Source organism: Blastocatellia bacterium, assembly GCA_035275065.1.
GTDB lineage: Bacteria > Acidobacteriota > Blastocatellia > UBA7656 > UBA7656 > DATENM01.
The window spans coordinates 57672-115072 of sequence record DATENM010000105.1 but is presented as its reverse complement, the minus strand read 5'-3'; the positions used below and the strand labels follow the sequence as shown (position 1 = coordinate 115072).

Genomic DNA, 57401 nt, shown 5'->3' with positions numbered 1-57401 from the left:
GGCCGACTCGAAGGTCGCCTTCGAGCTTAGATTATCCCAGCCGTCCGAGATCAGCAGGATGGCGCGGCGTTTTTCCGAGCGCGCCGCGAGCGCCGCCACCGCTTCGTCCATGCAGTCGTAGAGGCGCGTACGGTCTTCGGCTTTCGTATCCCATATGGCGTCGGCGATGTCGCGCAAGTTGGTGAAGTCCTGAACCTGCCGCACCTTGTTGTTGAAGCCGTAGACCGCCACTTGATCGTCGTCGCGGATGTGATCGATGAACGCCGCCGCGGCGCCGCGCACCTGGCCGAACTTGTATTCCATGCTGCCGCTCATATCGATCAGGATGGCGGCGGCAAACGGCGACTCTTCGGCGGAAAACGAATTGATCGTCTGCGCCGCGTCGTCTTCAAAGAGCGCGAAATCTTTAGCCCTGAGGCCGTGCGCGTACTGGCCGGCGGCGTCGGTCACCGTGACGTTGACGACGACGAGGTCGGCGCGCAGCGTCACCACGTCATCCTGTTCGGCTTCGGGCGGCGCGGCGGCGGGCTTATCCGGTTGAGTCGCGCGGGTCTTCTTCTCTTGCGGCGGCGCGGCGGCGCTAAAGCCTGGCAGCGCCAGCAGCACGACGAGCATCAGCAATGCGGCGCAGCTTGCCGGTCGCCCGCGCCGGGCGTCTGATGATTTCGGCTGGTCGCAGCGCTTGCTCAACATCAGTCTGCTTTCAAGGTACGGCGGATATGCTGGGCGAGATGAATGATATCGTTGGCGTTGCCGATTACCGTGGCCGAGACGACAAAGCGCGTCTGCTCTTTGACGCATTTCTGCACCTTGTCGGCGGCAGCGCTCATCTGTTCGACCGCGTCGTTGAGCGGCTTGTGCTGAAGGTCTTCGGCGTGGTCATCCACTTCGCCGCCGCCGGCCTGCGTCAGAATGCGCTTGGCGAGCTTTTCAATCGTGCCGACTTTCTTCAGATCGTCGCCGGCCAGTTTGCCTGTGTCACGGAAGGCGCGCGCCACTTCGATTGAAAGCGACGACAGCTTATCGGCGTCGTCGAGCGCTTTCTTGTACTCGGCGTCGGCGCGCGCAATCTCCATGCGGACGCGCATGTCGTCGGGCAGGTGCGATTGTTCTTGATCGCGGGGGGTTGGCATACGGGCGGGCGGTGGTGTCGGGACCGCCGCCGGAGCTTGCGCTGCCGCTGAGGTCGCAGCCAGCAGCACAAAGGCGAGCAGCATAAAAGCAGTCTTTGCCATATGGACTCTCGGCGCGCTCTAGTGTCGGGCTATTTTAATTATTATCACAGCCGCGGCGGCGGCTTCAAACGCCGCGCGATAGGCAAGCGCGCGCCGCCTCCGAGCCCAGCGAGCCCCGTATGGCATCAGGCCAGCCGTGTCCGGCGCATCACACTAGCTTCTGAAGACGCGAGCGAGGTAGATTTCTGTAAGCAGCATCACAAAAAACGGCAGCACGAAAACCACCGCTGCGGCCAGCGCCTGCGCCGCGTCCTGGCTATTAATCAGCGGCAGCAGCGTGACGTGCAGCGCCATCGCCACAAGCGCCAGCATGCTCATCAGCATCCCTGCAAAACGGTTCGCCGACTGCCAGGCAACGTCGTTGGCCATCGAGCGCGGCGAGCCATAGCCGAGCAGCCAGTTGCGCCGCAGGCGCGGCGAAAACCAGTACATGGTTGCGCCACAGAGGATCAGCAACAGATCGCTGACAACTAAAAGGTCTTCATAGATCGTCATAAAGCAGTCCACCCAACGGATTTTTTACACGTTCTTTTTCTCGAAAAGAGGGGCGTGATTTCCCTAGCACCTCCATTTAATCCGACCGGCGCCGCATGCGTCAAGATAAGAGGAATTGCAATTTTCTTATTTTTGCGCGGCCCGCGGGCGCGTTGACTTCCGAGGCGAAGCTTTTTATAACCTCATAGACCGCTGATTGAAGGAGAGTGACGATGAAAATCGGAATGTCGTTGCCGCAACTGGGGCAGCAGGCGTCGGCTGAAAGCCTGATCGCCGTCGCCCGCCGCGCCGAAGAACTGGGTTATGATTCGCTGTGGGTGTTGGAGCGCTTGCTCTGGCCGCTCAACCCGCAGGAGCCTTACCCCGCCGCGCCCGACGGCAAGCTGCCCGAAGCTTACCAGACCGTTCTCGACCCCATCGAAACCCTGACTTTCGTCGCCGCCCACACCTCGACCATCGAGCTGGGCACGAGCGTGCTGGTGCTCGGCTATCACACGCCGATCCAACTGGCGCGGCGGCTGGCGACGCTCGATCTGCTGTCGAAGGGCCGCGCCCTGGTCGGCTTCGGCGTCGGCTGGTCGCGTGACGAATTTCAAGCCGCCGGCACGCCGTTCGAGCGGCGCGGGGCGCGCGCTGACGAATTCCTCGAAGCTCTGCTGGCGCTCTGGACAAAAGACCCGGTGGCGTTCGACGGCAACTACTATCACATTCCCGAATCCAAGGTCGGCCCGAAGCCTGTGCAGAAACCGCACCCGCCGATCTACATCGCCGGCTTCGGCCCGTACACCTTCGAGCGCGCCGTCAAATATGGCCAGGGGTGGAACCCTTCGGGCATGCCGTCATTCGAATGGCTCGAAGGCATGATCAAGCAATTTCACGAGACCGCCGAGCGCGCCGGACGCGAGCCGATGGAAGTCGTCTTTCGCGCTTTCACGATGGTCTTCGAGCAGTCCGTCCCTGAGCGCCACCCGATGATGGGCACGCTCGCGGAGATCAAAGAAGACATCCAGCGGCTGCGCGACATCGGCGTCACGCACTTGATTCATTCGCCAACGGCCATCGGCTTCGATCCATCGGCGACGACGGACGACGCCCTCGCCCTGATCGAGCGGTTGCTCGAAATCTCTCGTTAAGCGACGGCTGATATGCGCAGCGTCAGCGTGATTATCCCGACCTGGAATGGCCGCGGGCTGCTCGCGGAGTTCCTGCCCTCCGTCCTGGCCGCCATCAACGGGTACCGCGACCGGCACGGTGCCAAGGCTGAATTGCTGGTCGTGGATGACGCCAGCACAGATGACACGCGTGATTGGCTTGCGGCGAATTATGGCGGCCAATCTTCGCTGCGCGTTGTGGCACTGACAGAGAATCTCGGCTTCCTGCGCGCTGTCAACCGCGGCTTTTCCGAAGCGCGCCATGACGTCGTCTTCCTGCTCAACAACGACGTGCGCGTCGAGGCCGACGCCATCGCCCCGCTGGTCAGCCACTTCGATGACGGGCGCGTCTTTGCCGTGTGTAGCAAAGCTTACCGTCTGGGCACGGGCTTTCTGGACGGCGCCGGCAAGCTCGGCTTATTCGAGCGCGGTTTCTGGCGCGTCTTTCTCAACTACGACATTCTGCCGACGCGGCTGCCGCAAGTCGCGTCGCCCTTCTATTCTTTTTTTGCGAGCGGCGGCTATGTCGCTTATGATGCGGCCAAGCTCGCGGCGCTCGGCGGCTTCTGCGGATTGCTGGCGCCCAATTACTGGGAAGACGTTGAAATCTGTTATCGCGCCTGGAAGCGCGGCTGGACGGTCGCGTACGAGCCGGCAAGCGTCGTCCATCACGTCAGCAGCGCGACCCTCGGCGACGCGCGGCAGCGCCACGTCCGGTTGATTAGCGAGCGCAATCGCTTGCTGATGACCTGGATCAACCTGCACGATCCGGCGTGGTTTGCCGCGCATCTGGCGTGGCTCGGGCTGAAGCTGCTGGGCGCGGCTCTCAGTCTCGACAGCATCTACTGGCAAGCGTTCTGGCAAGCTCTCGGAGAGCGGCGCGCTGTCCGAGAGCTACGCCGGCAAGAAAGAGCGGCGGCGGCGCGCACAGACCGCGAGCTTGCGGCCATCTTCACGGCGCTGGCCGCAAGCGAATGGGTTGCGGTCATGCGCAACGTCAAAGATTACGATCAGTATTTGCAACTGCGGCGCGCATTGGAAAACGGCTCGACCTGAGCAATCATGGCCTTGGTGATCGATCAGCAGCTTGGCAAATTCATCCGTGGCCATCGCGTCGCGCGGCTGGCGACGGTGGACGGAGATGGCCGCCCGGCGGTCATTCCCATCTGCTACGTCTTCGATGATCATCATTTCTACTCGCCGCTTGACGAAAAGCCGAAGCAGGTCGCGCCGCGCCAGTTGAAGCGCGTCCGCAACATCGAAAGCAACCCGCACGTCGCCCTGGTCATTGACGATTATGCGGACGACTGGAGTAAGCTTGCATATGTGCTGGTCACCGGGCTTGCAGCGATCATGCAGCCGGGGAGTGACGAGCACGCCCGCGCCGTCCGCATGCTGCGCGACAAGTATCCGCAGTATCGCGCCATGGCGATTGACGAGCGCCCGATGATCAAGATCAGCCCGGCGCGCATGAAGCACTGGAAGTCAGAACAAGGAGCGAGAGAAGAGGAAAGACAATGACGAAACGAATCCGGTTCGGGGTACAGACAGCGCCGCAGCATGTCACCTACGAGGCGCTGCGCGAAGCGTGGCGATTGATTGACAGCGCCGGCTATGACACGGCCTGGCTCTTCGATCACTTCTTTCCGATCTTGAGCGACCCGTCGGGGCCATGCTACGAAGGCTGGACGATGCTTGCGGCGCTGGCCGGCGAGACTTCGCTCGCGCAGATCGGCATCCTGGTCACCGGCAACACCTATCGCCACCCGGCGGTGCTTGCCAAGATGGGCGCGACCGTAGATCACACGAGCGGCGGGCGGTTGATTATGGGCATCGGCGCCGGCTGGTTCGAGATGGAGCATGCGGCTTACGGCATCCCTTTCTACACGACCGCCGAGCGCATTCGCCGCGTTGACGAAGCCTGCGAGGTCATTAAGCGATTGTGGAGCGAACGGCAGGCGACGTTTGCCGGCAAGTATTATCAACTGGTCGAAGCGTACTGCGAGCCGAAGCCTTTGCAGCAGCCGCGCCCGCCGCTGATGATCGGCGGCTCGGGCGAACAGTTGATGCTGCGAGTCATCGCCAAGCACGCAGACATCTGGAACACCTTCGGCTCGCCGGAACTCTTTCGTCATAAGCTCGGCGTGCTGCAAGAGCATTGCGCGGCCACGGGGCGCAACCTTGATGAGATCGAAGTGTCATGGGCCGGCATGACCTTCATCACCGATTCCGAAGAAGAGAAGCAGACGATGATCGCGCGCGGCGCGGCGATGTTCGGCGCGCCGATTGAAGCCATCGCGCCGGGCCTGCTGATCGGCTCGCCGGCGGAGGTGCGTGACCGCATCCATCAATTCGTCGAAGTCGGCGTCACGCATTTCATCCTCATCCCGCACACGCCGGCGGATCACGCGACGATACGCCGCTTTGCCGAAGAAGTCATGCCGGCATTCCGCAGTTGAGTCGCGGGTTGCTCATGCAAGTGCTTTCTCAAACGTTGACCATGCCGTTTACCGAAGCGCTGGCCGCGGCGCGCGAAGGCGAGATCACGCGAGATCGGGCCAGCGTGTTGCTCCGCGCCGGTGACGGCGAAGCGTACGATTCGTTGCTTGCGGCGGCGGCGCAGATGCGCGATGAGATCAAAGGCCGCCGCGTCACCTACTCGAAGAAAGTCTTCATCCCGCTGACCAACCTCTGCCGCGATTACTGCGGCTACTGCACGTTTCGCAAAGACCCGCATCAACCGGGAGCGCACACCATGACACCCGATGAAGTGATCGCCGTGGCAGAAGCCGGCGCGCGGCTCGGATGCAAAGAGGCGCTCTTCAGTCTCGGCGACCGTCCCGAAGCCCTCTTCCCGGAGATGCGCGAGACATTGGCGCGGCTCGGCCATCGCACGACGCTCGGTTATCTGGCCGCGATGTGCGAGCGCGTGCTAACAGAAACCGGCCTCTTACCGCATGCCAACCCCGGCTTGATGGGGCGGAAGGATTTAGAGCGCCTGCGCGAGTTCAATGCCAGCATGGGGTTGATGCTCGAAACCACCAGCGCGCGCTTGACCGGCGCGGGCTTCGCGCACGACCGCGCGCCCGACAAGCGACCGGCGCTGCGATTGAAGACGATTGCCGAAGCCGGGCGGCTGCGCATCCCGTTCACCACAGGCATTCTCATCGGCATCGGCGAAACCCTCGACGAGCGCATCGATGCGCTCTTCGCGATTCGGGAATTACAAGACCGCTACGGCCACATACAGGAAGTCATCGTGCAGAACTTTCGCGCCAAGCCGGACATCCCCATGCGCTTGCATAAGGAGCCGAGCGCCGATGATCACGCCCGCACGCTCGCCGTGGCGCGCTTGATCTTGCGCGACATGAACGTGCAGGCGCCGCCCAACCTGTCGGACGAAAAGTATCCTTCGTTACTGAAGGCCGGCTTGAACGACTGGGGCGGCATTTCGCCGCTGACCATCGATTTCATCAATCCCGAAAAGCCGTGGCCGCACATCGCCGAGCTTGCATCACGCACCGCGCAGAGCGGCTACGAGCTGACCGAGCGCCTGAGCGTCTACCCCGAATACATTGATCGTGACGAATATCTGGATGCGCGCCTCGCGCCGCGCGTCCGCGCTCTGGCCGACGCCGAAGGCTATGCCCGGGCAAGCACGAGCCGCTGAAGCCCGCCTTCTGATTAAAAGTTGCTGACGCTGGACGGACTCAAGGCCGCTGGTTTACTTTAAGGGAACGATGACCCAGGACGATTATTCGGCGCGCTCCCAACCTCGCCTCGACCACAAACAGCCTGCCGCACCGGCCCGTGGTTACGACATCTGGAAAATCATTGCCGCCTCTGCCGTCGGCACCATGATCGAGTGGTATGACTTTTACATATTCGGCAGCCTGGCGACGATCATCTCGCCGCTCTTCTACCCCTCGGGCAATGAAACGCTGGCGCTGATCGCTTATCTCTCGACCTTCGCCGTCGGCTTCGTCGTGCGCCCGTTCGGGGCGCTGTTCTTCGGGCGCATTGGCGACCTCGTCGGGCGCAAGTACGCCTTCCTGATCACGCTCTTGATGATGGGAGGCGCGACGGCGCTCATCGGCTTTCTGCCGACCTACTCGCGGATAGGGATTGCCGCGCCCATCGCGCTGCTGCTGATTCGCATCCTCCAGGGCCTGGCGCTCGGCGGCGAGTATGGCGGGGCTGCGGTTTATGTTGCCGAGCACGTCCCTGATTCAAGGCGCGGCTTTTACACCAGCTTCATCCAGATCACCGCGACGTTCGGCCTGTTCATTTCGCTCGCGGTCATCCTGCTGGTGCAAAATCTAATGAGCCGTGAAGCGTTCGGCGCGTGGGGCTGGCGCATCCCATTTTTGCTCTCCATCTTCCTGGTCGCCATCTCGCTCTACATCCGCCTGCGCATGAAAGAGTCGCCGATCTTCCAGCACATCAAAGGCGCGGGGATGACTTCGGCGAAGCCGCTCAAGGAAGCGTTCACGCAGTGGGCAAACATGAAGCGCGTGCTGATCTCGCTGTTCGGGGCGACGGCGGGTCAGGGCGTCGTCTGGTACACCGGCCAGTTTTACGCGCTGTTTTATCTACAAACGATTCTGAGAGTCAACGCCACGTCCGCTAATTACGTTGTCGCGGCGGCGCTGTTGCTGGGGATGCCTTTCTTCGTTGTCTGCGGCGCGCTGTCCGACCGCATCGGGCGCAAGAAGATCATGATGCTGGGGTGCTTGCTTGCGGCGGTGTCTTACTACCCGATCTACAAAGCGATGCAGGCTGCCGCCGGCTCGAACGTCGTGACCGCCGCCTCGCAGAAGAACCCGGTCACCGGAGCCCTGACGCTCGTGCCGCAAACCCTGGCCGATGGCGCGCTGCAACCGGCCAGAGAAGTTCTCGTCTATACAGGCTTCTCTAATTTCATCGCCGACCCGGTAGCGTGGAAGCTGATCCTGCTGGTCTTCGTCCAGGTGCTATTCGTGACGATGGTCTATGGGCCAATCGCCGCCTACCTGGTCGAAGCCTTCCCGGCGCGGATCAGGTACACGGCGCTGTCGCTGCCTTATCACATCGGCAATGGCGTCTTCGGCGGGCTGCTGCCGCTCATCGGGTTATCGGTGATCGCAGGGAGCGGGAACATCTATGCGGGGCTATACTACCCGATAGTGGTTGCGGCCACGACCTTCGTCGTCGGGTCGCTGCTGCTGAAAGAAACGAATCATGTGCTGATCTGGGACGAGCTGGAGACGGACGGGCAGTTAATCAGCGATATAGACGGGCCGGCCTGAGCGGGTCGGCAAACCGCTTTCCGGGAGTAAGCAGGATCAGTGAAAGAGCCGCGAACAGATTTTCTTGCACTCGCCACAGAACTCGCGACGGTGGGCCGCTCGTTTTACGGGCGCGGCTGGGCGCTGGGAACGAGCGGCAACTTCAGCGCCGTCTCTAGCTGCGCGCCGCTGCGATTGGCCATCACGTCGAGCGGCGTTGACAAAGGCGAGCTTACCGCCGAGCACATCCTTGAAATCGATGCGGCGGCACAGGTCGTCGCCGGCACGGGTCGGCCTTCGGCTGAAACCTTGCTGCATCTGAGCGTCGTCCGTCTGCGCGGCGCCGGCGCGGTGTTGCACACGCATTCGGTCTGGAGCAATATCCTCTCTGGCGCGAGCCGCGACGGCATTGCCATTGAAGGCCACGAGATGTTGAAGGGGCTCGACGGCGTGACGACGCACGAACACCGCGAGTGGCTGCCGGTGATTGATAACTCGCAAGATATGGCGCGGCTGGCGCAGGCGGTCGAAGCCTCGTTGCAAGCGCACCCGCGGGCGCACGGTTTCTTGTTGCGGCGGCACGGCCTCTACACCTGGGGCCGCGACCTCGCGGAAGCGAAGCGCCACGTCGAGATTTTCGAATACCTGCTTGAAGTGACGGGCAGAAGCCATCGCCCGCATGGCGAATGACAAGAGGACGACTATGGCCATCGTGAACATCCCTGACGAAAACCGCACGCTGCGCGACAGCGATGAGATCATTGCTTATCTGGCGACGCTCGGCATCACCTATGAGCGATGGGACACCTCGCGCGCCGTGGCAGCAGACGCGCCGGCTGAAGCGATTCTGGAGGCGTATGCGGCGGAGATCGAAGCCTTGAAGGCGCGCGGCGGCTATGTGACCGCCGACGTCATTGACGTCAGCCCGCGGACGCCCGGGCTCGAAATCATGCTGGCGAAGTTCAAGAGCGAGCACTGGCACGATGAAGACGAAGTGCGCTTCATCATCGCCGGGCGCGGCCTGTTTCATATCAACCCCGGCGCGGGGCCTGTGGCGGTCATCGAAGTCGAAGCCGGCGATTTGATCTCGGTGCCGCGCGGCACGCATCACTGGTTCAATCTCTGCTCGGACCAGCGGATTCGCGCCATCCGCTTGTTTCAAGACCCGGCGGGCTGGGCACCGCATTACACCGAAAGCGGCAAAGACGCCGGCTATCAGCCGCTCTGCCTGGGGCCGGCTTACATCCCCGCGAACCTGTAGCGCAAGTAACCGGGCGACGCCTCGCCCTACGGATTGTTGTGAGCACGCCACTTCCCGATCATCCGCCGCGCGTCATCCTGCTCGACATCGAGGGCACGACGACGCCGATTGATTTCGTCTATGAGGTGCTATTCCCTTACGCCCGCCTTCGCCTGAATGCCTTTTTGAGCGCCCACTCTACAGACAGCGATGTGCAAATCGACATCGCGCAATTGATCGCCGAGCAGGCCCGCGACATCGCGCAAGGATTGTCGCCGCCGCCGATTCAAGCGGACAGCGATGAGGCGCGACTCGCGTCGGTTGCGGCTTACGCCGAGTGGCTGATGGATCAGGACAGAAAGGTGACGCCGCTCAAATCCTTGCAGGGGCGCATCTGGGAGGCGGGCTACCGTGCGGGCGAATTGCGCTCGCAACTCTTCGCCGACGTGCCGCGCGCTTTCGTCCGCTGGCACGACGCGGGGCGCGACATCTGCATCTATTCGTCGGGCAGCGTGCTGGCGCAAAAGTTACTTTTCTCACATACCGAAGCCGGCGACCTGACGCGCTTCATCCGCGATTACTTCGACACCCGCGTCGGCGCGAAGCGCGACGCAGAGAGCTACCGCCGCATCGCCGCCGCGCTCGATTGTCAGCCGGCAGAGATGTTATTCATCTCGGACGTGGTTGCCGAGCTCGACGCGGCGGGCGCGGCGGGCTTTGACACGCGGCTCTGCGTCCGACCGGGCAATCCGCCGCAACCGCCCTCGTCACACGCCGCCAGTTCCTCGCTCGACGAGGTGATGCCGTAGAGAATGGCTATCCAAAGTGGCGCGTGATAGATTTCAACTTGTTGGGCGCGCAGCCGGGGCGGGAGAGTTATGAAAGAACTGTCAGCGGGACTCAAAGAGCTTTGCGAAACCGGCGAGTTGATGCGGCTGGCTTACACGGACGCGCGCGGTTACCCGCGTGTCGTGCCGGTGTGGTACGTGCTGATGAACGGCGCGTATTATGTCGGCACCTACACGACCAGCGCCAAGAGCCGGGCGATTAAACGCGAGCCGCGCATCGGCTGGGTGATTGACGGCGGCGACAAGCCGAAGTATCGCGGCGTCTCTTTTTATGGCCAGGCGCTCGAAGTCAACGACCCGCAGGAGCGCGAAGCGGTCTATCGCGCCCTCGGCGATAAGTACTTTGGCACGACCGATGATCCCGCCTTCCTCGAAATCTATGGCCAGGTGGGTGACGAGCAGACGAGCTATCTGCGGCTGACGCCCGAAGACGGCACTTCGTGGGAGTATTGAATGTTACAGATTGAAAAAGCGCCCTCGAACGCGGCGCTGAACGCGATCCACTGGGACACGCCGGGCCGGCTCGACGCCTTGCTCGCGCAGATTGACCGCCCGGTTGCCGCGACGCTCGACCGCGCGCTCGGCGGGCGCGAGCTGGATTTTGATGACGGCATGCGGCTGGCGCAGACGAGCGGTCACGAATTAGAAGCCCTCGTGCTTGCCGCCGATCACATTCGCCGCAATCGCGTCGGCGACGTGATCACCTATGTCGTCAACCGCAACATCAACTTCACCAACATCTGTTTCGTCGGCTGCCGCTTCTGCGCCTTCAGCCGCGCGCCGCGCCAGTCGGACGCTTACTTTCATTCATTCGACGAGATTCAGCGCCGCGCCCGTGAAGCCTGGGAGATGGGCGCGCGCGAAGTCTGCGTGCAGGGCGGTTTGCCACGCGACCTGGAGCCGTTTTATTACCGCGACCTGCTGCGCGCCATCAAAGCGGCGACGCCAGGGATGCACGTCCATGCCTTCTCGCCGATGGAAGTCGTCTATGGCGTCGAGCTGACAGGGATGCCGCTCAAGGATTATCTGGCGATGCTCAAAGACGCCGGCCTCGGCACGCTGCCCGGCACGGCAGCAGAGATTTTAGACGACGACGTGCGCCACCAGATCGAGCGCATCAAGTTGAAGGTCAGCCAGTGGCTCGACGTCATCCGAACCGCGCACCGGCTCGGCATCCGCACGACTTCGACGATGATGTACGGCCACACGGAATCCGTAGAACACTGGGTGCGTCACCTGATGTTGCTGCGCGACGTGCAGAAAGAGACGGGCGGCTTCACAGAATTCGTGCCGCTCGGCTTCGTGCATGAGTTCACGCAATTGTACCGCTCCGGCGACGCGCGCCCCGGCCCGACCGTCGAGGAGCATCTGAAAGTCCACGCGCTCTCGCGGCTGATGCTGCAAGGCTGGATCGATAACATTCAAGTGTCATGGGTGAAGATGTCGCGCGAGATCACGCAAGCCTGCCTGCGCGCCGGCGCTAACGATTATGGCGGCACGCTGATGAACGAGAACATCTCGCGCGAAGCCGGCTCGACTTCAGGCGAGTACCTTTCTCCCGAAGAATTCCAGAGGCGCATTCGCGAGCTTGGCCGCACGCCCGCCGAACGCACGACGCTTTACGAGATCGTGCGGACATACGCCGATTGAGCCTGGAATAAATCTTTTCTCCGATTCGATATACTTGAAGCAGGCGCGCTCGCTGATGGCAGCAGCGCGCCCCTCAATGCGTATGAAAAGAATTGCTGTGATGCTTGTACTCTCGTTGCTCGCCGCCACGCTCGGCGGGCCGGCGCTTGCTTCGGCAGGCGCGACCGTTCAGGAAGGACAAAAGGCCATGCCCGAATACGAAGGCAAAGTGAACGCGCCCGATTTCCCCGAAGGCTTGCAGTGGTTGAACACCGACCGCCCCATCTCGATCCGCGAGCTGCGCGGCAAGATCGTGCTGCTCGACTTCTGGACTTACTGCTGCATCAACTGCATGCACATCATTCCGAATTTGAAGAAGCTGGAAAAGAAATACCCCGACGAGCTGGTCGTCATCGGCGTGCATTCGGCGAAGTTCACCACAGAAAAAGAGACCGACAACATTCGCCAGGCCATCCTGCGTTACGAGATCGAGCATCCGGTCATCAACGATAAAGACCACCGCGTCTGGAGCGAGTTTGCGGTGCGCGCATGGCCGACGCTGATGCTGATAGACCCCGCGGGCAAAGTCGTTGGCCGGCTCGAAGGCGAAGGCGGCTTCGAGGCGCTCGACCGCTACATCAGCGGCATGATCGCGACCTTCGACGCCAAGAAACAGATTGATCGCCGGCCATTGAAACTGGCGCTCGAACGCCACCGCACGCCCACCGGCTTGCTTGCCTTCCCCGGCAAAGTGCTGGCCGACGAAAAGACACAGCAGTTATTCGTCAGCGACTCGAATCACAACCGCGTCGTCGTCGTCTCGCTCGCCGACAACTCTGTGAAAGAGATCATCGGCGCGGGCGACATCGGCTTTAGTGACGGCGACTACAATTCGGCGACCTTCAACCACCCGCAGGGCATGGCTTTCGACGCGGCAGCCAACGTCCTTTACGTCGCCGACACCGAAAATCATGCGCTCCGCGCCGTTGATTTAAGCAAGCGCGCGGTGACGACCATTGCCGGCACCGGCGAGCAGTCGCGCGAGTATGTCACCTTTGGCGGCCAGGGACGACAGGTGGCGTTGAACTCGCCGTGGGATTTGACGCTGCACGATGGCTTGCTCTACATCGCCATGGCCGGGCCGCATCAGCTCTGGCGCATGAACCCGAAGACCGGCGGCATCACCCCTTACGCCGGCACAGGCCGCGAAGGCCGCATGGACGGGCCGCTCGACAAAGCGGCGCTGGCGCAGCCCTCAGGGATTACCTCCGACGGCAAGAAACTTTACTTTGCCGATAGCGAAGTCAGCTCGGTGCGCGCCGCCGACCTCGACCCGTCGGGCAACGTGACGACCATAGTGGGTGAAGACCTGTTCGAGTTCGGCGACCGCGATGGCCACGGCGATGAGGTGCGATTGCAGCATCCTTTAGGCGTGACTTATCACGACGGCTGGCTCTATGTCGCAGACACCTACAACAACAAGGTCAAGCGCGTCTCGCCCGACAAGCGCACCGCCGAGACCTTTGCAGGCACCGGCGAGAGCGGGCTTGAAGACGGCTCGCGCGCCAGGTTTGACGAGCCGGCTGGCCTGGCGGTCGCGGGCGGCAAGCTCTACGTCGCCGACACCAACAATCACGCCATCCGCGTCGTTGATTTGAAGACGCGCCGCACGGAGACTCTGCAATTGAAAGGGCTTGAAAAGTTGATGCCGACGGCGCGCTCGAAAACCTTTGCCGGCGACGCCGTTGAGCTGGCGGCGCAGACCATCGAGCCGGGCGAGGCGACCTTGACGATCAACCTCGACTTGCCCGCCGGCTACAAGCTGAACGCGCAGGCACCAACCGTAGTAAAGATTACTTCGCAGGGCCAGCCGCTGTTTGCCGAAGGCGAGAAGACGTTGCGCAATCCGCAGTTCCCCGTCAGCCTGTCCGTAAAGCTCGGCGCAGGCGACGCGACCGTGAAGGCCGACATCGTGATCTATTACTGCGAAGCGAAGAAGGAAAGCCTCTGCTTTTTCAAAGAGGCGATGGTCAGTCTGCCTGTGCGCGTCAAAGCGGGCGTGGGCAATCGCCAGCTCACGGCCAGCTACTCGCTGAAGGTGACGAACTGACGCGGCCGGGCAAGCTATTTGTCATCAGCCGGGCGCTGCCAGAAGGCGCCGTCGTCGTACTCGACGCGAAGAATGCGCACCGTGCTGAGGTTGAAGCTGGTGACAAAACTGACGGTGTAGTGGCGGACTTCGCGGGTCAGCATCTTCTTTTCTGTCGGCCTGATCTTCAAGTCGGCGCTGCGAAAGCGCAGGTGATCCCCATACCCGGCGACCGCTTCGGGCGATTGGTATTCCCACTCGATGGCGCTGATGGTCTTCGTCCCGTTATTGCCCACTTCAATGGTGAAGCTGGAACTGTGCTTTCCGTCGGAACCGATGGACGACGCCTTATAGACGAAGACGTCCGGCGCGTTACGCGCTTTGAGCGCTTCGTCGGTGTTGTTCTGCGCCCGCTGCGCGGTGGCCGTGAGCGCAAGCAAGGTCAGGGTGATGAGCGCGCCGAGGCTTTTCATTGCGTTGACTCCTTGCCCCATTCTGAGCTGGCGCCACATGCCATTTATAAATGATTTTCTGCCGCGCCGCCACAGCCTGTGACCAGCGAGTCTCAGGGCTGCGCGTCAGATTACCGAATAGCGGTTGACTCGTATTTCGCCGCAATGGCGAGAGCCCGCGGGCGTGTGCTACCATCAACCTTCGATGTCGAAGGCACCAGAAAATCACACTGCCGGGCGGCTCAAACATAAGCTGCTGCGGGCCACGGGTCGAGCCATCCAAGATTTCAACATGATCGAAGACGGCGACCGCGTCATGGTCTGCCTGAGCGGCGGCAAGGACAGCTATACGCTGCTTGAGCTGTTGCGCGACCTGCAACAGCGCGCCCCTGTGCGCTTCGAGCTGCTGGCCGTGCATCTCGATCAAGGGCAGCCCGGTTATGAAGCGCATGCGCGGGTGCTGCCGGATTACCTTGAGCGGCTCGGCGTGCCGCACCGAATCATTAACAAGGACACTTACTCGGTGGTCAAGCGACTGGTGCCCGAAGGCAAGACCTACTGCTCGGTCTGCTCGCGTCTGCGGCGCGGCATTCTTTATAACGCCGCGGTCGAAGAGGGGTGTAACAAGGTCGCCCTCGGCCACCATGCCGACGACATCACGACGACCTTTCTGCTCAACTTCTTCTTCGCCGGCTCGGGCAAAGCCATGCCGCCGGTGCTGCGCTCGGACGACGGGCGCAACGTCGTCATCCGCCCGCTGGCTTACTGCTGGGAACGCGACATCGCGGCCTTCGCTGAAGCCATGCAGTTCCCTATCATCCCTTGCACGCTGTGCGGCTCGCAGCCGAACTTGCAGCGCGCACAGATCAAGCGGCTCATCGGTGAGCTTGAAAAGACCATCCCGAACATTCGCAACTCGATGCTCGCGGCGCTCGGCAACGTCGTGCCATCGCACCTGCTGGATCATCGCCGCTTCGATTTCAAGCGCCTCGCGCCGGCCACCGGCGACGTCGAAGCCGAGCTGGATGCCGCTCTCGGACACGCGGACGAATTCGACATGAGCCTGACGACGGAAGAAGCGGCGTCGGCGCTTGTGTCGCTGACCCTGAACCGCGCCAACTGACACTGTGCGCGCCGAAGCCCCATCGCTGCCTGCCACGCCGACCCGCCACGAAACCGGCTCTCAGGGCCACTTTGATCGCCGCACGGTCTTCACGGTGTTTGCCGCCATTGTCGCCGTCACCTTTTTGCTGCGCATCTTTTACGCGGGCTATCTTTACCAGGACGATGGGCTATGGTTCGCCGCCGCCGAAGAATTGCTGCGCGGCAAGGCGCTCTATCGCGACATCTATTTCGACAAGCCGCCCGGCATCGTGTTGCTCTATGCGGCGCTGTTCAAACTGTTCGGCGCGCACATTCTAACCATTCGTCTATTCACCATCGTTTATTCCATTGCCGTGTCGGCGATGCTCTATGTCTTCGGCAGGCGCTTTTACAGCGAGCGCATCGGCTTGACAGCGGCGGCGCTGTTCGCGGTCGTCTCGACGATCTTCACGACGGGGCATGTGCAGGGACTGAACACCGATTTTTTGATGACCCTGCCGTATGTGGCGGGCGCCTACTGGCTGCTGCGCTCGCGCGACGATGTCTTCGGGCGCAACGTCACGCGGCGGCAGAGCGCCGTCTTTGCCGTGGCGGGCGGCGCGGCGGTCGCCGTCGCCACACAGACTAACCCGAAGGGCGCTTTCGGCCTCGCCTTCTTTGCCCTCTTTCTCTTGCTCGCGCATTACTGGCAACGCCGCGTCGCCGCGTCCCGGCGTCCCCGCGTCTGGCTGTTCTCGCTTGTCGGTTTCGCAATCGGCACGCTGATGTTTGTCATCTATCTGGCAAGCAATCATGCGCTGAGTGATTACTGGCAGGATGTCTGGGTCTGGGGGGCGCGCTATGCGCGGTACTATCCGATGTCGCAAGTGATCGCCACGGCGCTCGCTCAGACCGGCTATTACTTTCTGATCAACAACACGCTGCTGGCCGCTCTGCTGTTTGTCGCGGTGACGACCTATAAGCGGCTCAGAAGTGCGGTGCAGAGCGACGCGGAAACCGCTACAGGAGCCAGTTTCGTGGCCGATGCGGCGGTCAGAGCCGACGCCGCGCTGCTCCTATGGTTCGCGGTCTCGTTCGCGGGGATGTCTGTGGGCGGGCGTTTCTTTGGCCATTATTTTCTTCAAGTGCTGCCGGCGCTGTGCCTGATCGGCGGGCGCGGCTTGACCGGCATTTTTGCCGCGCTTGCCGATCAGGGGGGCCCCTCGCCGGAGAGCCAGGCGGACGCTCTGCGCAGGGCGCGCAGGCGGCGATGGCGGCTGGCCTGCCTGGCATTGCTGGGGTTGGGCTTCGCTGTGACCTTTGTGAGATTTCATACACGCACGGCAGTGTTTGCCGTTGGCTGGCTGCGCGGCGCGCCAGGCGCAGAGGCGCATGACTGGTTTCACGGGCGCTTGAAAGATGAAGAGCGCCGGGTCGCGGCGGCAGTAAAAGGTCTTCAGCCGGAAGCCGCGGATGCGCTCGGCCTCGAAGCCTTGCGCCGCGGCGGCCCGCGCGAGCGCCCACCGGCAGGCCCTTCGGATTATCTCTTCGTCTGGGGCTATCGGCCTGAGATTTACTTCTGGTCGGGACTGCTGCCGGCGTCAAAGTACCTGAGCACGCAGCCGCTGACCGGCGTGCCCGCCGACATCCATTATTTCAGCCATGATTACCGAAAGGTGCTTGGCGAGCGCGACACGGCGGCGGCGCGGCGCGAGCTGGCCGAGGAGCTGGCGGCGGTCTATCCCGAATACATCATTGACGAGCTTGGCTTCTTTAACGACGACCTGGCGATGGCGCGCTATGCGGAGCTCGCCGATGTGCTGAGCCTTTACAAAAACGTCGGCGCCGTCGAACGCTTCATCATCTATCGCCGCCGGGATTTGATCCGGGCGACAAAGCAAGAAAAGCGTGAGTCGGGCGCTGGGGTGGCAGAGCCGCGGTGAGGCCGCCGCGTCATTCGGTCATCAGATCGGCAAGCCGTACGCGGTTGCCGAGCAGGCCGGCATGGCCCGCGCCCTTGATGATCTTCACTTTGGCGTTCGGCATTCGCGCCGCCATCGCTTGGGCTTCACGCACCGAGGGAATCAGCAGGTCTTTATCGCCGGCGATGAAAAGCGTCGGCGCTTGAATCTCCGCAAGGCGGTCTTCGAGGTTTAATTCGGCGATCAGTTGCAAGCGGCGCAGATAGCTCGGGCGCTTGACCGTGCGGATGGCTTTGAAGAAGCGGCGGCGGTCTTCGACCTCCACACCTTCGGCCCGCAGGCCCAGGGTATTGGCGAACAGTCGCGCCTGCGACGTCACCCAGAAAGGCATCACCGAGCCGAACATCACCGCCAGCTTGATCTTAAGTCGCGCATGAAACCGCGCGAACGAGTTGACGATCACTAATCGTTCGACCATCGCCGAATGGCGCAGCGCGAAGGTGAAGGCGACGCCGCCGCCGAACGATTCGGCGACGATGGTGGCGCGTCGCTCGCCGAGGTCGCTGATGATTGCCGCCACGTCGTCGGCCAGGTCTTCATAAGTGAACGGCGCATCGTCGCGCGAGCGGAAGGTCGCTACACGGTATGAGCGCGCCAGCGCCGGGGCTTGCTTGAAGAAAAGCTCGCCCGTGCCGTCCAAACCGGCGATGTAAACCAGCAGCGGGCCGCTGCCTTCGACGCGATAAGGCGGGACGCGTTTTTTGACATCGTCGGCGGGCATCGCGGCGCGCTCCTTCATCTCCTGACATTCAACGCCGCCGGCCTTCTGCGGCGGCGCGGCAACCGCCGTCGCCGCACCTGCGGGTTTGACGATGCCAGCCGCTGCGATGGCCACAGCCATCAGCAAGGGGGTCGAGAAGCCGCTGACTGTCGAGAAATTCATGGCGGCGCCTTCGGGTGTAGCGCAATCAGATAGATTGCGCAGTGACTCGCGCAATCTATCTGATTGCGCTACAGGGCAAACGCAATCGAAAACCGTTCTAGCCGCGGTCAATCTCTTCAACGATGCGCTCGGCGGCAGCGCGCGGCTCCGGGCTGTCGCTGATGGCGCGGCCAATGACGATGAAGTCGGCGCCATCGCGGATGGCGTCGGCGGGCGTGGCGATGCGCTTCTGGTCGCCTTTGGCCGACCACGCGGGGCGTATCCCTGGGGTCAGGACGATGAAGCCTTTGGCGGCGATGCGCTCGCGGATCAGGCGAATCTCGTGCGGCGAGGCGACGATGCCATCCAGCCCAGAGTCGCGGGCCAGCGTCGCCAGCCGCACCACTTCTTCGCGCAAATCCGAAGTGATGCCTACGTCGGCGAGGTCGCCTTTGTCCATGCTCGTCAGCACGGTGACGCCGAGCACCGCCGGGCGCGTGATCCACAGCAATCCGCGGTCGCCGACCGCATGCGCCGCGGCGCGCATCATCTCGCCGCCGCCGAGCGTGTGGACATTGAGGATCGTCACCCCCAGCCGCGCCGCGGCTTCCACCGCCCCGGCGACCGTGTTGGGGATGTCATGGTACTTCAAGTCGAGAAAGACGCGCTCGCCGGCGCGGACGATCTCGCGCACCAGCTCAGGCCCTTCAGCGGTAAAGAGCTGACTGCCGATCTTAAACATGCCGACCAGGCCGCTCACTTGCTCGACCAGTTCAAGAGCGCCGCGGCGGTCGGGCACGTCGAGCGCGACGACGAGCCGGTCTTTGGCGGTCGTTGGAGTGGTAAGGGTATTTATCATTCGAGACTCGTATTATCGGAACGCCGCGCCGGGCCAATCCCCATAGGCGCGGCTGCTTCGACTATAGTGGAGCGGCGCGGCGCGTTCAAGCAGCGGCAGGCACAAGCAAACGCACGGCGCGCGTGGCGTCGTGCGAGTATGGATAGCGGGTTTTGCGTTAAGCGCGGGCGGCGCGTTAGGCGCCCTTGGCCTGGCGCGGGACGGCGCTCGACGGCGGCACTTCTTCGAGCTTGCGGCTGCCGCTCTCCTGGCCCATCTTGATGGCGCCGTTGAAGAGAGCGCCTTCTTCGATCAACAGCACAGGCGTAATCAAGTCGCCATGCACGCGGCCCGACTTGTGGATCTCGACTTTGGTCTTGGCGATCAGGTTGCCGTGCAGCGCGCCTTGAATGATGCAGGTGCCGACATCGACCTGAGCTTCGAGGCGGCCCGATTCGCCAATGACCAGTGTGCCACTGTCGGAAGCGATCTTGCCATCTACTTTACCGTCAACCCGAAGCTGATCTGAAAAGAAAATGTCGCCCGACACTTCGATACCGCGACCAATCAGCCCCATGTCTGAACCGCCACTTTCGGACTTCACGAGATTCCCCTTCAATATTCCCATAACTTTCCCCAACCTAAGATGTCCCATCCCCGATGGCGCCAAGAAAACAGACGCTCGAAGCGCTTCGTTGGCCTCCGAGTCATATTTGTCGCATTGATGAAGTGGGGCAGCCGTGGTTATACGCTGGCGGTGCGGGGAAAGTCAAGCAGAAGCGGAAAGGGGAAACGCGGACGCGGGGCCGCGGCGACGCGGTGAAGGGGAGACGCGGCGAAAGAGAGATGATCCGTTCTTCTCGCCGCGTCGCCTCGGTCCCCGCGTCGCCGCGTCGCCCTTCTTCAGGTTAGGTTAGCTGACCTGTACAGCGATCTGCTTCGGCTTGGCCTCTTCGCGCTTCGGCAGCGTCAGCCGCAAGACGCCGTCCTTGAACTGCGCGTTGATGGCTTCCGCGTTGACGTTGGGCGGCAAGGTGAACGAGCGGTAGAACTGGCCATAGCTGCGCTCGATGCGATGATAGCCGTCGCGCTTGTCTTCGTTTTCGATCTTGCGCTCGCCGCTGATGGTCAGCGTCTGATCGTTCAGGTTGACCTTGACGTCGTCGCGCGTCACTTCGGGCAACTCCAGCTTGATGAGGTACTCGTTGTCACCCTCGAAAATATCGACCGCCGGCGTCCAGGCGCTCAGCGCCACATCATCACCGGTCGTTCTGCCGGTATTGAAAAGCTGGTTGATGCTGCGCTGCAACTCCATCATCTCGCGCAGCGGGTCGAACGTCGAGAAATTCCGCGCGGCCCTCGCCTGGGCCATCTGAGTTCCAGTCTTCGCCATAATTCTAAACCTCCCTTTTAATCTCGATTGAGCCAATTCGGCGGCTGTCTGTACGATCTGCCGAATTCAACTCTCATTATCTTCTGATAAAGCTAATATAAAATATGAGCGACTGATTGTCAAATATTTTTTTTGATCATAGGCAAAGCCCTGTTCTTGCCCGGATTGAGCGGCTAGGGGTCGAAGGCTGTCAGATGGATACGCCTATTCCGACGACAAATTGATTCAGACTTGCCTTTATTGGTATAGTTTCTTTCCCCAGCCGTAAGCAGCGGCCAGTTGTGAGCCGGTCGCGCCCGACCGTCAACGGCGAGAGGTTCGCGGAGAGAGCCTGAAGCTCTTTGATGAAGTTTTCAAACATTCAGCCTCCGTAGTAGCCGCCGGTATTGCAGCCGGCAGAAAAGCCTTACGGAGCCTGTAAATGTTTCAATCAAGTATCTTGTTGCCGGCCCCTTAGCTCAATGGTCAGAGCAGCGGACTCATAATCCGTTGGTTGGAGGTTCGAATCCTCCAGGGGCCACTAATCTTTCCAAAATCTTTCCAACGATTTACGACCTCAGGCGCTCACCGCCACCTTCCACTGTGGCAAATTTGTGGCAATGACTCTCGATCCTGACTGGATCGCTTCCACTGCCCTTCTCTTGCCTTCGTCAGTGGCATGCGCATACCTCTCGGTCATCGTCGTCGTCTTGTGGCCTATAACGGGGATCACCTTGAGCATCTCGCATATGAGCCGGGTGCTCAAACGGACTCGCAGCTGACCCGTCCAATAACCTCGCCGACTACTCGTACCTCAGCGCCGTCATCGGATCTACTTTAAGCGCCCTCCAGGCAGGCACAAGACTGGCTGCCAGCGCTACCGCCAGCGGCAGCAGCGCAATCACAACGAACGTCAACGTATCAGTGGTGCTAATCTCGAAGAGCAGTCCTGACATCACACGAGTCAGTGCCAATGCCAGTCCGAGGCCGACTCCTATACCGATGACGGCCATTCCTAGCCCTTGCCCGACGATCAGCCTAACGACATCGCCTCCCTGCGCTCCGAGCGCCATGCGGATACCGATTTCATGCTTTCGCTGACCGACCGAGTAAGCCATCAAGCCGTAAATCCCCACCGCCGCCAGCGCCAGCGCCGCGCCAGCGAATATCGCTAGCAACAACATGGTGAAGCGCGGCTGAGCAACCGAGGTTGATAGTGCGCTCCCCATCGTCTCAACCCTGGCGACCGGCACGTCTTTATCGATTGCCTGCACGGCACTTTTGACGACTCCTGTGAGGGCCAGCGGATCGCCAGTGCCGCGCACCGCAAGCATCATGGAGCGGTACACCCCCAGGGCTTTGTCGGCGTTCTGGGAATGTAGAAAATAGAGCTCCGGTTTCGACGTGGCGTCTAACGCCTTGTGTTTCACATCTTTTATGATGCCGATGATCGTCAGCCAGGGGCTGCCAGGTGCACCCATGTTGATCCGCTTGCCGAGCGCCTCCTCGTCAGGCCAGAACTCATGCTTCATGCTCTCGTTGATGATGACAACACCCGGCGCGCCTTCCTGATCCGACGCCTCAAAATATCGTCCCTGAAGCAGAGGGATGCCCATAGCGCGAAAGTAATCTGAACTCACCATGCGGTAGTCGGCGTTCTGCGCGACCGCGTCAGAGGCGCGTGGCCTCCCTTCGATCTCGAAAGAGGCGTTTGAATTCAGCCCGCTCAGCGGTAGAACGGTCGCTGTACCAGCGGCCTCTACCCCAGACGCCGTTCCCACCCGCTCAAGCAATTGCTTGTAGAAGGCGTTCACCTGTTGAGGTTGTGGGTACTTCGACTGCGGCAGGCTGATGCGCGCCGTCAGCACGTTCCGCGGGTCGAAACCAGGGTCGACGTTGAGCAAACGTATGAAGCTCCTGATCGTGAGCCCCGCGCCCGCCAGTAACACCACCGCCAGGGCGAGTTCGGAGATCACCAGCAGGTGGCGCGTACGGCGGCCTGAATTCCCAGCCGTTGCTCTGCCACCTTCTTTGAGCGCGGCGTGCAGATCGGGGTTTGACAATCGCCGCCCGGGCGCCAGCCCAAAAACAATTCCCGCCATCAGTGAGACCGCGAGCGTGAAAAGAAGCACCGTGCTGTTAATACCGATCTCGCCTGTGCGCGGCAGGCTCGCTGGCGCCAGGGCAAGCAGAGCGCCAACTCCCCAGTAGGCCAGCAACAACCCCATAACCCCGCCCAGGACGCTGAGGATCAGGCTTTCCGTTAAAAGCTGTCGAACGACGCGGAGGCGATTGGCGCCCAAAGCCAGACGGAGAGCCATTTCTTTTTGCCGCGCCTCGCCGCGCGCCAGCTGTAGGTTGGCGACGTTGGCACAGGCAATGATCAGTACAAAGGCGGTTGACACAAGCAACAGGAGGAGCGCCGGGCGGACGTCTCCGACAATCAACTCCTGTAGGGGGATCAGATTCAAGCTCGAGGTTGCGTTGGCACCCTTGGGAAACCTTGTTTTGTACTCCACGGCCAGTTGCGCGGCGATCCCATTCAGCTCCACCCGTGCCTGCGTCAGTGTCACCCCTGGCCTGAGCCGCCCGATGGCATCATAGGAGCGGGAACCCGGTTCCACATTAGCGGGGTCGAGTCCCAGCGGCAGCCACATCTCCACTTCAGGGCTCACAAACTGGAAGCCTCGCGGCATAACGCCGATGACGGTGCGGCTGTTGCCGTTGAGGCTCACCTGTCGGCCAATGACGCCCTGGTCAGCGCCAAATCGCCGTTGCCATAGCCCATAACTTAATACCACGACCCGGGCAGGGTCCGGCTTGTCGTCTTCAGCCATGAGGACGCGGCCCAGAACCGGCTGGACGCCAAGCACCGGGAAAAAGTCCGCTGACACCCACGTTGCGGTGACGCGCTCGGGCTCGCCGGCGCCAGTAAAGTTAGTGGCGCCAGTGGCGTAGGCGGCGACCTCTTCAAAAACCTGGTTGCGGTCACGGATGTCGAAGAACTCAACGTCGGTTAGCCCCAGCGTGTGCCCGCCCCTGGAAGGTTCCCAAATCGTGATGATGCGTTCAGGCTCCTTGTAGGGTAATGGGCGAAGCAGCACGCCGTAGATCACGCTGAAGACCGCCGTGGTCGCCCCGATTCCCAGGGCTAGGGTGAGCACCGCAACCGCGGTAAAAGTCGTGCTCCTGGCAAGCACTCTCAATCCATAGCGTAAATCCTGCAAAAAATCTTGAATGAGGTTTACCCGTCGCATATCTCGGCACGCCTCCTTATGCTGTTCCATTCCGCCCATAGCCCGGAGGGCGGCATAGCGCGCCTCTTGTGCATTCATCCCTCTGGCGAGGTTTTCCTCGATTTGTCGGTCGAGATGATAGCGGAGTTCCTCGTCCAGTTCCTGTTCGACTTGGCGATGACGTAGCAGGGACCTCAGGCGGAGCGGCAAAGTGTAAAACCAGTGTTGCAGGCGCATCTCTCAAACTCCCTTCAACTCGACGACTTGGGTAATGGCAGCCGACAGCCGTCGCCAGTTTGCTACCTCTTTTTCGAGCTCCTTCCGCCCGAGTCGCGTCAAAGAGTAATACTTGGCGCGGCGGTTATTCTCACTGGGTTTCCATTCGGCCTTGATCCAACCCTCTTGCTCGAGCTTATGCAATGTCGGGTAGAGTGATCCATCGCTGACCTGTAAGACATCGCCTGAAACTTGTTTCAGGCGCAGACTGATGGCCCAGCCATTGAGGGATTCCAAAGCCAGGATCTTCAAGACCAGGAGGCCTAACGTGCCCTGAACTAAATCTGATGGTTTGCTCATCTATTCCTCTCGGTTACCGAGAGCATAATACAGCCACTCCTCTCGGTAAGCAAGAGGAATATTCAACAAACTGGAAAAGGAAGGAAAAGGCGAGATAGTCCAGCCCCTGTCGTCACATTCCGATGATAACCGGGCGCAGGAAGTCTTTTATGGAGATGGAAAATCTCTCATCTATTGAGCACCACTACCAGGTGCCGGCTGGTCAAGCGTCATCGAATCACAAGTCGGCGCTCTTACCTCAAAAAACAAGCTTCCCTGCCCATTGCTGTCTAAAACACGAAGACCACTGAGACAGTGGTCTTCGGTCAGAGCCTTTGGATGGTTTTATCATCCTGGCATCCACCAGGTGCTGGTCCATATCCCATGATCGCTTCCGGAGGATTTACAACCGGCTCACTCGTATCGCAGAGCGATCATCGGATCGACTTTGCTGGCGCGCCGCGCCGGCAGATAACACGCCAGCAGCGCCACCCCGGCTAACAGGAAGGTGACCGCTACGAAGGTCACCGGGTCGGTCGCGCTGATGCCGAACAGTAGGCTCTTCAGCAGCCGCGTCAAGGCGAGCGCGGCCAGCAGCCCGATGCCTACGCCGGCTGCGGCCAGTCGGGCTCCTTGCCCGACGACCAGGTTCAGCACGTCAACGGTTTGCGCTCCTAGCGCCATGCGCACGCCGATCTCGTGCGTCCGCTGCGTCACCGAGTAGCTCATTACGCCATAGATGCCCACCGACGCCAGGATCAAGGCGACGGCCGCAAACACGCCCAGCAGAAAAGTCCGGAAGCGGGGCGTCGAGACTGACTCCGACAGCACATGCTCAAGTGTGCGGACGCTATAGACCGGCTGATTCTTGTCGAGCCCCTGAACCTCGCCGCGCACGGCGGCGGCGATGCCCTCAGGCTTGCCCGCCGCGCGGATCATCAGCGACATCGACGGTTCGGGCTGTTGGTCGAACGGCATGTACATCTCGGCGACCGCTTCGCCGGCCAGCGCGCGTGGCTTCGTGTCTTTGACCACCCCAACGATTGTCGCCCAGTCTTCCTCCTTCGGGTTCTCATCGTTCAACGTCATGCGCTTGCCGAGGGGCTCCTCGTCGGCGAAGAAGCGGCGCGCCAGCGTCTCATTGATGATGATGACGTTCTGTGCCTTCCGCACGTCGTGTTCGTTGAAGGGGCGACCCTTCAACACCGGAATCTGCATCGTCTCGAAGAAGCTAGGGCTGACCGCGTTGTAGAAAGCCACGGGCCGGTTTCCCGGTTCCGGGGGGCGGCCCTCAATCGCGAAAGCCAAGTAGGAGAATGATGCGTCGGCGGCGATGGGCACGGCCGACCGCGTTGCAGCCGACTGCACGCCGGGGAGCGCCCGCACGCGCTCAAGCAACTGGTTGTGAAAGGCGATGACCGGTGCCGCCCGCTGATAGTTTGGGCCGGTCATGTCGATCTGCATCGTCAGCACGTTTTCGGGATTAAAGCCGGGATCCACCGACTGAAGCTTGAGGAAGCTGCGCATCAACAGCCCGGCGCCGATCAGCAGCACGAGCGAGAGCGCGATCTCGGAGACTACCAGCAGGCCGCGGGCGCGGCGGCGGGCAGCGCCGCCCGTGACGCTGCGGCCGCTCTCTTTCAACGTCTCGTTAAGGTCCGTCCGCGAGGCTTGCACCGCCGGCATGAAGCCGAAGACGATTCCGGTCAACAGCGACACCGCCAGCGTGAAGCCGAGCACGCGGGCGTCAACCGTGACCTCCTTGATGCGCGGCAGGTCGGCGGGGCTCGACGAGACGAGCAGGCCGACTCCCCAGAGCGCCAGCAGCAAACCGAGCCCGCCGCCAACTATGGACAGCAAGAGGCTCTCTGTGAGCAACTGCCGGACGAGCCGCCAGTGCCCGGCGCCCAGGGCGGTGCGGATGGCGATCTCTTTTTGCCGGCTGGCGGCACGCGCCAGCAGCATACTGGCGACGTTGGCCGAAGCGATGAGCAGGACGGCGATGACGGCGCCCAGCAGCACCAGCAGCGCGGGCCTGACGTCGCCGACGATTTGCTCATGCAGTGGCACGAGCCTGATGCTGCGGTCCGCATTGGCCTCAGGATACTGTGCGGCCAGCGCGCCGGCGAGGGCGTCCATGTCAGCCTGCCCCTGCTCGCGCGTGACGCCCGGCTTCAGGCGCGCGATGACGTTGAGGTAATGGCCCCGCCGGTTGTTGAAGCCGAACCCGTGCGAGACCGGCACCCACAACTCCGTCTCGTCCGACATGCCAGGGAGTTCAGGCATCGGCGCGATGACGCCCACCACGCTAAAGCTCTCGCCATTGAGGTCAATCGGCTTGCCGACAATCTCCGGGTCCGCGTTGAAGCGCCGCCGCCACAAGCGCTCGCTGATGACCGCGACTGCGTCTTTGCCCTTCTGGTCTTCTCCCGCGACAAAGCCGCGACCGGCAATCGGGCGAATGCCGAGCGTCTCAAAGAACGGCGGAGAAACAATGGCGCTGCGGATACGCTCGGGCTCGCCCGTGCCTGTGAGGTTGAATGACCAGTCGGCGTAAGCGAGTGTCTGGTCGAAGACATGGTTCTGATCCCGCCAGTCCGCAAAGTTGGGGAACGAGGCGGGCATTTCGCCGCGGCCCAGCTTGACGCTCGCCTCCCACACCTGAACCAGCCGCCCAGAGTCATTAAAGGGCAAGGGGCGGAGCAGTAGTGAGTTGACGACCGTGAAGATGGCGGTGTTGGCGCCGATGCCCAGGGCCAACGTGAACACGGCAATGGCCGTGAAGCCCGGGTTCTTCCCCATCATGCGCAGCCCGAAGCGTACATCCTGCGCCAGCGATTCGATTGACCGGAAGCTCCACATTTGATTGCTCTCCTCTCTCAACCACGTCGGGTTGCCGAACTGCCGCCGCGCCGCGTTGACCGCCTCTCGCTCGTTCATCCCGGCGGCAAGGTTCTCTTCGATTTTCATCTCTAGGTGAAAGCGCATCTCCTCGTCGAGGTCGGCGTCGAACCGGGCGCGGGACCGGTAATACCGCAGCCGCCTCCAGAGTTGAACGAAGTGACTGAGCATAGGGTCTTTCCTCAGGCCGTCCTTAGGACGCGCATGATGGCTTCCAACACGGCCTCGAAGTCGGCGACCTCTTGCCGGAGTTGCTTGCGGCCGGCGGCCGTCAGCCTGTAGAAGCGGGCGCGGTGATTCTTGTCGGACACACCCCACTCGGCCTTGACCCATCCCTTGATGGCCAGTCGCTGGAGCGCCGGGTAGAGCGACCCCTCCTCGACCCGGAGTACGTCGTTGGAGATTTGCCTGATGAACTGCGCAATGCCATAGCCGTGCATGGGCTGGGTGCCGCGCTCCAGCGTCTTCAGGATCAGCATGTCGAGCGTGCCTGGCAGCATCTCTTTCTTCAGTGTCATTTTCATGAATTATCTTTCCATAGAAAATCGATGTATCATGTAGCCATCTATTGAGAATGTCAAGCGGCGAGTGCAAGTGCTTGCGATGACGGTCCTCTTCAGGAGATGCCCAACTCGCTGCTGCGCCCCGGCCCCATCGGAATTGAGCGCGCCGGCAGAACAGGCGTTCGACGCCTAAAAGTGCAAATAAATATATTGAAATCAGAAGACCTATATTGTAGCGTTTCCTTTCAGGTTAAAAACCAATCCTTTACAGTCTCACTTATTTAAATAAAGGAGAAAATGCATGCCTTCCCAGACGACGCTTGAAGCGGTTATTGCTGAACTGAATGTCAGTGTTAATAAGGATATTGAGCCTAACCGTATCATCTGCTTAATCAATCAATCACATGGCCCGACAGAAGTTCCTGTTAGGCAAAGGGGAAAGCAAAGGAATACGCCGAAGATCGTTTTCTGCCTTTTGCTCTCCCTATCTTTTTTTATTTCTGCACAGAAGACGGTCCTTTTCGCCCAAAAGGCCCAGTCCAAAGCAGACTTGACCCCGACCTTCTGGCAGCGGGATCCGGACGCCGACTTTGAAGATGAGGGGCGGATGCATTGTGCGCCGACGGCGGTCTCCGACGGGCTGATTTATCTGGCCAGAGCCTTCGAGATGACCGACCTCGTACCGGGAACGCGGCGTAAGAAGGATCAGATCGAACTCATTGAAGAACTCGCCGAACATTTCCAGACCGATCCGAGCATCGGCGGCACCAACCCGGACAGGATACTGACCGGGCTACAAAGCTATGTGAAGTCCAAGGGCTATGTGTTGAGCCGTCTGGAGCTGATGACTTGGCGTCCAGTTAGCAAGGCAAACAAAAAGTTCAAAATCGGCATAAAGCCTGAGATTTCCTGGATGCGCAGTGCAGCGCGCAGCAAGGATACCGTGATGATATTCAACTTCGGCTGGTACTATGAGGCGGAAGATGGTTACAGCCGGAAAGGCGGCCACTGGGTTGCCGTGGTGGGCGCCGCCCCCGACACGAACGAGTTCTATGTTCACAACCCGATCCTACGGCCCGCCGAACAGTCGGTAAAGAAGTCTGTCGTGCTCAGCCGGTTGGATGAAGACTTTATCCTGGTAGAATCTGGCGGCCAGGAGATCGAAGGAACGAACATGAAGGGCTACTACGACGGCGAGGGCCCCGGCCTGCCTCGTGGTAAGAGCGTCGCAGCCGCGATTCTGGATGCGGTGATCGTTTTCAGTCTTAAGAAGTGAGTTGCTGGTTAGCGGTGTGGAGAACTCATTGAAAAGCGGAGGCCGCGAAGCAAGCCTCCCATCATACCTCTAATGCCGTTCGTGGCCCCGCTGAACGCTGGCGTCTAACGCCAGCAACCTTACACCCGTAGGTAATGCAATGAGCATCTACGTCTTGAAATTCAGTGTCTGGCGAATCGTGTTTCTCATTCTCATGCTTGCATTAATGTTGTACGGCAGGGTATATGGGCTTCTGGTGAAATGAGGGACGTCCGACAACCCGTTACAGCGGAGCGCGAGCAGCGTGGTTCTCATGTTTCGGCCAGTGCCGTCGCCCGCGCGCTGATGCCGGTCGTTAGCCCGCCGGCATTCGGCTTTATAAATGCCGGTCGCGTGAACGGCCTCGCGCTCCGCCCGGTTCGTCGCTCCCAATTTTGGCGACCTTGTGTCGCACGTCTAGCCCGCTCGCGGGGCGGATAACTCATACGAGAAGAAGCCATGAAAATCACAACCCTCCTCCTCCTGCTTTTCAGTCTCGCTGTCAACTCCCTTGCGCAGGCGCCCACATCCGAACGCCAGCCGTTCACCCGTGTGGACGCGCCGGTGGTGGTGCTGGCCCATGTGCGTTTGATTGATGGCACAGGGGCCGCGCCGCGCGACGACCAGACGGTCGTGATTAGCAGCGGCAAGATACAGTCGGTCGGGCCAGCCGCCGGGGCGAAACTCCCGCCAGGCGCTGTCACCCTCGACCTCAGCGGCTACACGGTCCTGCCCGGCCTGGTCGGGATGCACGACCACATGTTCTTCCCGATGGGCGGGTCGCCGCCCATCTACTCCGACATGGCGAGCAGCTTCCCGCGCCTCTACCTGGCGCTCGGCGTCACCACCATCCGCACAGCAGGCAGCGTCGCGCCCTTCACCGACCTTGAGATCAAGCGGCTCATTGACACGGGGCGCATCATCGGGCCGAAGATGCACATCACGGCCCCTTATCTCGAAGGGCGCGGTGCATTCACGCCCGTCATGCACGAGCTGACGGGTCCCGAAGACGCGCGGCGGATGGTGAACTTCTGGGCCGATGAGGGCGCCACCTCGTTCAAGGCTTACATGAACATCACGCGGGCCGAGCTGCGCGCCGCCGTCGAGGAGGCGCACAAGCGCGGCCTGAAGGTCACGGGCCATCTCTGCTCGGTCGGCTTCCGCGAGGCGGCGGAGATCGGCATTGACAACCTCGAACACGGCCTGCTGGTGGACTCCGAATTCGTCTCCGACAAGCAGCCCGACCTGTGCCCGCAGGGGAGTGCCGTTGCCGCCAGCCTGCGGCAGCTCGATTTGAACGGCCTCGCCGCGCAGGAGACGATCCGCACGCTGGTGGCGAAGAACGTGGCAATCACCTCGACGCTCCCGGTCTTCGAGGCGGGCGGCGCGCCGCTCGCGCAGAGCGGCATCGGGGCCGCGAGCGCGCTGCTGAACCCGCGCGTCCTGAGCGTGATGTCTGCTGACGCGCGCGTGCGCTACCTGACGGCGCGGGCCCGCGTCGCCGCAGAGGCCAACTATGTGGCGCTGCTGCGCAAGGCGATGGAGTTCGAGCGCGCCTTCGTACGGGCCGGCGGGCTGCTGGTGGCCGGGCTCGACCCGACAGGCAACGGAGGCATCGTGGCAGGCTTCGGCGACCTGCGCGAGGTCGAGCTGCTGGTCGAAGCCGGCTTCACGCCCGTCGAGGCGATCAAGATCGCCAGCTTCAACGGAGCCAGACTGCTCGGCGAGGAGGCGCGCATCGGCTCGGTGGCGGTCGGGAAACAGGCCGACCTGATGGTCGTCAAAGGGAACCCCGCCGCGAACATCGGCGACATCGAGAAGGTCGAGATTGTCTTCAAGGATGGGGTCGGCTACGACTCAGAGAAGCTGATTCAATCGGTGCAAGGGCTGGTGGGCATTCGGTGACCTCGTACCGCCGACTTCGGTCATGAGCTTCACCGTCGTGGGCCCAATTCGGTATCAGAGGTTTCCTTTGAAGTAAGCCAAAATCTGCCGCGACAATTTCATTTCAAGCGATAGATCGAGGCTGACTATTTGCGAGGGTTAATTGAGCACGATCAGGCCCGGACCCGGAGCGGGAGAGGCTATCCCAAGAAGAACGATGAACAAAATCAATCGGCGTAACTTTCTTCGCGGTACCCTGGCAGCCACCGCCTTTCTAACGGCGGCACGGTCAAACACCTTCGCTGCCAGCTTCAATGCTGAACGCCATTTTGCGCCGGTCAGGGTGGCGCGTGATCGAATCATTCGTGAGGTCGTCGGCCTCCGACCGTATCGTGCCGAAGGCTTTGTCGTTGACGCAGAGCGCCTCGGCGCCAAACTCCTGATTCATAATTATGGGCACGGAGGCGCCGGCATCACCCTGTCTTGGGGAACGGCGTCACTGGCTCTGGATCTAGCGCGAGACTTTCTGGGAGTGCAAAGCTCTCGCGCCCAACGCAGTCGCCGAGCGACGACACATCGACACTTTGCCGTTCTCGGATGTGGCGTTAATGGCTTATCAACCGCGCGTCTCCTGCAACGTCGTTTTCAGGATGGTCCGGGGACGGTGACCATTTATGCCAAAGACCTGCCGCCCGAGACGACTTCCAACATCGCCGGAGGATTCTGGTCGCCCACATCGGTCTACGATCCCCAAGCCGCGTCAACGAAGTTTATCGAACAGTTTCGCCTTGCATGCCGAATTTCCAACCGAGCCTTTCAGCTGCTCGTCGGCCCAGAGTACGGCGTGCGCTGGATAGATACTTTCGAACTCTACCGCAACGAAGCGTCACTCTCTCGGGAATTGACTGGTGGCAATGATCTCTACCCGCAGCAGGAGATTCATCGAGACCCGGAGCATTACTTCGGCTTTCCGTATGTCCGCCAGTACAGCACGATGCTCATCGAGCCTCCGGTCTATCTCAGCGCCCTCTTGCGTGATTTCTACATCGCCGGTGGCAAGTTGGTGGTTAAGGAATTTCGCAATCGCGAAGAGATTATGCGTCTGCCTGAGCCGGTCATCTTCAACTGTACCGGACTCGGTGCGCGTGCGCTGTTTGGCGATCAGGAACTCGGCCCGGTGCGTGGCCAATTGGAAGTGTTGTTGCCACAGCCTGAGATTGATTACTGCTATCTGGGCAGCGGTTACATGTTCCCGCGCCGAGACGGAATCGTTCTGGGCGGCACCTTTGATGACGACGACTGGTCGCTGGCACCGAGGCCGGACCAGGCCACGCAAATCCTCGAAGCCCATGCAAAGATCATGAAGGGGCTCAAGGCATGAAAGGCCGCGCTGCTATGGTCACGCTGTGGGCATTGAAAACCGCTCTAGAGTGCGGCTTTCGATGCCGACTGGCGCAGCCCGCTGCTGTTATATCGAGCGATGATGTTGCGGACATAATCCCTCGTTTCCTGGTAGGGCGGTATGCGGTTGCCATACTTCATTACCGCCCCTTCGCCGGCATTATAGGCGGCCAGAGTCAAATCGACCTTCCCATCAAACATGTCCAGCAAATCCCTCAAGTAGCGGGTGCCCCCCTTTATACTTTGGGCCGGATCATAGGCGTTGGCCACGCCGTAGCGAGCGGCCGTCGCCGGCATCAGTTGCATCAGGCCCTGAGCGCCCTTGCCGCTGACCGCCGTCAGGCGGAAGCCTGATTCCTGATGGATGACACAATAAATCAAGTACGGATCAATGCCGTAACGCTCGCCGTTATAACGAATCAGTGCATCTATTTGCTGGTTTCCTGTACTCCACGCCAGGCCGCTGTTTTGCTGGCTTATCATCGCGACCTCTGCGGAAGCTTTCAGGGCCTGGGCCTTCGCCGCCGCCATTTCTTTCTGGACATTCTCGACTTTCGCACGCGCCTCGGCCAAGGAATTGTCACTCTGTTCGACGTCGCGGCGCGACACCAATCCTTTGTCGAACAGTTCTTTGATCTTCGCGTTCTGGTCGGCCAAACGCTTCAGGCCTTCGTCATACGAGGCGGCGAGCGTTTTCAGGCTGGACTGGTATTGCTCGGCAGCGGTTCCGGTGGAGTCTGCTTTGAGCGGCTTGGTCGCGTCGGCGACCTGGCCTTGCGACTGACTGGATGGGCTGCCTGACCCGCTCGCAGCGGCGGTTTGTGCTTGAGCCGATGCCGCTATGGAAACGATAAACAGAATCATGACCAGCGCTTTATTCTTACACATCTTCAGCTTTCCCCTTGTTAAGTCCCTATTCCCTTGTCCGTATTTGCGTTCCTGAGAAGGCTATTGACGGCTAGCGTCTGCGATTTTTGCGGCCAATTCCTCTAACAGCCTGGCGAGTTGCTCTGCCTTGCGTTCCCCGAGGTGACCAAGCGCCACCGAAAGGGCGTCGGTTTCGGCGCAAAGCGGCACCTTCTTTAAGAGCGCTTCGCCTTGCGGAGTAATATGCAGTGGCGTGCGCCGCCTGTCGCGCGGGTCCGGCTTGCGTTGCAGATAGCCATCACGCTCCAGGGCGTCAACGACGGCGACGAGTGACGGCGGCGTGATCATCATCCGCCGGGCCAGCTCGTTGCTGGTCAGGCTGCCGTGTTCCAGATGACGGAGTATGCCGCATTGCAGCATCGTCATACCCGGGCCGGCAGAGCCGAGGCGCCGTTCGACATCCTTGCGGATGGGTTTGAAGAGGCCCAATAAAGCCGTGTGGACGCGATGATTGTTTTCGCTCATATGAATTAACCTTGATAATTATTAAGCAAGTTAATTAATTTGTCAAGGATTAAAAAAGGCATCATCGGGCCGGTGAATCTGCTGTAATGATTGGGGTTATCTCTCAGCGAGCGATTGCCTTCGGCCTTGGAGTGCGGTGACCGGTCGCCGCACTCCAAACCGGAGATACGCACTCGTCATTTCTTCCGCTGAAGGTCAAGGTGGGCGCGGACATGCTTGTCGCCCGCGAGCATGAAAGTCCAATCCTCGGTGTGATGGTTGGCGTCGATGAGGGTGAACACCGCATGGTGCATGTGCCCGTACTGCGTGCCGCCGGCGACGTCGAGGAAATCGAATTCCAAGGTCTTGCCGTCCGGCGAGAGCTTGCCTTCCATGCGAGGCCGATTACCTGCGTCGCAATAATGCGTCAGCAGCAAGCGATCCGCATCCAGATAAAACATGGTGATCGGATCGTCGGGAATTCCGCTTACCCTCATCTCATGCATGAGGGCGTTCCCCCTGGAAGTCACGCGAAGCGAGACCTGCGTGAGTTTGCCTTCAACCTCAGCGGCCTGCGGGGTGGTTGTCATGTGGGCTTCCCAGGAGCCCTCCAGCGATTTCATCTTCTCGAAAGCCTTTTGCGTCTCCGACGGCGCGACGGCGGTCTTCGGTTGCCCCTGGGCCAGGGCGATGGTGGCTGGCGCAAGCAGACAGATCAGCAGGGCCGCGAAGCGTCTTGGCATGAGTCCTGCGAAAGGGCGGCAAGGGCGTGTGCCAGGACCGTGACCAGGACCCTGGGAATTTCCAGACTCCGTAGCTGCTTCAGAAATGTTGATGGTGTTTTGCATGTTCTCTCCTTTTTGAATGACATGAACGAGTCTCATTGAACGACACTGGCGACCGAGACCAGTGGCATCCCTAAATCACGCACTTTTCTTAGCAATCCATGCAGGGCGGCCTGATCGGCCACCGGGCCGGTTAAGAGGGTCTCGCCGTTATCTTCCAGGGCGACGGCCAGGCCACCAAACCAGTCTGTCCATTGAGCGCCCAGATGGCCTTTGACCCTGATTTGGTAGACCGTCGGCTGGCCTGTATCCGTTTTTCGGTTCAGTGCGTCTGCCATTACCTTGCACCTTTTGCGGGCGGCCTCAATGGTTCGCGCCAGCGGCGGCAAGCGGCAACCGTCAGTGCCAGTGACAAAAACTATCTACCGGCGCTTGAGGCCACCCGCTTGCGCCACGGGTCTCCCGGTGCCTTCAAATAATGTTTGAGTACGTAGCCCCAAGGCATCACGACGAGAACCAGGATAATGCCAACGATATTATCCTTCAGCGTTCCTTTCATATCCGCATCCAGCCCCTGAGCCGCCCCTAGCCGAAGCGCGAAAGCGAGAATCCAGATGGTCTTCCACAGCAATTCGAAGAAAAGCACGGGAAGCAGCTTGAGCGGATAGCGGATTCCCAGGACGGCTAGAAGCGATACGGCAGCGAGCACGCTGCGGACGACTGTGCCCATGTGCGATATGTTTTCGGGAGGGCGAATAATCGCCGGCCATATCATGATCGTTAAGCCCACGGCAATCACTATGTACCCGGCCCTCAACAAGTAGAGCCTGAATATAGACACTTCGGACATCGACTATTCCCTCCGCTAGCCGCTTAATATTAGGCGGCTGCAACCAACGCTGTTTTAAGCTGTGCCGCTCGCCACGGCTACTGACACACCCAAAATATCGTTAATGCGGTATGGGCGTGTAGATACTAAAGTATGGTTTTGGGTATTGTTTTGAGGCGACTGAGGAAAAAGCGCCCGGGGTTTGGCTATAACAGCCCCAGCTCGCGAGCCCGCGCGACGGCTTCCGTGCGGTTTCTTACCTCTAGCTTCGAGAAGATTCTCTGATTGTGCCCTTTGACCGTTATCAGGGCGAGGAAGAGCCGCTCGCCGATCTCTTGATTGGAGAGTCCCTGGGCAATGAGGCGTAGCACTTCTAACTCGCGTCGGCTCAATGGCTCGCTGCCGAGCTGGGCAGGTGAGGCCGGGGGCAGTGAAGATTGGTCCTCGCTTTTCCGCTTCTCGGTTTCAAATACCGCCAGCAGCTTACCGACATACTCTGGCATCACGCCACGAGCCGCCGCCGCCAACAGGTGAGCCATTGGCGCACCTTCGTCGATAAAGAGGCGGACGAAGCCTCCGGGCTCTGCCAGCGCCAGGGCGTCTCCCAGCAGTTGTAGCGCCTTGTCTTGTTCGCCCTGCACATCGTAAGCCACCGATTGGAGGACCATCACCTTGAGCCGTTCATCCTCCCAGCCCCTGGCCTCCGCCTGTTGGCGCAGTCGCTCCAGCACCGCCAGGGCTGCCGCCGCGTTTCCCCTGGCCAGGTGGACCCGCGCCTGGCTGATGGGGAGCTGGTGCGTCTCGGCCAGCCGCTCGGCGGCCACCAGATTGCCCTGATGAAGGAAAGTAAGCACCTGTGCAGCAGCCACTTCAGCCGCCCGATGCGCGAAGTTAGGCTGGCGCACGGACTGACTGGCTTGAGCGAGAATGGCCGCCGCGCCGGCCACGTCTTTGCGGGCGAGTTGCAGACGCGCGAGAAAGACTTCACAGAGAATAAATCGATCAATCACCCGGTCATACTGCCGCGCGAAGTGGAGGCCCTGCCGCCCGTGTTGTTCGGCGGCATCGAGATCATTCCATTCGTAAAGGATACGGGCCAGGCCAAGATGCGCTTCGTGGATAATTTGCAGCGGCTGATCACCTGCCATTTGCAGCACACGCCGGTAGGTGGCGGCCGCCAGACCGAGCTGGTTTTCTGCTTCCTCGACATTGCCCAGGCCAACGGTCGCGATGATGGCGGTGAAGATATCCTCGCTTGCCTGGCTGAGCGATATGGCTTCAGTCAAGGCACGGCGGGCGGCGGCCCAGTCTCGCGAGAAGAGGTAGGCATACCCCATCGTCCAATAAGCGGTAGCGCGGGAAATAACCATGTCGGGGTTCAGGTACTCCAGGGCGCGGCGCGACTGGGCAAGCATGGTGTCTACCTTGTAACGAGTGAGAGCCAGCACCGCCCTGGCAGCGGCAATCAGTCCGACAAGGTTTCGATCTTCCTCTTGCGCCTCGCGGCCTCGCAAGGCGTCTTCAGCCGCTTGGAGTTTCTCTTCCACGCCTGCGGTCTGGCCATTGACCAACAACAATGAGGCATACCTCCACCACAACCAGGGTCTGGCGTCGAGGACGGTCTTTGGCAGTGATTTTAGCCAGTCTAAGATAGCGGCCACCGCGCCGCGCAGGTGCTGGGGTATCCGGTCTCCTGCGATGAGTTGCTGGGCGCGCTCGACATCATCAGCGGCGGCAGCATGGTGGAAGGCTTCAATCGCCAGGCCATTCTCTTCAAACCACCGACTGGCACGGATGTGCAGCTCGTTGATGCGGCGCTCCGCATCCTCTGGTGATGAGGCGATGCTCTGGTGCAGCCTCTGCCGCAGCAAGTCGGCGAAGAGGTGGTGATAGCGATACCAGCGCCGCTCGTTGTCCAGGGGGATGATGAACAGGTTGGCGCGCTCAAGCGTGGCGAGGGTTTGCTGGCCCGAGCCAGATCGTTCAAGCAGAACGGCATCACATAGGGGACCGCACAGCCGGTCAAGGATAGACGTGCGCAGCAGGAAGGTCTGGACGCTTTCTGCCTGCTGCTGTAGGACCTCTTCAACCAAATAGTCGAGCACGAAATGGTGGCTGCCGGTGAACGACTTGATGAAGCCGGCGGCGTCTTTATGCCCCTGCAATGAAATGGCGGCCAGTTGCAGCCCGGCGATCCAGCCTTCGGTGCGGGCTTCCAAAGCGGCAACGTCTTCCGCAGAGAGCTTGAGGCCCATGGTCTGATTGAGAAACTCAGCCGCTTCCGAGGGGGTAAACCGCAAGTCGGCGACGCGCAGTTCGGTCAACTGGCCGCGGGCGCGTAAACGGGCCAGCGGGAGCTGTGGGTCCTCACGGGTGGCGATGACCACATGCATCTGCGGCGGCAGGTGTTCGACGAGAAAGGCGAGGGCACGATCAATCGCTTCGGCGTCAATAACGTGGTAGTCGTCAAGGATGAGGACGAAACCATCGGGGATGGCGCTGATCTCATTCAGCAAGGCGGTTAAGATCGCTTCGGTCGGCGGCGGTTGCGGCGATTGCAGCATCCCCGCAACCGCCTTCTCGATATTCGCCGCGACCGCCTGCAAGGCGGCGGCGAGGTAAGCTAGAAACTGTGCGGGATCGTTATCCCCTTCATCCAGTGACAACCAGCCCACCGGCGGCTTGCAACCGGCGACCCATTCGCTGAGCAGCGTGGTCTTGCCAAAGCCGGCGGGGGTAGATATGAGGGTCAGCTTATGGTGCAGGCCCTCGTTCAGACGCTCGATCAGACGGGGGCGCAAGACGGCTTTAGGCCGAGGCGGGGGGATATAAAGTTTCGTAGCCAAAATCTGTGCAGACATAAGAAACACATGCCCCAAAGTTTAAAAAGCCGCAAGGCCCAATCCCGGCCTCAAGCAGCGCCGCGCCAACGATTGGCAAAACCGAGCGTATGTAGGAACGAGAAGGACTCCTATAGAGTTTCAAATCCTGCGGATAACCCAGGCGAGGTCAGGGGTGACGAATTCGGGACCAGGTTAGTAGACATCAGCGTTAATCAGCCGTATTCTTCTGACTGGTCGGTGGCGATACGCTGTAGAGATTTCAACCCGTTGCAGCCAATTGTTAATTCGCGGCGCGGTTGAATCATTAGTCCTCATCATCCGTCGGTTGGAGGTCCGAATCCTCCGGGGGCCACCAATTCTTTCAATGGGCACAAATGAAGTTAGGAAGGTTATGAGCGGTCGAGCAAAGGTTTGGGGAATTTTTCTGGTCTTGATGCTACTCCTGCCAGGCGCACCCGTCGCCCTGGCGAAAAAGAAGAAGCTGCCGGATTTGATCGTCGCCCACTTCAGCAGTGACACAACCGTCGTCGTCGGCACGCCTTTGCGAAACGTCTCGACGGAAATTCTCAATCAGGGCAAAAAACCGGCGGGCGCGTTTCGCCTTCATTACTATCTGTCGCTTGATCCCACGATCACGCCGCAAGACTTCGATACCGGCGCAACCTGCGAGATCGCTGGCCTGGCGCGAGACGAAGCCGGTGGCTGCACGACGAGCATTGATCTGCCGGCGTCGCTTGTGCCGGGAACCTATTACCTGGGCGTTATTGTTGACGATCAGGAAGCTGTGGGCGAAGCGGACGAGAGCAATAACCTCGGCGTCTTCGGGCCGATTACGGTTCATCCCAAAGACGTCGGACCGCCGCCCGCCCCCGGCACCATCCACATAGACGGCGACCCGAGTGATTGGGCAGAGATCGCGCCGATCCTCAGTGACGCCGGCGGTGACGGGCCGTTCGATTCGTCCGGGCGCTACATCGCGGGGAGTGATTTTCTGCGCATCTGGGCGACGAACGACAACGCCTACGTTTACTTCTTGATGGAATTTGCCGGCGCGCCTTACACGGGCGGCATCCAGCTCTTTTTCGACACCGATGTTAATCCTTCGACCGGCTGCACGGGAATGGAAGCGGTGATCTTCACGTCGCCGGCTGAGCCCGGCGGCCACCTGGCGCTCGGCGACTACCGCAACTGTGTGGCAACGGACGATTACCCCGGCGCCATCTTGTCTGCCGTGCAGGAACGCGACGGCCACAGCTTTCTCGAAGGCCGCGTGCTTATGGATGATCTGTTCAGGCAGACGCCGGGGCGCAGGGACTTTCGCATCTTTGCCAGAGCCGATTTCGCAGGAACCAGCGATACGGTCTGGCCGCCGACAGTCTACTCGTTGACGGAACATTATCCGGGCGGCGCCAATCTGCGCATCACTTTCGACACGCCCGAAGTGCAGCCGGATTTCACTCAGCCGTGCGGCGGGCGTTTGCCCGCCTGGCGTTACGGGATGACGCTCACCGAAGTCGGCGGCGTCGGCCTTCACATCACCAGCTACAAAACGGTGCTGTACGACAGCAACGGCGGTTATCTGATCACGCTCGCGGCCAACTCGGCGGCAGACTTCGCCCGGCTGTTTGTCGCTTGCGGAGAGAATGGCGATTACATCCCTGCCAACGGCAAAGCGTGCAGCCAGTCGCTCTGCCTTAACGCGACCAATGCCAGCGGCGGCCAGATCGATATGACCTTCGACGGCTTTGACGATAAGGGCAACCCCGTGCGATTCACGAGCGGCAAGCTCATTCTGAGATCGCGATAAACAAACGCTGCCGCGCCAGCCACCCGCCGGCTACTTCTGCTTGAGCGAATAGACCTGACCGCCAACCTTGATCCTCCCCTTGGGCGCTGCGGGCGCGCCGGCGGCTCGCTATAATTGAGGCAAGAGATTGAAGCAGAGGCGAGCCAGCTTGTTCGTTGATGAGGGGCAAATGGAATTTCAGCTTGAAGAAGCCATCGCGATTCTGCGCCGTACGCCGGAGACGTTGAGTGTGCTGCTCAAAGACTTACCCGAAGCCTGGTTGACCGCGAATGAGGGCGGCGATTCATGGAGCCCTTACGACGTCGTCGGCCATTTGATTCACGGCGAAGAGACCGACTGGGTGCCGCGGGCTCGAATCATTCTTGAGCGCGGCGAGGCGCAAGCGTTCACACCTTTTGACCGCTTCGCGCAGTTTGAAAAATCGCGCGGCAGATCGCTCGGAGAATTGCTGGAAGAATTTGCCGGCCTGCGCTGGCAGAATCTCACGGCGCTTGCCGAATTGCGCCTGCGGCCTGAGCAGATGCGCTTGCGCGGCACGCATCCCGAGCTGGGCAGCGTCACGCTCGGCGAGTTGCTGGCGACCTGGGTGGCGCATGACCTCAGTCACGTCGCGCAAGTTCTCCGCGTGATGTGCCGGCAATATGGCGAAGCCGTCGGCCCGTGGAAACAATACCTGCCGCTGGTGAATGGCGACCGGGGCTAGCCTTCGCCTGATTCAGCGACGCGGCGCTTGGCTTCGTCAATCAATTCGTTGTTGCGCTCATAGGAAAGCTCGCCGTCACCGCCCGCCATCGGTGGCGGGTACTGATGGCGGCTGTAGACCGGGTAGGCTTCCGTGCGCAGGTGCGCCAGCATATGATGGCCGCGCCGCGCCGCCCGCTCATGTCTTAATGCCGAAATGTCTATGGGCGCGACAACGATGCGCTCGCCCGGCCCCGGCGACGCCTGCGCCAGAATGCGCCCGTCAAAATCAACCACCATGCTGCCGCCCGGCCAGGAGTAGGGCGGATAGAATTTCAACTGCGCGCCTTGATTGGCGGCGACAACATAAGCGGTGTTCTCAAGCGCGCGACAACGGTTCACCACCGTCCACCAATCCATCGGCTCGGTCGCGCCCCACGGGTCCATGTAAGCCGACACCCGAATCATCACCTCCGCGCCGTTGGCCGCGAGTTGCCGCATGGCTTCGGGAAAGAGCCAGTCGTAACAGATGGCGCAGCCGATGCGACCGAGCGGCGTGTCGGCAACCGGAAACAAGGGCTCGTCGTAGCCCTCAAGGTCGTGCGGGCTGGCGTGAACTTCGTAAGGAATCCATGTGTTCACCTTGCGGTACTTGTACAGCACGCCCTGCGGCCCGATCAGGCAAGTTGTATTGAAGACCACATTCGGCCACTTCGGGTCGAGTTCGATCATCGAGCCGCTTTGAATGTAGATGTCATGCTCGCGGGCTTTCTGCTCCAGGCGCTCGGTATGCTCGTTGGGGATTTCGACGGCGAGCTTTTGCCGCAACTCCTCGACCGTGGGAAAGACCGGCGCGGCGTGAGCGAATTCGGGAAAGACCGCCAGCCGCAGCGGCAGGAAGGGCGCGGCGCCGGCGACCGCCGCGTCAATCATGGCCAGCATGCGGTCGGTCGAGCGGCGCATCTCGCGGCGCTCTATGGGATTCGGCATGTCTGTCTGACATGCCGCGACGGAATAACGAATGTGCTGCATATTACACTTCCTGTATTGATGACTTCAGCGGCGAGGATTGCCGCTTGATAGATTCGGCGCAATGACCGGCTCGGCAAACGTGCTTTCGATGCGCGGCAGCGGCGCGGCGATGATGCGCGTGTTGTAGCGCTCAATCAAACGGCGGCGCGCGGCGCTCAGCGGATAGCTCTCCGGTGCGCTGTACGGGTACTGCTTCATGCCGTGAAACGGCAACGGCGCGACCGCATCGGGGCTCGCCGAATGAATGTCCATCTCCTTGCTGAAGCCGTCGGCATAGAGCAAGTAAGTCCGCTTCCAGCCCGCCGGCAAAGGCGGCAGCCGCGTCGCGTCGAAGGATAAGATGATCTCGTCGCCGGGCCGCGAGACGACGAACAGATCGTCGGTTTTCATAAGCAGCTCGCGCACGTCGCCTTCGCGCGTGTAGCGACCGGGCATCGTCTTCCACGGCGACTGCGACGAGACGCGTGCGTAATCATAGCCGAACGGCTCGCGCCCGTCGGGCGTCGTCTCGGCTGAAAACCCGCGCCAGTGCAGGTCGGCCACGAGCGGGTCAAGCCGGGTCATCTGCATTGCCGCATCACCCGCCGATGTGTCAACCAGAACCTGATCCCAGTAGATGCGCATGTTGGTCACGATGCGCACCTCGCGGCTCGCGGACAGGAACTTGCCGGTCAGATCAACCGTCACGGTCTGCGGGCGGCCCACGGGAATGCCGATGTCTTCGATGACGGTCTGCCAGCGGCCCCGCGAATCTTTGACTTGCAGCGCCGGCAACTGTGCCGCCAATCCCGATTGCGAAGCGGCGACGTTGTCGCTCGAAAAGGCGTAATCGGTCCAGCCCGTGAGCAGCAACACGGTGCGCCCCCGCGCCGTCGCGCCGAGGTTCATCGTCAGCATGTGCGGCTCGGCATAGCCGCGAATGCGGTGCAGCGCGAAGTCATCAACGAAGCGGCGATCTCGTTTCGCCAGCCGGTCGCGCACGTCCCGACCGCGATCATCTATGGCGGTGATCGGCGGATGCGCGTTGCGCGTCGTCCAGAGCTTGAATGGCCGCGGCGGCTCGGTCATGCCTTCGTTGGGATAGATTTCCGTGTCTGCCGGATGCGCGACGGCGATCAGTTGCAGGCGATCAACGTAGAGTACTTCTTCAAGCTCGTTGGTGACGCGCAGCTCAAAGCGCCCGTCACGCGCCTTCAATTGGTCATCGCGGATGCGGACATATTCATCCGGGTCGGGCGTGTTGCGCTGGCCCGGCGCTTCCCAGTAACCCATCTCGCCGCCGCCCATGAAATCGGTGATGAACTCGAAGCGCTCGCCGTTCCATGCGTACAGGAAAGGGCAGGACGATGGCTTGCGGTCACTCTCTGTGATGGTGAACCGTCCGACAAGCGGTAATTGTTTGTCGTTAGGTTTGGCATTGGGGAGAGGGATGCCGGTTTCGGACTGCAAGGTGCCCGAAGGCCAGAGGACGCGCACGGCGTCAAATGCCGCGCGCTTGCCGAGACCCAGGATGATGCTGGCAGGCGCGGGCGCCGGACTGGCCGAATAATTTTCGAGCTTCTGGTAAAGGCTACCGGCGCGCGCCTCGACCTTGGCGCCTACGGGCAAGCGTATCTTGCCCTTGTCGTTTAAACCCACAAGCCGCACACTCAGCGAAGCGTTCTTATTGCCGCCGTCGTTGCGCGCCGCCTTGACTTCGCCCGCCGCCGAGATGGCGATCAAGTCTGTGTCGTCATCGCCATCAATGTCACCTGCCGCAAAGGCGCGAATCAGGGTTCCCGCGCCGAAGAGATCTTTGCTGATGGCGCGCTCGCTGGTGTTCTCCCATTTGTTGCCGAGATTACGCAGCACGCGCACACCATTGCTGGTCGCGATTACCAGATCGAGCAAACCGTCATTGTCGTAATCAAGAAACTGTGCGGCGGTCACGGCCTCGGTTCCGGCAGACGCCGCGGCGGTCGTGAAGCGGCCACGCCCATCGCTCACAGCCAGTGTGCCCGCGCCGTCGGCACGGCCAAAGAAGAAATCGGTGTAGCCGTCTTTGTTGACGTCGCCCGCCGCCGCGCAGGTGAATGCGCCTTTGACGGTCAGCCCGACTTCCGCGGCGACGTTGCGGAACGTGCCGTCGCGCTGGTTGCTGTAAAGCGCCGGTTGATCGCCGGCGTTGACGACCAGCAGATCAACGTCACGGTGGTTGTCGTAATCGGTCGGCACGACGGCGACCGCGTGCGCCGTGCCGCCACTCAGTTTTGCCGCCGCCGTGTAGTCGATGAACTTGCCATCGCCATTGTTCCTGAGCAGCAGATTCGGCGCGGCGGCGAAGTCGTCGGGAAAGCTTAGCTGACGACCGGCAGCACCCGCCGGGGCCTTCGTCAGGTCGGCACAGCCGGCGATGAAGATGTCGAGGTCGGTGTCGTGATCGACATCTACGAACGCGACCGAGAGCGCCAGGTAAGGATAATTGGGAATGCCCGCGGCGGCGGTCGCGTCAGAGAACTTGCCGTTGCCATCGTTGTGATAAAGCGTCAATCCGCCGTAGCGCAGCACGAGCAGATCGGGCTTGCCGTCATTATCGTAGTCGCCGGCGACCGCGGCGATGCCGACGGTATTCGCCGGCGTCTTCGACAGGCTCGCCGTCTCGGTCACGTCAACGAATTTGCCGCCGTCGTTGCGGTAGAGCTTCTGTGACGCGGCGTTGGTGACAAACAGATCAAGGTCGCCATCGCCATCATAATCAAACAGCGTCACGCCGCCGCCAAATGAAGCGGCCAGATCGCGCTTCGCCTTGTTGTTCCACTCCGCACCATTGATCGCGCGTCCGATGACCTTGCCGGCGGGCACACCGTCCGGGGCTTGCGGTGGTGTGCCGGAGATCACGCTCGCAGTCGCGTCCGCGAAGGTGACTTCGGGCGTCGCCGTTGAAACCAGCTCGGGCTCGGCGCCGGTCGAGGCAATCGCTTCGGCGTAGCGCCCATGCTCCAGGTACTCTTTGCCGATATCCGTGCCGTAGTGGGCATCGCTTACCTTCTTGAACTCCGCCATCACGCGCGTGCCCTCTTCGCGCTGGCCCGACTGCATCAGGGTGAGGCCGAGGCCGTACAGCGCCGTGGTGTTATATGACTCGGTTTCAATCGCGTGGCGGAAAGCGGTGATGGCGTTCGGGAAGTCGCGCTGCTGTTTGTAGAGCTGGCCGACGTTAATATTCGCTCCGGGGTCGCGCGGGTCAATGTCGAGAACGCGCTTGAAAGCCGCCATCGCGTCGGGTGGGCGATTCTGCACCTTGGCAATCATGCCAAGAGTGTAATAGACCTGCGGCGCCGCAGGCGCAACCGTTTCAGCGGCCTTCGCTTCGCGCTGCGCGGCGTCATATTCGCCGGCGTAGAAGAGCGCGATGGCCAGATTGATCTGTGCCATGGCGAGCTTTGGCTCAAGGCCGAGGGCGCGGCGAAATTCTTTGACCGCATCCGGGTACTTGTACTGCTCAAGCAGGGCGACGCCGATGTTGTTGGCGCGATACGCCTCTTCGCGATTCGCTGTTTTCGCATCCGTCTGGTTATTGGTTAAAGCGGTGAAGCTGGCGGCAAGCAGAATACTGCTGATGAGTGCGGCGGCGAGCAACAAACGTCCGGTCTTCATAAGTATGTTTATAAATCCAGGACGCCGGTCTGTCCATGCCCGCTTGCCGCGGTGGCGCGGGGAAGAGAGACGCGGCGACAAGGCGATGGGGCGAAAGCAAGGCGGCCCACCCCTGGCCGTGGCGCGTTTCAATCCTCTTCCCTAATCTAAGCGGGCAGGGTTATCAGGTCCGTCGAATCAGATTGATGAGGCCGAGGCTGGCACATTGGCCGGGACTAGCCGCCGAGGGTGATCATTTCGAGCTTGCGGTGTTCTTTGGCTCGATAGCCGTCGGGCGATTGCAGCGCTTCGAGGCGTTCGTCCGAGTAGCGGTCGTCGCGCCGGCCCCAGACTTTAATAATAAACTCGCGAATCTCGTCGTCGGTCGCGCCGCTGCGGAGCAGGCTCTTCAAATCATGACCGCGCTCGGCAAACAGGCAGGTCACCAGATGGCCATCGGCGGTCAGGCGGGCGCGCGTGCAATCTGTGCAGAAGGGCTCGGTCACCGAAGCGATCACGCCGACGCGGCCACCGCCATCCACAAAGTCATAGTCTACCGCCGGGGCGGCGGCCTGCTCGCGCCCGACCTCGCGCAGCGGGTAACGCGCATGAATCACTTCTAAAATCTCGCGCTTCGCAATCATCTTCTCGGATATCCAGCGGTTGGCGTTGCCCACGTCCATGTACTCGATGAAGCGCATGGTGAAACCGTGCTCGCGGGCAAACTCGACCAGCGGCAGGATGTCGTCTTCGTTGACGCCGCGCTCGATCACCGCATTCAGCTTGATCGAAGCAAAGCCCGCCCGCTGCGCCGCAAAGATGCCCTCCAGCACGGCACGGAGGTCGCCGCGCCGGCGGATGCGCGCGAACTTCTCAGGGTCGAGCGTGTCGAGGCTCACATTCAAACGCTTCAGGCCCGACGCCGCGAGCAAGTCGGCTTTCTCGGCGAGCAGCGAGCCGTTGGTCGTCAAGCAGAGGTCTTGCAAGCCGTCAATGGCGGTGAGCTGGCGAATCAACACGTCAAGGTCGCGGCGCAAGAGCGGCTCGCCGCCGGTCAGGCGAATCTTCTCTACGCCGAGCCCAACAAACAGACGGGCCAGCCGGCTGATCTCTTCGAAGCTGAGAATCTCGCGCCGCGCAATCCACAGGTATTCGTCGTCCGGCATGCAATAGGTGCAGCGGAAATTGCACCGGTCGGTGACCGAGATTCTCAGGTCTTTGAGCAATCGGCTGTAGCGGTCGTGGGTCATGAATTCACCTGTGATGACTGGTATTCTAACGCAGCTCGAAAGCGCAAGCCAATCACAGAACTTAAACCGCCAAGACGACAAGACCGCCAAGAACAGATCAAGGTCGTCTTGGCGGTCCTGGCGTCTTGGCGGTTAATCTTCGGATCACTCGCCGGTGTGCTGGCCGCGCCCCTCGGCAATATAAGCGCGGCAGAGCTTCAGAAACGACTCAAGCGCCGGCGCGATGTAATCGCTCTTCAGGTACGCGACGCCAAATTGCCAGCGCACGTCGAGCCCCTGCACAGGCACGGCGCGCAAGCTGCCGCGCGCCACCGCCGTGCGCGCCGCGCCTTGCGGCAGGATGGTCACGCCAAAGCCTAGCTCGACCATCTTGATGATCGCTTCCGTGCGCTGCAACTCCATGATGATGGTCGGCTCCAGGTGGTGCTTCTCGAAAAACAGGTCGAGCAGACGGCGCGTGTTGCCGCCGTGCTCGCTCAGGATCAGCGGCTCGGCGGCAAGCCGCTCGACGGTGACGCTCTTTTCGCCGGCCAGCCGATGTGTAGGATTCATTACCGCCGCCAGCCGGTCGCTGCGCAGGGTCTCGGTCGTCAAGTCCGAGGCTTCGACCGGCAGCGACACGATGCCGACGTCCAGGTGGCCGGCGAGAATCTGTTCGACGATGCGCTCGCTGGTGCCGCCGACTACGAGCAGGTCGAGCAGCGCGAAACGGCGCTTGATCTCGCTGAGGATTTCCGGCAGCGGTTGCAGCGTGAAGGCCGTCGAGGTGACGCCGATGCGCAAGCGCCCGCGCGACGCCTGGCCGAGACCGGCGAGCGCCGCCTTGGCTTCGTCGTGGGCGTGCAGGATGGTCTCGGCGTGCACGAGCAGCGCCCGCCCGGCTTCCGTCAAATAGAGCTTTTTGTTGACGCGCAGGAAGAGCGGCGAGCCGATCTCTTCTTCGAGCTGGCGGATATGCACGCTGACCGCCGCCTGCGTCAGGTGAATGCGCGCCGCCGCTTGTGTGAACGAGCCGGCGTCGGCGACTGCCTGAAATGTTCTCAGTAGCCTTAACTCCATTCCGAATTCGTCATCGAGCGCCGGCCTTCAACGCCGGTCATCGAGCAAGTCGTCGAAGGCGGCATCGTCTAACTCGTCGAGCGTCCGGGCGACGCGGTCGGCTTCAAGCCTCGCGTGCGTCGTCAGCACGCCGATGGCGCGCATACCGGCGCGGCGCGCGGCCTCAGTGCCGGCGGGCGCGTCTTCAACGACGACGCAGCGCGCCGGCGTCGTCCGCACTTTGGCGGCGGCGGTCAGAAAGATTTGCGGGTCGGGCTTGCCACGTTCGACCTCTTCGGCAGAAACGATGGCGTCGAAGCGGCCTTCGAGGCCGAGCGCCGCGAGAATGACTTCGAGGTTGAGCGGCGGCGCCGACGAAGCGATGGCTTGCCGCCAGCCGTCATCGCGCAGGCGGTCGAGCCAGCGGCGCACGCCCGGCAACGGCGTGATGCCGCGTTGCCGCACCAGCTCGCGGTATTGCTCTTCCTTGTCGAGGCTGATGCGCAGGATGCGCTCGGCGGTAATCTCCGCTCCGAAGTAGGTGTGCAGAATCTCGTCGTTGCGCCGGCCAAACGTAGACATGAACTGCTCGCGCGTCAACGCATAGTTTTCCGTGTCGAGCGCCGCGCGCCAGCTCAGCCAGTGATATTCGAGCGAATCTACGAGCGTGCCGTCTACGTCCCACAGCACGGCGCGCGCCGCAGGGTTGTCATCCACATTCATAAGTCTGTGAGATTATCCGAGAATCCGCTGGCAGGCAATCTGCCCGCTGAAACCGGCGAATGAAAGGCCGCCACTCATCGCGGCGGCCTTTCATTCATGATGCTCAAAATCGAGCCCGTCTCAAGCGGTAGGCCGGCGCTCTTTGTGGCCAGCCGCCCGGCTTATTCACTGGGCGCGACAATCTCAAGACCGGCTTCGCGCGCCGCGTTCAGCCCGCCTTTCAGCGAGTAGGCGTTTTGATAGCCCCAGCCGAGCAGCGACTGCACTTCAGCTTCGGCGGCCTCGTCGTGCGGGCAGGTGCAATAGGTGACGATGACCGTCTTCTTGTCAACGCCTTTGGCCCACTCTTCCAGCTTGCTGCTCGGCACATGCACCGCGCCTTTGATGATCTGGCCGTTCAGGTCGTGGCGCGCATCAAGGATGATGATCGCTTCGCCTTTGCCCAGACGTTGCTTGAGCTCTGTCGCGGTGAGCTCGTGCTTGACGTCGTCGTTTGCGGTTGCCGCTTTCGGCGCGGCAAATAATCCGGCGGCCACAAGCAGCACACAGACAGCCGCCATCATTAATCTCTCGAACTTCATGCGTATCTCCTCAGTTGAATATCGGGGGGATCAACCACCTCTTCCCTACCGATTATCCTACCACCGCCCGCCGATGCCGCGCCATGCGTCGGCGGCTTTCAAATCCCTGTGGCACGTTTCATAATTCACGGCTATGGAGATTCTCGTCATTGGCGGCACAGGATTCATCGGCCCGGCGGTCATCCGGCAGCTTGCGGCCGGCGGCCATCAGGTTTCCGTGATGCACCGCGGGCGCAAGAGCGCGCCTCTACCCGCCGGGGTGCGAACGTTTCGCGGCGACCGTCACGCGCTGCGATTTATGAGGAATGACCTGAAGCGGCTGGCGCCCGAAGTGGTCATCGATCTGATCTGCTATAACCAGGCCGAAGCCGAAGGCTTGATGCGGGCGTTCAGCGGACTGGCGCGGCGCACGGTCGTCGCTTCGAGCCAGGATGTGTATCGCGCTTATGGTGGCTTCATCGGTCTGGAAGAAGCAGCGCCTGCGACCGCACCGCTTTCGGAAGACGCGCCGCTGCGCGAGTCGCGTTATCCCTATCGTCAGTTTGCCGAACGGTTCGGGCAGTGGGTTTACGAATACGACAAGATACTGGTCGAGCAGGTGGTGATGAGCGAGGCGCAATTGCCGGGCACCGTGCTGCGCCTGCCTTTCGTTTACGGCCCGCGCGATCATCAGCACCGCACGTTTGATTACCTGAAGCGCATGGATGACGGTCGTGGCGCCATCCTGATGGGCGAGCGTCGCGCCGCGTGGCGCTGGACGCGCGGCTATGTCGACAACGTCGCCGCTGCCATCGCGCTTGCGGCGACCGATGAGCGCGCCGCCGGTCGCACTTACAACGTCGGCGACCCGGCGGCATTGAGCGAGCTGCAATGGGCGCAGATCATCGCTGAGGCTGCCGGCTGGGCAGGCGAGTTCGTCACGGTGCCGGATGACGCGCTGCCGGCGCATCTGCGCATGCCGTACAACTTCGCGCATCACCTTGATGGCGACACCCGCCGCATCCGGCGTGAGCTTGATTACACAGAGCCGATCACGCGCGGCGCGGCCTTGCAACAGACCATCGCCTGGCAGCGCGCCAACCCGGCCGCCGTGGACAGCGCGGAACAGTTCGACTATGCCGCCGAAGACGCGCTGCTCGAAAGCGTGCGGCAGCAGCGCCGCTCGTGAAGCGGCCATCGCGCCTATGTTTCACTTCTCGCAACCATCCGCCGAGCAGGTCAGGCAATTTCTGGCGGCGCAAAGCCAACAAGCATTCTCTTACCGAGAGACTGGCATGACGCGCGGCCCTGCGCCGGCAGGTTATCAATGCGACCACAACCGCACGCGGCTGGGCAGTGGCGCGCAGGTCTTTGCCGATGCCGTGGCCGCCTTACGCCGCTGGCAGATGTTCAACCTCGGCTGGCTTGCGCTCTTCCCCGCCGCCGCGCCGATTGAGGTTGATGTGACAGTCTGCGTCCGCGTGCGCCATTACGGCTTCTGGTCGCTGAACGGCTGTCGCATCGTTTACCTGATTGACGAGGACGGCCCGGTCAAACGTTATGGCTTCGCCTACGGCACACTGGCCGCGCACGCCGAGCGCGGCGAAGAGCGTTTCACTGTCGAATGGCATCGCCGTGACGACGCGGTCTGGTACGACATTCTCGCTTACTCGCAGCCGCGTCATGCGCTGGCGCGGCTCGCCCGTCCGTTGGCGCGGCGGCTGCAAAAGCGTTTCGCGCGCGACTCGCAGCAAGCCATGCGCCGCATAAGATAATGATGAAGTGTGAATGCGGAATGATGAATAAAGGCAGGCGATTGTCTATAGAGCGTGTCTGAAAAGTCCCTTAGGGACGTGATGTTTATAGTTAGAGGCATGAAAAAGAAACAAGCCCCGTAGGGGCGCAATGTCGCGATTGCGCTCCTACGGGGCTTGATGACTAAACCGACCCGGTGACGATAAACATCACGCTCCTAACGGAGCTGACTTTTCAGACACGCTCTATAAGATCATCCGGCTTCCTTTTCGGTTCATCATTCCGCATTCATACTTCATCATTTCCCAAGTCGCGGCGGCTCGACTATAATTGCCCTTCATTCATCAGTGGAATTCCTTACAGGAGATCGATTCATGCGAAAATATGCCGCGCCATTCTTGTCTCTCGCACTCCTCGTCGGCTCGCTGCCGGCGCTGGCGCAAGAACCTGCCGACATCAACGCGCAGATTCGCAAAGAAGCTGCCGAGCACTCGCAGATCATGCGCACGATGCACTTTCTCACAGACCTCTATGGCCCGCGCCTGACCGGCTCGCCGAATCACAAGGCCGCCGCCGAGTGGGCCGCCAAACAGATGACCGCCTGGGGCCTGGCGAATGCCCACCTCGAAGCCTGGGACTTTGGCCATCCCGGCTGGCTCAACGAGAAGTTGACGGCGCATCTGGTTTCGCCCGTCAAAGACCCGCTCGTATGCGAAGCCCTGGCGTGGACGCCAAGCACCAGCGGCACGGTCATGGCTCAGGCTTATCAGATGATCCTGCCCGACAAGCCGACGCCGGAAGAGCTGACCGCCTACCTCACCACGCAGAAGGAGAAGGTCAAAGGGAAGATCGTGCTGGCCGGCAAGCACCAGCTCGTCAAGGTGACGATTGATCCCGCGCCGCGTCGGCTCGACGATAAGGCGGCAAAGGAACGTTATGACGCGAACAGCACCAGCCAGCCGCAGCGCCCGCAGCCGCCGGTCCCAGACCCAACAAAACTGACCGGCAGGCAGATCGATGAACAGCTCGACCGCTTCCTGATTGCAAGCGGTGCGCTCCTGCGCGTCAACGACTCTGGCATGGATCACGGCGAGGTGCGCGCTTTCAACAACCGCACCTTTGATCTCGCGAAGGCGCTGCCGACGGTGGTGATGCGCAACGAAGATTACGGGCGGATCACGCGCCTGCTCGCCGACGGCACGCCGGTCGAGCTGGAATTCAACATCGTCAACCATGTCTATCCCGAAGGCAAAACCTCTTACAACGTCGTCGCCGAGCTGCCGGGCACGGATAAGAAGGACGAGATTGTCATGCTCGGCGGCCATCTCGATTCGTGGCACTCGGCGACCGGCGCGACGGACAACGCCATCGGCTGCGCCGTGATGATGGAAGCGCTGCGCGTCTTAAAATCGATTGGCGTCAAGCCGCGCCGCACCATCCGCGTCGCCTTGTGGGGCGGCGAAGAGCAGGGCCTGCTCGGCTCGCAGGCTTACGTCAAAGAACACTTCGGCTCGTTTGAAAGTCCGAAGCCTGAGTTCAACAAGCTAGTGGCTTATTTCAACATCGATTCAGGCACAGGACGGGCGCGCGGCGCCGGCGTCTTCGGCCCGCCCGAAGCCGCGGCGATCATGCGCGAAGCCCTCGCGCCATTCGCCGATCTCGGCGTCGCCGGCGCGATTGCGACCAAGAGCCGCGTGCTGGGCGGTTCGGACAACACATCATTCAGTCAGGCGGGCCTGCCCGGCATCGGCATGGGACAAGACCCGATTGAATACTTGAGCGTGACGTGGCACACCAACCTCGACACCTATGAGCGGATCATCGAAGACGATGCCAAGATTTCGGCGACGGTGATCGCGGCGGCGGTCTATGAATTGGCCATGCGCGACGAGATGCTGCCGCGCTTCACCAAAGAAGCGATGCCGCCGCTGCCGCAGACGCCGGCCACACAGCCCGCGCAGCCCGCGCCGCCGCGCGCCGCCACGCCATCAAAGCAGTAGTGCGGTTTTCGCAGAGCGGCTAAGACAGAACAGAGCGGCCCCGCAATGGCGCGATCAAAAGATTACGCCATTGCGGGGCCGCTCTGTTTTATGCGGGCTTGATAATGACAGGTTCGCCCATTACCACGAGAAGGTGTCGTTCAAAAACTCTGCGGCAACTCGACTTTGATCGTTTCAGTCTACGACTGAAATGACCTTAACGGCCAGGTTGTTGTTGTTATGAACCTGAATCCCCTTGAGAGGCCCATCCTGAGGAGTAATCTCCACCAACAGGTAGAACGCCCAGGTCCCATGAGATGAAACGCAACGAATCGGCAGCATCTCCTGCGGCCATGGCATATTCACGATAAGATTCGCTCCCGCTTGTATAGTGGGCAGGGCGACTTCACCAATGAAATAAGTCCCCAGCTCCCAATCCGTGCGGGTCAGATTGCCCGTGCCATTTCGCGGCTCCCAGCTTTCAGGAAATGGGAATTCCTCAACTTCTGACAAGGCCAGATAAAAGCGTACCCATGCGTCGAGACTTGCCTCACTTCCGCGATTCTTGATGCGGGCATATATCCACCGCTCCTTGCTTCTCACCGGGTCCTGGTGCGGGCCGGGAATGTCAAAACGGCCCGGTAAGGCGCCATAATCAATTGCCGGGTCGGCATTGCGAACCCAGATGTCAGGGCTGTGGACCGAAGGCGCAGTTGGCCTTCTTCCGGTATCGCGCAAGTTTTTGCGAATCATCAAGTCCCTGGTGAACTTATAAGCCCGTGCCGCCTTGACCGCCTCGTAGGCATTCAGCCTGCCATAGCCATAGCCGTTGCTGCGCACCGCCGGCTTGCCGAATTGACCAATGTGACAGCCATCTTCGTCAAACCATGGAGCGATTGGATCATCCTTGATATTGCCCTGATCAATCTTGCAGGCTGTGGAGCGGAGAATCTCTCTCGCCTCGACCCAGGTCAAGTCCGGGTTGGCCGAGAGCACGAGCGCGCAGATGCCCGCCGAGAGCGGGGCCGCCGCAGAGGTTTCACCGAACCGGCTCGTATAATCATTGGGACCGGAAAAGACAGGCTCATCCTTGTAGTGATCATTCTTTAACACCTGCACCTTGATCTCGCCTGTTGCCGGGTTCGGGTCGGCGGTGATTTTAGTGTTTTCGGTGCGTTCGACTCCGGGGTTGCCAATCAAGATACTATCGTCTCGCTTGAGAGGTCCCACATCCTGGACAAAGATGGAAGGAGGACCTCCTCCACTCACATCGTTTGACAAGCTGGTGCTGAACTCAGGAAAGGCAGGCACGTCCCCTGCTCCGAGAAAGCATGTGCTATACACCGCGTAGCACTTGGGTGGGTTGTGAACTCTTTGCTCATCTGAAGAACTGGGGACGCACCAGGCGACCTCTCCCCATCCACTGTATTGAGCCCTGACCTCGTTTCCCTGCTCATCGAGTGTGGATGCCGCACAGGAGAATGCCTTTTCGTAGGCCCCATAAGGTCTATCTGTAAAAATATCCCTTGGAAAATCACCAGCGGAGAAAATCGCTATACAGCCCTTTCCCTTACGACCGCAACGGGTGATATGGTCTAACATTGCCTGGATGTCAACGGGGATTGGCGCTCCCTCTCCAAAAGGGATAGAGCAGGTAATCACATCTGCCCCTTCTTTCGCCGGGCCGGGGAAGCCCGCGGCACTAGACCGCGTAGGCTGACCGGCTGCCCAGTCGAATGTCTGCGCAAGTAGCGCATCATCGAAAGGGAAAATAATTCCCATCAACCGCACGTTGGGGGCGGCTCCCGCCAAGCCAAGAGCGACCTCCTGGCCCTCCACAGGGTTATCTGCTGAAGCAGCGGCGATGCCAGCGCACTTAACTCCGTGTGCGCTTCCACTACATTCATCTTCTCGCTCTGTAAGCTGAAGGAAGGCATCTGTTGCGGCAGGGCAGTCATTGTTGGGGACCATATTCGAAAAGTCAAAGAACTCGGTGACCTTTTTCGTATTGTTAGAGACCATGCCACGGAGATCAGGATGTTCTGCATCCCCATCGCGTGATTTTATCCCCGAGTCAACGACGGCAATAATGATCTCGGGCCGCCCAAACCGAAATTCAGGATCAATCTCGGAGAGTTCTTCCCAGGCTTCCTCTACGCATACGAGATGGCGGTCCCAGCATGCAGGCCAGAGAAAATCGTTTGGAGCATAGCTATCCTGCCCCGGCCACTGAGCGAAGTTCGGCTCGGCGGCGTTCACCGAGGCTGACCTCAAAAGGTCAGTCGATTTTTGCTTGATCTCATCGGCGCGGATTGAAGTCTCTGCTTTGACGAGAAACAGGTTAGGCGCAAACGACATGGCTTCCAGGATAGTCAGCCCTTGTTGCTCAAGAATCTCGGTTATCTCGTCGAGTGGAACTTCAGGCCGAAAGCTTACCTTGAGCTTGTCAGTGAAGATGATAAATGAGCTGTCGGATTTATAGAAGAACTGCCCAGCCGCCGCGACATATTGACTTTCTCTTAACCTTTGCAGACCGTCTATGAAAGAGTGGTCCGGCGGGATAGTTATTTCTGTGATCGGCGGAATCACCACCTTGCTGAAAGCCAGATTCTCTGGCGCGGCGGGCAACCAGTCGGGGACTTTCCCAATTTGCTTAAACAAGGCGCGCAAGTCCTCTAGCGCGCCTTGCTTTGCGATCTCCGCGGACGCAAAGATAATGCCGACGTCGTTGTCGGCGGCGGCCCTGGCGTTGAGCGGCATGAGCAAAAATCTCACACGGGTTGGCCTGGGATGCACTTGCACCACCCGCACCTCACGCTGGTACTGCGGATGAGACACGTCCACTTCAAAAAAACCGGGCCTGAGGTCTTCGACGAAATAGACCATTCGCAAATCATCGAATTCGGCTTCGACTGTCGGCCCTTTCGCCTGGGGGTTGACGATGACCGTTGCGCATTCAATGGCATTGCTGTCTTCATCGGTCACCTGGATTTCCAATTGATTCTTTCTCATCTCATGCCGCTCCTACGCTGATACCTGGCTGGATTGTGCTTGTTTTAGTCGCCTTCTCAGTAGCTCCGCTCCGCGGCTAACCGGTCGTACGGCTCTGGCCATAAACACCAGCACCGCACGGTGCCGGGTCTGAGGTGTCTTCAGTCCTCAGATGACAAATTCCCTGCAATCTAGAAAAGCGCCTGAATGGCGGTTTGGCTTTCAGCATGTACTCGGGTTGCCCGGGTGGTCTTTGGAAAGCGGTGTAATAAAGGTAAAAGTCGTTCCGCTCCGTCTTAATTAGCGAGCCGGGCACAAAATCACACGCTGGATGCTGGTCCTTGTGGCAGCGGTTCAGGACGTCGATCTGGTAAAACTGATCGGCGTTGACCGTATCTATTAACGTGCCATCTTCTTTCAGTTGAATCGTCCCGCCGGGTTGCAGAAAGATTCGGATGGCAACGATGTCGGCCACCTGCTCAATCTCCTTCGGCTGGTCACTGCCTTCCGGTTCGGCAAGCACCTGAAATTCTGTTTGCGTAATACGATGGGCATAAACTAGGCCATTGTTGATGATGATTTTGGGAGTTGCAATCCCGGGGTTTTTGTCAAGCGGCTGGCCATTTAACACAGAGCCGTAGAAATCATCACCTTCAAAATCCGGCACGAACCCGAAGTCTTTAGGATCGCTCCGAGGTGGATCTGACGCAAAAACGTATACCCCATCGTAAACTGCCGGCGAGTCTACAATAATTTCAAATCTGTCATTTGGAACAATGCGAGATCTATCCGGCTCATTGATTCCAGGACATTGGTCTGCCTGTTCCCATATCCGGATTTCAAAATCATGCGGCTGGTCATTTGGCGCTGGTTCGGGAAGCTTGACCGCCCCGATCTCACATTGATTGGTGCCATCGAAGGCAAGCAGCAATAATCCGCGAAGCACCACAACCAGGTTGGGCCTACTACCGTCCTCGAAGTGGCCCTTAGGCACATAGGTTTTCGTTGCGGTTAAGGCTGTCTCAGCCTTATGCTGGTGATGTCGTCGTTTAGGCATAGTTTGTCTCCTTTACAGATTCAAAATCTGGCGTAACCGCCGATGGCGGTGAATGGAGCCCAGAAATATGGGTTCCGGTGATCAGCATCTGAGTCCTCAATGAACTTCAGTTGGGCGGCCCTTAGTGCCTCGACCGAAGACAGCCCTTCTTGTTTGCGTAGCCTGTGGAATTCAACCATCAGTTCACTCGCGGAGCGGGTTTCAATCGGCCAGAGGCTGGCAACCACGACCGGGACGCCAGCCTTTATGAAGGGGCGGGCGAAACTGATCGCCCCCTCGCCTCGGTAGAAGTGCTCAACTCCGGTTTGGCAGCCTGAAAGGACAACTAGCCGGGTCTGTGGCAGGCTCAGTTTGTATATTTCGTAGGCTTGCAGAAGCCCATCCGGTTCCCGGTCTCCATCCGAGTGCGCCGGTTCCTCGGCCAGCAGCAGCTTCGAGAGCATCGGTGATCGATCATCGATTAAGTAATGAGCGGCGAAATGAATAACGTTAGCGTTTTCCGTTGCAATTTTAACCCGGCTTTCCGTCGCCTCCTCTCGCAAAAGCGTGATGGCCGGGCTGTAGTACTTTGATATCGCTTCGGCTTCTAAAGCGGCGGAAGTCAAATAAGGTAGCTGATCAAATTGTTTCCGGTCGAACGATGGGTCGCCTACCGAGAGTAACCTCTCCAGCTGTATTTTTTCCTTGTCAACCGCGCGCTCGGTACAAGCAATAAAAATGCTGGAACTGGGGGCTAATTCAAGCATGTAATCTTGGATCAAGTACCTG

At 60.7% G+C, this 57401-nt stretch carries 50 protein-coding genes and 1 tRNA gene (2 of these 51 cut by a window edge); 23 read left to right on the top strand and 28 right to left on the bottom strand.

Annotated features, from left to right (window positions below; all coding sequences use genetic code 11):
- From VJ464_23495 to VJ464_23485, 3 genes are all read right to left on the bottom strand, one after another.
- Nucleotides 1-693, bottom strand: partial view of a VWA domain-containing protein gene (locus VJ464_23495; GenBank protein ID HKQ08110.1) — the 5' portion only. The gene continues 345 nt to the left of window position 1, outside the view; the window shows 693 of its 1038 coding nt (coding positions 1-693); it begins with the start codon at nucleotides 691-693; the stop codon falls past the left edge of the window.
- Complete coding sequence (locus tag VJ464_23490) at nucleotides 693-1235, bottom strand: hypothetical protein (GenBank protein HKQ08109.1); 543 nt, start codon at nucleotides 1233-1235, stop codon at nucleotides 693-695. Before VJ464_23490 ends, VJ464_23495 begins: the two co-directional genes overlap by 1 nt.
- Nucleotides 1236-1388: 153 nt before the next feature.
- Complete coding sequence (locus VJ464_23485) at nucleotides 1389-1730, bottom strand: SdpI family protein (protein ID HKQ08108.1); 342 nt, start codon at nucleotides 1728-1730, stop codon at nucleotides 1389-1391.
- A 212-nt stretch (nucleotides 1731-1942) separates the two neighbouring features.
- Between VJ464_23485 and VJ464_23480 the strand changes: the two genes are divergently transcribed.
- The 12 genes from VJ464_23480 (at nucleotide 1943) to VJ464_23425 (ending at nucleotide 13975) form a co-directional block, all read left to right on the top strand.
- Entirely contained in the window at nucleotides 1943-2863 is a 921-nt protein-coding gene (locus VJ464_23480; GenBank protein HKQ08107.1) for an LLM class F420-dependent oxidoreductase, read from the top strand.
- Between the two features lie 12 nt (nucleotides 2864-2875).
- Nucleotides 2876-3937 (top strand): glycosyltransferase family 2 protein, encoded by a 1062-nt coding sequence (locus VJ464_23475; protein ID HKQ08106.1) that lies wholly within the window; start codon nucleotides 2876-2878, stop codon nucleotides 3935-3937.
- Between the two features lie 6 nt (nucleotides 3938-3943).
- The gene (locus tag VJ464_23470) at nucleotides 3944-4402 is read left to right on the top strand and encodes a TIGR03668 family PPOX class F420-dependent oxidoreductase (GenBank protein ID HKQ08105.1); all 459 of its coding nucleotides are present in this window, start codon (nucleotides 3944-3946) and stop codon (nucleotides 4400-4402) included.
- The gene (locus tag VJ464_23465; protein HKQ08104.1) at nucleotides 4399-5340 is read left to right on the top strand and encodes an LLM class F420-dependent oxidoreductase; all 942 of its coding nucleotides are present in this window, start codon (nucleotides 4399-4401) and stop codon (nucleotides 5338-5340) included. Before VJ464_23470 ends, VJ464_23465 begins: the two co-directional genes overlap by 4 nt.
- Nucleotides 5341-5354: 14 nt before the next feature.
- Nucleotides 5355-6551: a 7,8-didemethyl-8-hydroxy-5-deazariboflavin synthase CofG gene (gene cofG / locus VJ464_23460; protein ID HKQ08103.1), complete on the top strand. Its 1197-nt coding sequence runs from the start codon at nucleotides 5355-5357 to the stop codon at nucleotides 6549-6551.
- Between the two features lie 70 nt (nucleotides 6552-6621).
- A complete protein-coding gene (locus VJ464_23455; GenBank protein ID HKQ08102.1) occupies nucleotides 6622-8169 on the top strand; it encodes an MFS transporter in 1548 nt (515 codons plus the stop codon).
- A gap of 39 nt (nucleotides 8170-8208) precedes the next feature.
- A complete protein-coding gene (mtnB, locus tag VJ464_23450) occupies nucleotides 8209-8838 on the top strand; it encodes a methylthioribulose 1-phosphate dehydratase (protein HKQ08101.1) in 630 nt (209 codons plus the stop codon).
- 13 nt (nucleotides 8839-8851) lie between these two features.
- A complete protein-coding gene (locus VJ464_23445; protein ID HKQ08100.1) occupies nucleotides 8852-9409 on the top strand; it encodes a cupin domain-containing protein in 558 nt (185 codons plus the stop codon).
- Nucleotides 9410-9447: 38 nt separating this feature from the next.
- The gene (gene mtnC / locus VJ464_23440; protein HKQ08099.1) at nucleotides 9448-10197 is read left to right on the top strand and encodes an acireductone synthase; all 750 of its coding nucleotides are present in this window, start codon (nucleotides 9448-9450) and stop codon (nucleotides 10195-10197) included.
- Between the two features lie 69 nt (nucleotides 10198-10266).
- Entirely contained in the window at nucleotides 10267-10689 is a 423-nt protein-coding gene (locus tag VJ464_23435) for a pyridoxamine 5'-phosphate oxidase family protein (GenBank protein ID HKQ08098.1), read from the top strand.
- Complete coding sequence (gene cofH / locus VJ464_23430) at nucleotides 10690-11886, top strand: 5-amino-6-(D-ribitylamino)uracil--L-tyrosine 4-hydroxyphenyl transferase CofH (protein ID HKQ08097.1); 1197 nt, start codon at nucleotides 10690-10692, stop codon at nucleotides 11884-11886.
- Nucleotides 11887-11986: 100 nt separating this feature from the next.
- Nucleotides 11987-13975, top strand: a complete 1989-nt coding sequence (locus VJ464_23425; protein HKQ08096.1) for a thioredoxin-like domain-containing protein — start codon at nucleotides 11987-11989, stop codon at nucleotides 13973-13975.
- Between the two features lie 14 nt (nucleotides 13976-13989).
- Here the strand turns inward: VJ464_23425 and VJ464_23420 are convergent, their stop codons facing one another.
- On the bottom strand, nucleotides 13990-14427 hold the full coding sequence (locus VJ464_23420; protein ID HKQ08095.1) for a hypothetical protein: 438 nt from the start codon (nucleotides 14425-14427) through the stop codon (nucleotides 13990-13992).
- Between the two features lie 184 nt (nucleotides 14428-14611).
- On the opposite strand from VJ464_23420, the gene ttcA reads away from it, so the two are divergent.
- Together ttcA and VJ464_23410 are read left to right on the top strand one after the other, a co-directional pair.
- Nucleotides 14612-15529, top strand: a complete 918-nt coding sequence (gene ttcA / locus VJ464_23415; protein ID HKQ08094.1) for a tRNA 2-thiocytidine(32) synthetase TtcA — start codon at nucleotides 14612-14614, stop codon at nucleotides 15527-15529.
- 4 nt (nucleotides 15530-15533) lie between these two features.
- Nucleotides 15534-17432, top strand: coding sequence for a glycosyltransferase family 39 protein (locus VJ464_23410; protein ID HKQ08093.1), 1899 nt, complete (start codon nucleotides 15534-15536; stop codon nucleotides 17430-17432).
- 10 nt (nucleotides 17433-17442) lie between these two features.
- On the opposite strand, the gene VJ464_23405 is transcribed toward VJ464_23410, so the two are convergent.
- The 5 genes from VJ464_23405 to VJ464_23385 form a co-directional block, all read right to left on the bottom strand.
- Nucleotides 17443-18354 (bottom strand): alpha/beta hydrolase, encoded by a 912-nt coding sequence (locus tag VJ464_23405; protein HKQ08092.1) that lies wholly within the window; start codon nucleotides 18352-18354, stop codon nucleotides 17443-17445.
- Nucleotides 18355-18451: 97 nt separating this feature from the next.
- Nucleotides 18452-19192 (bottom strand): orotidine-5'-phosphate decarboxylase, encoded by a 741-nt coding sequence (pyrF, locus tag VJ464_23400; protein HKQ08091.1) that lies wholly within the window; start codon nucleotides 19190-19192, stop codon nucleotides 18452-18454.
- Nucleotides 19193-19367: 175 nt separating this feature from the next.
- Nucleotides 19368-19799 (bottom strand): polymer-forming cytoskeletal protein, encoded by a 432-nt coding sequence (locus tag VJ464_23395; protein ID HKQ08090.1) that lies wholly within the window; start codon nucleotides 19797-19799, stop codon nucleotides 19368-19370.
- Between the two features lie 285 nt (nucleotides 19800-20084).
- A complete protein-coding gene (locus VJ464_23390) occupies nucleotides 20085-20564 on the bottom strand; it encodes an Hsp20/alpha crystallin family protein (protein ID HKQ08089.1) in 480 nt (159 codons plus the stop codon).
- Between the two features lie 190 nt (nucleotides 20565-20754).
- Nucleotides 20755-20925: a hypothetical protein gene (locus VJ464_23385; protein HKQ08088.1), complete on the bottom strand. Its 171-nt coding sequence runs from the start codon at nucleotides 20923-20925 to the stop codon at nucleotides 20755-20757.
- An 86-nt stretch (nucleotides 20926-21011) separates the two neighbouring features.
- On the opposite strand from VJ464_23385, the gene VJ464_23380 reads away from it, so the two are divergent.
- A tRNA-Ile gene (locus VJ464_23380) sits at nucleotides 21012-21084 on the top strand.
- A 262-nt stretch (nucleotides 21085-21346) separates the two neighbouring features.
- On the opposite strand, the gene VJ464_23375 is transcribed toward VJ464_23380, so the two are convergent.
- The 4 genes from VJ464_23375 to VJ464_23360 form a co-directional block, all read right to left on the bottom strand.
- Nucleotides 21347-24016 (bottom strand): ABC transporter permease, encoded by a 2670-nt coding sequence (locus VJ464_23375; protein HKQ08087.1) that lies wholly within the window; start codon nucleotides 24014-24016, stop codon nucleotides 21347-21349.
- Between the two features lie 3 nt (nucleotides 24017-24019).
- A complete protein-coding gene (locus VJ464_23370; GenBank protein ID HKQ08086.1) occupies nucleotides 24020-24355 on the bottom strand; it encodes a PadR family transcriptional regulator in 336 nt (111 codons plus the stop codon).
- Nucleotides 24356-24748: 393 nt separating this feature from the next.
- Nucleotides 24749-27406 carry an ABC transporter permease gene (locus tag VJ464_23365; protein HKQ08085.1) on the bottom strand — a complete coding sequence of 886 codons (2658 nt, stop codon included), beginning with the start codon at nucleotides 27404-27406 and terminating at the stop codon, nucleotides 24749-24751.
- An 11-nt stretch (nucleotides 27407-27417) separates the two neighbouring features.
- On the bottom strand, nucleotides 27418-27753 hold the full coding sequence (locus VJ464_23360; GenBank protein HKQ08084.1) for a PadR family transcriptional regulator: 336 nt from the start codon (nucleotides 27751-27753) through the stop codon (nucleotides 27418-27420).
- A gap of 286 nt (nucleotides 27754-28039) precedes the next feature.
- Here VJ464_23360 and VJ464_23355 point away from each other — a divergent pair, with 286 nt between their 5' ends.
- The 3 genes from VJ464_23355 to VJ464_23345 all read left to right on the top strand — a co-directional run bounded on the left by VJ464_23355 (nucleotide 28040) and on the right by VJ464_23345 (nucleotide 32297).
- Entirely contained in the window at nucleotides 28040-29014 is a 975-nt protein-coding gene (locus tag VJ464_23355; GenBank protein HKQ08083.1) for a hypothetical protein, read from the top strand.
- 477 nt (nucleotides 29015-29491) lie between these two features.
- Complete coding sequence (locus VJ464_23350; GenBank protein HKQ08082.1) at nucleotides 29492-30937, top strand: amidohydrolase family protein; 1446 nt, start codon at nucleotides 29492-29494, stop codon at nucleotides 30935-30937.
- A gap of 196 nt (nucleotides 30938-31133) precedes the next feature.
- Nucleotides 31134-32297 carry an FAD-dependent oxidoreductase gene (locus VJ464_23345; protein HKQ08081.1) on the top strand — a complete coding sequence of 388 codons (1164 nt, stop codon included), beginning with the start codon at nucleotides 31134-31136 and terminating at the stop codon, nucleotides 32295-32297.
- 44 nt (nucleotides 32298-32341) lie between these two features.
- Here the strand turns inward: VJ464_23345 and VJ464_23340 are convergent, their stop codons facing one another.
- The 6 genes from VJ464_23340 to VJ464_23315 all read right to left on the bottom strand — a co-directional run bounded on the left by VJ464_23340 (nucleotide 32342) and on the right by VJ464_23315 (nucleotide 38163).
- Entirely contained in the window at nucleotides 32342-33205 is an 864-nt protein-coding gene (locus tag VJ464_23340; GenBank protein ID HKQ08080.1) for a lytic transglycosylase domain-containing protein, read from the bottom strand.
- A 60-nt stretch (nucleotides 33206-33265) separates the two neighbouring features.
- Nucleotides 33266-33709 (bottom strand): MarR family transcriptional regulator, encoded by a 444-nt coding sequence (locus VJ464_23335; protein ID HKQ08079.1) that lies wholly within the window; start codon nucleotides 33707-33709, stop codon nucleotides 33266-33268.
- 176 nt (nucleotides 33710-33885) lie between these two features.
- Nucleotides 33886-34431 carry a hypothetical protein gene (locus VJ464_23330; protein ID HKQ08078.1) on the bottom strand — a complete coding sequence of 182 codons (546 nt, stop codon included), beginning with the start codon at nucleotides 34429-34431 and terminating at the stop codon, nucleotides 33886-33888.
- Nucleotides 34432-34568: 137 nt separating this feature from the next.
- Nucleotides 34569-34811 carry a hypothetical protein gene (locus VJ464_23325; GenBank protein ID HKQ08077.1) on the bottom strand — a complete coding sequence of 81 codons (243 nt, stop codon included), beginning with the start codon at nucleotides 34809-34811 and terminating at the stop codon, nucleotides 34569-34571.
- A gap of 80 nt (nucleotides 34812-34891) precedes the next feature.
- Nucleotides 34892-35323, bottom strand: a complete 432-nt coding sequence (locus VJ464_23320; GenBank protein HKQ08076.1) for a hypothetical protein — start codon at nucleotides 35321-35323, stop codon at nucleotides 34892-34894.
- 185 nt (nucleotides 35324-35508) lie between these two features.
- On the bottom strand, nucleotides 35509-38163 hold the full coding sequence (locus tag VJ464_23315) for a LuxR C-terminal-related transcriptional regulator (protein HKQ08075.1): 2655 nt from the start codon (nucleotides 38161-38163) through the stop codon (nucleotides 35509-35511).
- Nucleotides 38164-38536: 373 nt separating this feature from the next.
- Between VJ464_23315 and VJ464_23310 the strand changes: the two genes are divergently transcribed.
- Together VJ464_23310 and VJ464_23305 are read left to right on the top strand one after the other, a co-directional pair.
- Nucleotides 38537-39952: a CARDB domain-containing protein gene (locus VJ464_23310; protein HKQ08074.1), complete on the top strand. Its 1416-nt coding sequence runs from the start codon at nucleotides 38537-38539 to the stop codon at nucleotides 39950-39952.
- A 169-nt stretch (nucleotides 39953-40121) separates the two neighbouring features.
- Nucleotides 40122-40655, top strand: a complete 534-nt coding sequence (locus VJ464_23305) for a DinB family protein (protein HKQ08073.1) — start codon at nucleotides 40122-40124, stop codon at nucleotides 40653-40655.
- Here the strand turns inward: VJ464_23305 and VJ464_23300 are convergent.
- The 6 genes from VJ464_23300 to VJ464_23275 form a co-directional block, all read right to left on the bottom strand.
- Nucleotides 40652-41665, bottom strand: coding sequence for a nitrilase-related carbon-nitrogen hydrolase (locus tag VJ464_23300; protein HKQ08072.1), 1014 nt, complete (start codon nucleotides 41663-41665; stop codon nucleotides 40652-40654). The two genes, VJ464_23305 and VJ464_23300, sit on opposite strands and share 4 nt — an antisense overlap.
- A 24-nt stretch (nucleotides 41666-41689) precedes the next feature.
- Entirely contained in the window at nucleotides 41690-45301 is a 3612-nt protein-coding gene (locus VJ464_23295; protein HKQ08071.1) for an FG-GAP-like repeat-containing protein, read from the bottom strand.
- Nucleotides 45302-45516: 215 nt separating this feature from the next.
- Nucleotides 45517-46530: a GTP 3',8-cyclase MoaA gene (gene moaA, locus VJ464_23290; GenBank protein ID HKQ08070.1), complete on the bottom strand. Its 1014-nt coding sequence runs from the start codon at nucleotides 46528-46530 to the stop codon at nucleotides 45517-45519.
- Between the two features lie 144 nt (nucleotides 46531-46674).
- Complete coding sequence (locus VJ464_23285; protein ID HKQ08069.1) at nucleotides 46675-47589, bottom strand: LysR family transcriptional regulator; 915 nt, start codon at nucleotides 47587-47589, stop codon at nucleotides 46675-46677.
- A gap of 27 nt (nucleotides 47590-47616) precedes the next feature.
- The gene (locus VJ464_23280; protein HKQ08068.1) at nucleotides 47617-48291 is read right to left on the bottom strand and encodes an HAD family phosphatase; all 675 of its coding nucleotides are present in this window, start codon (nucleotides 48289-48291) and stop codon (nucleotides 47617-47619) included.
- A gap of 161 nt (nucleotides 48292-48452) precedes the next feature.
- Nucleotides 48453-48872, bottom strand: a complete 420-nt coding sequence (locus tag VJ464_23275) for a rhodanese-like domain-containing protein (GenBank protein HKQ08067.1) — start codon at nucleotides 48870-48872, stop codon at nucleotides 48453-48455.
- 133 nt (nucleotides 48873-49005) lie between these two features.
- On the opposite strand from VJ464_23275, the gene VJ464_23270 reads away from it, so the two are divergent.
- The 3 genes from VJ464_23270 (at nucleotide 49006) to VJ464_23260 (ending at nucleotide 52606) form a co-directional block, all read left to right on the top strand.
- Nucleotides 49006-50040 (top strand): NAD-dependent epimerase/dehydratase family protein, encoded by a 1035-nt coding sequence (locus tag VJ464_23270; protein ID HKQ08066.1) that lies wholly within the window; start codon nucleotides 49006-49008, stop codon nucleotides 50038-50040.
- A complete protein-coding gene (locus VJ464_23265) occupies nucleotides 49988-50626 on the top strand; it encodes a DUF1990 domain-containing protein (protein HKQ08065.1) in 639 nt (212 codons plus the stop codon). Before VJ464_23270 ends, VJ464_23265 begins: the two co-directional genes overlap by 53 nt.
- Nucleotides 50627-50980: 354 nt before the next feature.
- Complete coding sequence (locus VJ464_23260) at nucleotides 50981-52606, top strand: M20/M25/M40 family metallo-hydrolase (GenBank protein ID HKQ08064.1); 1626 nt, start codon at nucleotides 50981-50983, stop codon at nucleotides 52604-52606.
- Between the two features lie 174 nt (nucleotides 52607-52780).
- Here the strand turns inward: VJ464_23260 and VJ464_23255 are convergent, their stop codons facing one another.
- The 3 genes from VJ464_23255 to VJ464_23245 form a co-directional block, all read right to left on the bottom strand.
- Nucleotides 52781-55597, bottom strand: a complete 2817-nt coding sequence (locus VJ464_23255) for a S8 family serine peptidase (GenBank protein HKQ08063.1) — start codon at nucleotides 55595-55597, stop codon at nucleotides 52781-52783.
- 76 nt (nucleotides 55598-55673) lie between these two features.
- The gene (locus VJ464_23250) at nucleotides 55674-56633 is read right to left on the bottom strand and encodes a hypothetical protein (protein ID HKQ08062.1); all 960 of its coding nucleotides are present in this window, start codon (nucleotides 56631-56633) and stop codon (nucleotides 55674-55676) included.
- A 20-nt stretch (nucleotides 56634-56653) separates the two neighbouring features.
- Nucleotides 56654-57401, bottom strand: the final stretch of a protein-coding gene (locus tag VJ464_23245; GenBank protein ID HKQ08061.1) for a CHAT domain-containing protein. It continues 2852 nt past the right edge of the window; the window shows 748 of its 3600 coding nt (coding positions 2853-3600); its start codon lies beyond the right edge, outside the window — the gene reads right to left on this strand; the stop codon is at nucleotides 56654-56656.

What these genes read in the sequence shown, in the direction of transcription:
- VJ464_23490 (HKQ08109.1), bottom strand. Translation starts at nt 1,235, where the DNA reads ATGGCAAAGACTGCTTTTATGCTGCTCGCCTTTGTGCTGCTGGCTGCG.
- VJ464_23485 (HKQ08108.1), bottom strand. Translation starts at nt 1,730, where the DNA reads ATGACGATCTATGAAGACCTTTTAGTTGTCAGCGATCTGTTGCTGATC.
- VJ464_23480 (HKQ08107.1), top strand. Translation starts at nt 1,943, where the DNA reads ATGAAAATCGGAATGTCGTTGCCGCAACTGGGGCAGCAGGCGTCGGCT.
- VJ464_23475 (HKQ08106.1), top strand. Translation starts at nt 2,876, where the DNA reads ATGCGCAGCGTCAGCGTGATTATCCCGACCTGGAATGGCCGCGGGCTG.
- VJ464_23470 (HKQ08105.1), top strand. Translation starts at nt 3,944, where the DNA reads ATGGCCTTGGTGATCGATCAGCAGCTTGGCAAATTCATCCGTGGCCAT.
- VJ464_23465 (HKQ08104.1), top strand. Translation starts at nt 4,399, where the DNA reads ATGACGAAACGAATCCGGTTCGGGGTACAGACAGCGCCGCAGCATGTC.
- cofG (HKQ08103.1), top strand. Translation starts at nt 5,355, where the DNA reads ATGCAAGTGCTTTCTCAAACGTTGACCATGCCGTTTACCGAAGCGCTG.
- VJ464_23455 (HKQ08102.1), top strand. Translation starts at nt 6,622, where the DNA reads ATGACCCAGGACGATTATTCGGCGCGCTCCCAACCTCGCCTCGACCAC.
- VJ464_23445 (HKQ08100.1), top strand. Translation starts at nt 8,852, where the DNA reads ATGGCCATCGTGAACATCCCTGACGAAAACCGCACGCTGCGCGACAGC.
- VJ464_23435 (HKQ08098.1), top strand. Translation starts at nt 10,267, where the DNA reads ATGAAAGAACTGTCAGCGGGACTCAAAGAGCTTTGCGAAACCGGCGAG.
- cofH (HKQ08097.1), top strand. Translation starts at nt 10,690, where the DNA reads ATGTTACAGATTGAAAAAGCGCCCTCGAACGCGGCGCTGAACGCGATC.
- VJ464_23425 (HKQ08096.1), top strand. Translation starts at nt 11,987, where the DNA reads ATGCTTGTACTCTCGTTGCTCGCCGCCACGCTCGGCGGGCCGGCGCTT.
- VJ464_23420 (HKQ08095.1), bottom strand. Translation starts at nt 14,427, where the DNA reads ATGAAAAGCCTCGGCGCGCTCATCACCCTGACCTTGCTTGCGCTCACG.
- ttcA (HKQ08094.1), top strand. Translation starts at nt 14,612, where the DNA reads ATGTCGAAGGCACCAGAAAATCACACTGCCGGGCGGCTCAAACATAAG.
- VJ464_23405 (HKQ08092.1), bottom strand. Translation starts at nt 18,354, where the DNA reads ATGAATTTCTCGACAGTCAGCGGCTTCTCGACCCCCTTGCTGATGGCT.
- pyrF (HKQ08091.1), bottom strand. Translation starts at nt 19,192, where the DNA reads ATGATAAATACCCTTACCACTCCAACGACCGCCAAAGACCGGCTCGTC.
- VJ464_23395 (HKQ08090.1), bottom strand. Translation starts at nt 19,799, where the DNA reads ATGGGAATATTGAAGGGGAATCTCGTGAAGTCCGAAAGTGGCGGTTCA.
- VJ464_23390 (HKQ08089.1), bottom strand. Translation starts at nt 20,564, where the DNA reads ATGGCGAAGACTGGAACTCAGATGGCCCAGGCGAGGGCCGCGCGGAAT.
- VJ464_23385 (HKQ08088.1), bottom strand. Translation starts at nt 20,925, where the DNA reads ATGTTTGAAAACTTCATCAAAGAGCTTCAGGCTCTCTCCGCGAACCTC.
- VJ464_23375 (HKQ08087.1), bottom strand. Translation starts at nt 24,016, where the DNA reads ATGCGCCTGCAACACTGGTTTTACACTTTGCCGCTCCGCCTGAGGTCC.
- VJ464_23370 (HKQ08086.1), bottom strand. Translation starts at nt 24,355, where the DNA reads ATGAGCAAACCATCAGATTTAGTTCAGGGCACGTTAGGCCTCCTGGTC.
- VJ464_23365 (HKQ08085.1), bottom strand. Translation starts at nt 27,406, where the DNA reads ATGCTCAGTCACTTCGTTCAACTCTGGAGGCGGCTGCGGTATTACCGG.
- VJ464_23360 (HKQ08084.1), bottom strand. Translation starts at nt 27,753, where the DNA reads ATGACACTGAAGAAAGAGATGCTGCCAGGCACGCTCGACATGCTGATC.
- VJ464_23355 (HKQ08083.1), top strand. Translation starts at nt 28,040, where the DNA reads ATGCCTTCCCAGACGACGCTTGAAGCGGTTATTGCTGAACTGAATGTC.
- VJ464_23350 (HKQ08082.1), top strand. Translation starts at nt 29,492, where the DNA reads ATGAAAATCACAACCCTCCTCCTCCTGCTTTTCAGTCTCGCTGTCAAC.
- VJ464_23345 (HKQ08081.1), top strand. Translation starts at nt 31,134, where the DNA reads ATGAACAAAATCAATCGGCGTAACTTTCTTCGCGGTACCCTGGCAGCC.
- VJ464_23340 (HKQ08080.1), bottom strand. Translation starts at nt 33,205, where the DNA reads ATGTGTAAGAATAAAGCGCTGGTCATGATTCTGTTTATCGTTTCCATA.
- VJ464_23335 (HKQ08079.1), bottom strand. Translation starts at nt 33,709, where the DNA reads ATGAGCGAAAACAATCATCGCGTCCACACGGCTTTATTGGGCCTCTTC.
- VJ464_23330 (HKQ08078.1), bottom strand. Translation starts at nt 34,431, where the DNA reads ATGCCAAGACGCTTCGCGGCCCTGCTGATCTGTCTGCTTGCGCCAGCC.
- VJ464_23325 (HKQ08077.1), bottom strand. Translation starts at nt 34,811, where the DNA reads ATGGCAGACGCACTGAACCGAAAAACGGATACAGGCCAGCCGACGGTC.
- VJ464_23320 (HKQ08076.1), bottom strand. Translation starts at nt 35,323, where the DNA reads ATGTCCGAAGTGTCTATATTCAGGCTCTACTTGTTGAGGGCCGGGTAC.
- VJ464_23315 (HKQ08075.1), bottom strand. Translation starts at nt 38,163, where the DNA reads ATGTCTGCACAGATTTTGGCTACGAAACTTTATATCCCCCCGCCTCGG.
- VJ464_23310 (HKQ08074.1), top strand. Translation starts at nt 38,537, where the DNA reads ATGAGCGGTCGAGCAAAGGTTTGGGGAATTTTTCTGGTCTTGATGCTA.
- VJ464_23305 (HKQ08073.1), top strand. Translation starts at nt 40,122, where the DNA reads ATGGAATTTCAGCTTGAAGAAGCCATCGCGATTCTGCGCCGTACGCCG.
- VJ464_23300 (HKQ08072.1), bottom strand. Translation starts at nt 41,665, where the DNA reads ATGCAGCACATTCGTTATTCCGTCGCGGCATGTCAGACAGACATGCCG.
- VJ464_23295 (HKQ08071.1), bottom strand. Translation starts at nt 45,301, where the DNA reads ATGAAGACCGGACGTTTGTTGCTCGCCGCCGCACTCATCAGCAGTATT.
- moaA (HKQ08070.1), bottom strand. Translation starts at nt 46,530, where the DNA reads ATGACCCACGACCGCTACAGCCGATTGCTCAAAGACCTGAGAATCTCG.
- VJ464_23285 (HKQ08069.1), bottom strand. Translation starts at nt 47,589, where the DNA reads ATGGAGTTAAGGCTACTGAGAACATTTCAGGCAGTCGCCGACGCCGGC.
- VJ464_23280 (HKQ08068.1), bottom strand. Translation starts at nt 48,291, where the DNA reads ATGAATGTGGATGACAACCCTGCGGCGCGCGCCGTGCTGTGGGACGTA.
- VJ464_23275 (HKQ08067.1), bottom strand. Translation starts at nt 48,872, where the DNA reads ATGAAGTTCGAGAGATTAATGATGGCGGCTGTCTGTGTGCTGCTTGTG.
- VJ464_23270 (HKQ08066.1), top strand. Translation starts at nt 49,006, where the DNA reads ATGGAGATTCTCGTCATTGGCGGCACAGGATTCATCGGCCCGGCGGTC.
- VJ464_23265 (HKQ08065.1), top strand. Translation starts at nt 49,988, where the DNA reads ATGCCGCCGAAGACGCGCTGCTCGAAAGCGTGCGGCAGCAGCGCCGCT.
- VJ464_23260 (HKQ08064.1), top strand. Translation starts at nt 50,981, where the DNA reads ATGCGAAAATATGCCGCGCCATTCTTGTCTCTCGCACTCCTCGTCGGC.
- VJ464_23255 (HKQ08063.1), bottom strand. Translation starts at nt 55,597, where the DNA reads ATGAGAAAGAATCAATTGGAAATCCAGGTGACCGATGAAGACAGCAAT.
- VJ464_23250 (HKQ08062.1), bottom strand. Translation starts at nt 56,633, where the DNA reads ATGCCTAAACGACGACATCACCAGCATAAGGCTGAGACAGCCTTAACC.